The sequence below is a fragment of the Aromatoleum tolulyticum genome (assembly GCF_900156155.1).
In the GTDB taxonomy this organism is placed as follows: domain Bacteria; phylum Pseudomonadota; class Gammaproteobacteria; order Burkholderiales; family Rhodocyclaceae; genus Aromatoleum; species Aromatoleum tolulyticum.
This window is the reverse complement of sequence record NZ_FTMD01000019.1, coordinates 1-57,671: the sequence shown is the minus strand read 5'-3', so window position 1 is coordinate 57,671 and position 57,671 is coordinate 1. Positions and strand designations below refer to the sequence as shown.

Annotated in this window: 46 protein-coding genes and 1 pseudogene (1 of these 47 running past the window's edge); 41 read left to right on the top strand and 6 right to left on the bottom strand. The window is 67.5% G+C overall.

Annotation, left to right across the window (positions count from 1 at the left end; all coding sequences use genetic code 11):
* The 32 genes from BW991_RS21100 to BW991_RS20955 all read left to right on the top strand — a co-directional run.
* Nucleotides 1-234: the 3' portion of a hypothetical protein gene (locus BW991_RS21100; protein WP_076604086.1), read on the top strand. 543 nt of this gene lie to the left of the window's left edge; only the last 234 of its 777 coding nucleotides appear in the window; its start codon lies off the left edge, out of view; it ends in the stop codon at nucleotides 232-234.
* A gap of 30 nt (nucleotides 235-264) precedes the next feature.
* Complete coding sequence (locus BW991_RS21095) at nucleotides 265-2,445, top strand: phage tail sheath family protein (protein WP_076604085.1); 2,181 nt, start codon at nucleotides 265-267, stop codon at nucleotides 2,443-2,445.
* Between the two features lie 17 nt (nucleotides 2,446-2,462).
* A complete protein-coding gene (locus BW991_RS21090) occupies nucleotides 2,463-2,921 on the top strand; it encodes a phage tail protein (protein ID WP_076604084.1) in 459 nt (152 codons plus the stop codon).
* A 4-nt stretch (nucleotides 2,922-2,925) separates the two neighbouring features.
* Nucleotides 2,926-4,533 (top strand): hypothetical protein, encoded by a 1,608-nt coding sequence (locus tag BW991_RS21085; RefSeq protein WP_076604083.1) that lies wholly within the window; start codon nucleotides 2,926-2,928, stop codon nucleotides 4,531-4,533.
* On the top strand, nucleotides 4,526-4,990 hold the full coding sequence (locus BW991_RS21080) for a phage tail protein (RefSeq protein ID WP_076604082.1): 465 nt from the start codon (nucleotides 4,526-4,528) through the stop codon (nucleotides 4,988-4,990). The genes BW991_RS21085 and BW991_RS21080 overlap by 8 nt, the downstream gene beginning before the upstream one ends.
* 11 nt (nucleotides 4,991-5,001) lie before the next feature.
* A complete protein-coding gene (locus BW991_RS21075) occupies nucleotides 5,002-5,721 on the top strand; it encodes a CIS tube protein (protein ID WP_076604081.1) in 720 nt (239 codons plus the stop codon).
* On the top strand, nucleotides 5,721-5,885 hold the full coding sequence (locus BW991_RS23950) for a hypothetical protein (protein WP_170879146.1): 165 nt from the start codon (nucleotides 5,721-5,723) through the stop codon (nucleotides 5,883-5,885). The genes BW991_RS21075 and BW991_RS23950 overlap by 1 nt, the downstream gene beginning before the upstream one ends.
* A gap of 169 nt (nucleotides 5,886-6,054) precedes the next feature.
* Entirely contained in the window at nucleotides 6,055-7,104 is a 1,050-nt protein-coding gene (locus tag BW991_RS21070; RefSeq protein WP_076604080.1) for a phage late control D family protein, read from the top strand.
* On the top strand, nucleotides 7,101-7,742 hold the full coding sequence (locus BW991_RS21065) for a phage baseplate assembly protein V (RefSeq protein ID WP_076604079.1): 642 nt from the start codon (nucleotides 7,101-7,103) through the stop codon (nucleotides 7,740-7,742). Before BW991_RS21070 ends, BW991_RS21065 begins: the two co-directional genes overlap by 4 nt.
* Nucleotides 7,736-9,388: a hypothetical protein gene (locus BW991_RS21060; RefSeq protein WP_076604078.1), complete on the top strand. Its 1,653-nt coding sequence runs from the start codon at nucleotides 7,736-7,738 to the stop codon at nucleotides 9,386-9,388. Before BW991_RS21065 ends, BW991_RS21060 begins: the two co-directional genes overlap by 7 nt.
* Nucleotides 9,389-9,400: 12 nt before the next feature.
* Nucleotides 9,401-9,790, top strand: coding sequence for a GPW/gp25 family protein (locus BW991_RS21055; RefSeq protein WP_076604077.1), 390 nt, complete (start codon nucleotides 9,401-9,403; stop codon nucleotides 9,788-9,790).
* Nucleotides 9,791-9,940: 150 nt separating this feature from the next.
* Nucleotides 9,941-12,130 carry a putative baseplate assembly protein gene (locus BW991_RS21050; RefSeq protein ID WP_076604076.1) on the top strand — a complete coding sequence of 730 codons (2,190 nt, stop codon included), beginning with the start codon at nucleotides 9,941-9,943 and terminating at the stop codon, nucleotides 12,128-12,130.
* Nucleotides 12,131-12,284: 154 nt separating this feature from the next.
* Nucleotides 12,285-14,741, top strand: coding sequence for a phage tail protein (locus BW991_RS21045; RefSeq protein WP_076604075.1), 2,457 nt, complete (start codon nucleotides 12,285-12,287; stop codon nucleotides 14,739-14,741).
* A gap of 191 nt (nucleotides 14,742-14,932) precedes the next feature.
* Nucleotides 14,933-15,871, top strand: a complete 939-nt coding sequence (locus tag BW991_RS21040; protein ID WP_076604074.1) for a hypothetical protein — start codon at nucleotides 14,933-14,935, stop codon at nucleotides 15,869-15,871.
* A gap of 11 nt (nucleotides 15,872-15,882) precedes the next feature.
* Nucleotides 15,883-18,432, top strand: coding sequence for a coiled-coil domain-containing protein (locus BW991_RS21035; protein WP_076604073.1), 2,550 nt, complete (start codon nucleotides 15,883-15,885; stop codon nucleotides 18,430-18,432).
* Nucleotides 18,433-18,450: 18 nt separating this feature from the next.
* Nucleotides 18,451-20,187, top strand: coding sequence for a hypothetical protein (locus BW991_RS21030; RefSeq protein WP_076604072.1), 1,737 nt, complete (start codon nucleotides 18,451-18,453; stop codon nucleotides 20,185-20,187).
* Nucleotides 20,184-22,088 (top strand): hypothetical protein, encoded by a 1,905-nt coding sequence (locus BW991_RS21025; protein WP_076604071.1) that lies wholly within the window; start codon nucleotides 20,184-20,186, stop codon nucleotides 22,086-22,088. The genes BW991_RS21030 and BW991_RS21025 overlap by 4 nt, the downstream gene beginning before the upstream one ends.
* A gap of 72 nt (nucleotides 22,089-22,160) precedes the next feature.
* On the top strand, nucleotides 22,161-23,804 hold the full coding sequence (locus BW991_RS21020; RefSeq protein WP_076604070.1) for a hypothetical protein: 1,644 nt from the start codon (nucleotides 22,161-22,163) through the stop codon (nucleotides 23,802-23,804).
* Complete coding sequence (locus BW991_RS21015; protein ID WP_076604069.1) at nucleotides 23,801-25,840, top strand: ATP-binding protein; 2,040 nt, start codon at nucleotides 23,801-23,803, stop codon at nucleotides 25,838-25,840. The genes BW991_RS21020 and BW991_RS21015 overlap by 4 nt, the downstream gene beginning before the upstream one ends.
* Before the next feature lie 138 nt (nucleotides 25,841-25,978).
* Entirely contained in the window at nucleotides 25,979-28,288 is a 2,310-nt protein-coding gene (locus BW991_RS21010) for an eCIS core domain-containing protein (RefSeq protein WP_076604068.1), read from the top strand.
* A complete protein-coding gene (locus BW991_RS24400; RefSeq protein WP_170879145.1) occupies nucleotides 28,269-31,685 on the top strand; it encodes an eCIS core domain-containing protein in 3,417 nt (1,138 codons plus the stop codon). The genes BW991_RS21010 and BW991_RS24400 overlap by 20 nt, the downstream gene beginning before the upstream one ends.
* A gap of 432 nt (nucleotides 31,686-32,117) precedes the next feature.
* Complete coding sequence (locus BW991_RS21000) at nucleotides 32,118-32,741, top strand: HEPN domain-containing protein (protein WP_212566935.1); 624 nt, start codon at nucleotides 32,118-32,120, stop codon at nucleotides 32,739-32,741.
* Between the two features lie 160 nt (nucleotides 32,742-32,901).
* Nucleotides 32,902-33,795: a hypothetical protein gene (locus BW991_RS23770; RefSeq protein ID WP_139335975.1), complete on the top strand. Its 894-nt coding sequence runs from the start codon at nucleotides 32,902-32,904 to the stop codon at nucleotides 33,793-33,795.
* Between the two features lie 152 nt (nucleotides 33,796-33,947).
* On the top strand, nucleotides 33,948-35,468 hold the full coding sequence (locus BW991_RS20995) for a transposase (RefSeq protein WP_076604066.1): 1,521 nt from the start codon (nucleotides 33,948-33,950) through the stop codon (nucleotides 35,466-35,468).
* A 738-nt stretch (nucleotides 35,469-36,206) separates the two neighbouring features.
* Nucleotides 36,207-36,563 (top strand): transposase, encoded by a 357-nt coding sequence (locus tag BW991_RS20990; protein ID WP_139335974.1) that lies wholly within the window; start codon nucleotides 36,207-36,209, stop codon nucleotides 36,561-36,563.
* Nucleotides 36,564-36,568: 5 nt separating this feature from the next.
* Nucleotides 36,569-37,009 (top strand): IS3 family transposase, encoded by a 441-nt coding sequence (locus BW991_RS20985; RefSeq protein WP_139335973.1) that lies wholly within the window; start codon nucleotides 36,569-36,571, stop codon nucleotides 37,007-37,009.
* 495 nt (nucleotides 37,010-37,504) lie between these two features.
* Nucleotides 37,505-39,553 (top strand): diguanylate cyclase, encoded by a 2,049-nt coding sequence (locus BW991_RS20980; RefSeq protein ID WP_076604064.1) that lies wholly within the window; start codon nucleotides 37,505-37,507, stop codon nucleotides 39,551-39,553.
* Between the two features lie 99 nt (nucleotides 39,554-39,652).
* Nucleotides 39,653-40,663: an AI-2E family transporter gene (locus BW991_RS20975; protein ID WP_076604063.1), complete on the top strand. Its 1,011-nt coding sequence runs from the start codon at nucleotides 39,653-39,655 to the stop codon at nucleotides 40,661-40,663.
* Between the two features lie 278 nt (nucleotides 40,664-40,941).
* Entirely contained in the window at nucleotides 40,942-41,655 is a 714-nt protein-coding gene (locus BW991_RS20970; protein ID WP_076604062.1) for a transposase, read from the top strand.
* A gap of 259 nt (nucleotides 41,656-41,914) precedes the next feature.
* Nucleotides 41,915-42,193, top strand: a complete 279-nt coding sequence (locus BW991_RS20965) for a type II toxin-antitoxin system RelE/ParE family toxin (protein ID WP_076604061.1) — start codon at nucleotides 41,915-41,917, stop codon at nucleotides 42,191-42,193.
* Between the two features lie 10 nt (nucleotides 42,194-42,203).
* The gene (locus tag BW991_RS20960; RefSeq protein ID WP_076604060.1) at nucleotides 42,204-42,503 is read left to right on the top strand and encodes a HigA family addiction module antitoxin; all 300 of its coding nucleotides are present in this window, start codon (nucleotides 42,204-42,206) and stop codon (nucleotides 42,501-42,503) included.
* A gap of 476 nt (nucleotides 42,504-42,979) precedes the next feature.
* The gene (locus BW991_RS20955) at nucleotides 42,980-43,342 is read left to right on the top strand and encodes a hypothetical protein (protein ID WP_076604059.1); all 363 of its coding nucleotides are present in this window, start codon (nucleotides 42,980-42,982) and stop codon (nucleotides 43,340-43,342) included.
* Between the two features lie 193 nt (nucleotides 43,343-43,535).
* Here the strand turns inward: BW991_RS20955 and BW991_RS20950 are convergent, their stop codons facing one another.
* The 3 genes and pseudogenes from BW991_RS20950 to BW991_RS24265 form a co-directional block, all read right to left on the bottom strand.
* Nucleotides 43,536-43,775, bottom strand: coding sequence for a hypothetical protein (locus tag BW991_RS20950; protein WP_076604058.1), 240 nt, complete (start codon nucleotides 43,773-43,775; stop codon nucleotides 43,536-43,538).
* Nucleotides 43,776-43,917: 142 nt separating this feature from the next.
* On the bottom strand, nucleotides 43,918-44,502 hold the full coding sequence (locus BW991_RS20945; RefSeq protein WP_076604057.1) for a DUF4124 domain-containing protein: 585 nt from the start codon (nucleotides 44,500-44,502) through the stop codon (nucleotides 43,918-43,920).
* 295 nt (nucleotides 44,503-44,797) lie between these two features.
* Nucleotides 44,798-44,929: pseudogene (locus BW991_RS24265) on the bottom strand (IS110 family transposase); the annotation flags it as partial.
* Nucleotides 44,930-44,982: 53 nt separating this feature from the next.
* Between BW991_RS24265 and BW991_RS23755 the strand changes: the two are divergent.
* The 5 genes from BW991_RS23755 (at nucleotide 44,983) to BW991_RS20930 (ending at nucleotide 49,274) form a co-directional block, all read left to right on the top strand.
* Entirely contained in the window at nucleotides 44,983-45,687 is a 705-nt protein-coding gene (locus tag BW991_RS23755) for a hypothetical protein (RefSeq protein WP_212566934.1), read from the top strand.
* A gap of 70 nt (nucleotides 45,688-45,757) precedes the next feature.
* Nucleotides 45,758-46,378: a hypothetical protein gene (locus tag BW991_RS20940; RefSeq protein WP_076604056.1), complete on the top strand. Its 621-nt coding sequence runs from the start codon at nucleotides 45,758-45,760 to the stop codon at nucleotides 46,376-46,378.
* 869 nt (nucleotides 46,379-47,247) lie between these two features.
* Nucleotides 47,248-47,541 carry a DUF1330 domain-containing protein gene (locus tag BW991_RS20935; RefSeq protein WP_139335971.1) on the top strand — a complete coding sequence of 98 codons (294 nt, stop codon included), beginning with the start codon at nucleotides 47,248-47,250 and terminating at the stop codon, nucleotides 47,539-47,541.
* Between the two features lie 410 nt (nucleotides 47,542-47,951).
* Nucleotides 47,952-48,440, top strand: a complete 489-nt coding sequence (locus tag BW991_RS23750) for a hypothetical protein (protein WP_139335970.1) — start codon at nucleotides 47,952-47,954, stop codon at nucleotides 48,438-48,440.
* A gap of 120 nt (nucleotides 48,441-48,560) precedes the next feature.
* Nucleotides 48,561-49,274 (top strand): potassium channel family protein, encoded by a 714-nt coding sequence (locus tag BW991_RS20930; protein WP_088179647.1) that lies wholly within the window; start codon nucleotides 48,561-48,563, stop codon nucleotides 49,272-49,274.
* Nucleotides 49,275-49,284: 10 nt separating this feature from the next.
* Here BW991_RS20930 and BW991_RS20925 read toward each other — a convergent pair whose 3' ends face one another.
* Nucleotides 49,285-49,944: a hypothetical protein gene (locus BW991_RS20925; protein ID WP_212566933.1), complete on the bottom strand. Its 660-nt coding sequence runs from the start codon at nucleotides 49,942-49,944 to the stop codon at nucleotides 49,285-49,287.
* Nucleotides 49,945-50,336: 392 nt separating this feature from the next.
* Between BW991_RS20925 and BW991_RS20920 the strand changes: the two genes are divergently transcribed.
* On the top strand, nucleotides 50,337-52,442 hold the full coding sequence (locus BW991_RS20920; RefSeq protein WP_244551774.1) for a D-(-)-3-hydroxybutyrate oligomer hydrolase: 2,106 nt from the start codon (nucleotides 50,337-50,339) through the stop codon (nucleotides 52,440-52,442).
* A gap of 158 nt (nucleotides 52,443-52,600) precedes the next feature.
* On the opposite strand, the gene BW991_RS20915 is transcribed toward BW991_RS20920, so the two are convergent.
* Nucleotides 52,601-54,235, bottom strand: a complete 1,635-nt coding sequence (locus BW991_RS20915) for a methyl-accepting chemotaxis protein (RefSeq protein ID WP_076604053.1) — start codon at nucleotides 54,233-54,235, stop codon at nucleotides 52,601-52,603.
* A gap of 770 nt (nucleotides 54,236-55,005) precedes the next feature.
* Here BW991_RS20915 and BW991_RS20910 point away from each other — a divergent pair.
* Complete coding sequence (locus BW991_RS20910; protein ID WP_076604052.1) at nucleotides 55,006-55,704, top strand: DUF3592 domain-containing protein; 699 nt, start codon at nucleotides 55,006-55,008, stop codon at nucleotides 55,702-55,704.
* Between the two features lie 152 nt (nucleotides 55,705-55,856).
* Nucleotides 55,857-56,525, top strand: a complete 669-nt coding sequence (locus tag BW991_RS20905) for an MOSC domain-containing protein (RefSeq protein ID WP_076604051.1) — start codon at nucleotides 55,857-55,859, stop codon at nucleotides 56,523-56,525.
* A 32-nt stretch (nucleotides 56,526-56,557) separates the two neighbouring features.
* On the opposite strand, the gene BW991_RS20900 is transcribed toward BW991_RS20905, so the two are convergent.
* Nucleotides 56,558-57,151, bottom strand: a complete 594-nt coding sequence (locus BW991_RS20900) for a molybdopterin-binding protein (protein ID WP_076604050.1) — start codon at nucleotides 57,149-57,151, stop codon at nucleotides 56,558-56,560.
* A 233-nt stretch (nucleotides 57,152-57,384) separates the two neighbouring features.
* On the opposite strand from BW991_RS20900, the gene BW991_RS20895 reads away from it, so the two are divergent.
* On the top strand, nucleotides 57,385-57,671 hold a 287-nt coding region (locus BW991_RS20895; protein ID WP_244551773.1), incomplete at its 3' end, for a contractile injection system protein, VgrG/Pvc8 family.

The window sequence follows — 57,671 nt, the reverse complement described above, 5'->3', positions numbered from 1 at the left end:
GCGCGCTTGCCGGCACTCACGAAGGACGCCCCCGCAACAACTTACCCCGCGGTGCTCACGGTGCGCGCCGCCGCGAGCGGTACCGACCCCGATGCCCTGCCCGCGGCGCGCGTGCGCGGCACGGGTAGCGGCAACGCCGCATTCAAGACCGAAATCACGGTGGACATTGCGCCCGGGCGCATCGCCACCCTTGCCAGCCCGGGACGGAATGCCCTCGTCCTGAAGTTTTCCTGAACAGCCCTACGGCACCGAAGGAGAAGCGACATGCCCGAGTACCTTGCCCCAGGCGTCTTCGTCGAGGAGACGAGTTTCCGCAACAAGTCGATCGAGGGCGTCGGTACCAGCGTCGCGGCGCTGGTGGGGCCGACCCGCACCGGGCCGCTGCGCGGCGTGCCCGAGGTGCTTACGAGCTATGCCGATTTCGAGCGCATCTACGGCGACGCGCAGGATCTCGCGATCGGCGAGGAGGGGGCGAACGTGCCGAACTATTCGGCGCATGCGGCGCGAGCCTTCTTCGACAACGGCGGCAAGCAGCTCTTCGTCGCGCGCGTCGTGGCGGGGGTGAATGGCCTCGGCCCGGACGATGACGGCAAGTGGCCGAATGCGGCGTCGAAGACCGACGGCGCCGGCGACGTGCAGTTCTTCAGCCGCTTCCCCGGCAAGATGGGCGAGTACACGCTGGAACTGCGCTGGCGCGACAGCGAGAACCTGCTGCGCAGCGAGACGCCTAAGACGGCGACGGGCGACAGCCTGTACTTCCTCGAGGCGACCGGCGTGGCGGTGGCGGCGAAGGCGACCGGCGCGATCGCCAACGCGGCCTTCCCCGTCGACGTGAAGGCGGTGGTGAAGCTCGACGGTGCGAACCTCGCGATCCAGAGCAATCGCGCCGAGATCGTGTCGATGGCCGACCCGGACAATCCGGCGCCGGTCGCCGCGGGCCAACTGACCGCCCTGATATCGGCCGAGCTGCCGGCGAATGCCCGCCTGACGCGCATCTTCGTGCGTCCACCGGCCTCCGGGGCGCTCGCGGCGGGGACCTCGGCCGAGCTGCAGCTCGCCGACGTGACGGATCTCGCCGCCTACACCGGCGGCGTGAACTGGGGCGACCTGAAGGTGCTGCGCGGCACGCTGGACGCAGCCGGCGAGACCTTCACGGTCACCGCCGACGCGACGCTCAACCCCGGCGTCGCGAATCCGATCACGCTGCCGCTCGCCGCACTCGCGGCCAAGCCGGGCGCGGCGCGCTCGATGATCGTGCTGCGCAGCTTCGACATCGACGTGCGCAACGGCGGCAAGGACGGCGAGGTGATCCGCACCTACGCCGGCCTGAGCACCGCGCCGACCGGCGCCACGAGCCTCGCCGCGGCGCTGCCGGCGAACCCCGAGCGCCGCGCGGAGGCGCTGAGTTCGCCGATCGCCTGCGTGCTCGCGGACGGCGCGACCGGCGACGACATCCAGACGGCGCTGGTCGCGATGTGCGACGCGGCGGCGCTGAACCCCGGCGCGAGCTCGCTCGACGAACCGCGCTACCTGATCGCGCTGTCGGGCGGCAGCGACGGCGCCGAGCCGAGCTCGACCGACTATGCCGGCGAAACCGACGAGATCAAGGGCAGCACCGGCCTGAAGGCGCTCGAAGGGGTCGAGGACGTGTCCATCGTGATGACGCCGGCCGCGGCGGAGTCGGACGAGGACGTGCACACGGCGGTCGTGATGGAGGTGCAGAAGCACTGCCGGCGCATGCGCTACCGCGTCGGCATCGTCGATTCGCGCTTCGGCCAGAGCATCAGCGAGGTGCGCGCCTTCGCCGGCCAGTTCGACGACACGCGCCTGGCGTTGTACCACCCGTGGGTGGTGATTCCCGACCCGACCGGCACGCGCCGCGACCTCGCGGTGCCGCCCGCGGGCTTCATCGCCGGCGTGTATGCGCGCACCGACGTCGATCGCGGCGTGCACAAGGCACCGGCCAACGAGATCGTGATGGGGGCGCTGCGCTTCGAGCAGCAGATCAACACCTTCCAGCAGGAGCTCCTCAACCCCAACGGCATCAACTGCCTGCGCTCCTTCGCTGGCCGCGGCCACCGCGTATGGGGCGGGCGCACGCTCTCCAGCGATCCCGAGTGGAAGTACGTGAACGTGCGGCGCTACTTCCTGTACCTGGAACGCTCGATCGAGAAATCCACGCAGTGGGCGGTGTTCGAGCCGAACGGCGAGGCGCTGTGGGCCAACATCCGCACCAGCGTCGAGGACTTCCTGTTCACCGAATGGCGCAACGGGCGCTTGCTGGGCGGTACGCCGAAGGAGGCCTATTTCGTGCGCTGCGACCGCTCGACGATGACGCAGAACGACATCGACAACGGTCGCATGGTGTGCCTGGTGGGCGTGGCGGCGCTGAAGCCCGCCGAGTTCGTGATCTTCCGCATCGGCCAGAAGACCGCCGACGCCTGAGTTAAGGAGAGACAGACATGGCCGTTTTTCGTGAAACACCCTATTCGGCGTTCAACTTCCTCGTCGACCTCGAACCGGGCCAGGGCAGCGAGGTGCGGGCGGGCTTCTCCGAAGTGTCGGGCCTGAACGCCGAGGTCACGGTCGCGGAGTACCGCGCCGGCAACGACCGCGTGAACTACGTGCGCAAGGTGCCGGGCATCCACAAGGCCGGCGACGTGACCCTGAAGCGCGGCGTGATCGGCGCGCAGAACCTTTACGAGTGGCTGGAGAAGGGGCGTACCGGCAAGCTCTCGGAGGCCAAGCGCGACATCGTCGTGAAGCTGCAGTCCGAGGACCGCGCCGACACCGTCGTGAGCTGGAAGCTGCGCGGCGCGATGCCGATCAAGTGGACCGGCCCGACGCTGACCGCGAAGGGCGGCGGCGACGTCGCGATCGAGGAGCTGGTGCTCTCCGTCGAGACGATCGAGCAGGAGTAAGGCCGTGCTGCTCGCCGACAAGCGCATCGAACTGGACGCACGCCCCGCTTCGCGGCGGCTCGCGCCGGTCGAGGTCGTGATGATCGGCCACTGTCCGTCCTTCGACGGCAGCGCCGAGTGGAAGCGGCTCGCGCGCGACCTCGCGGCGCTCGCGGAGATCGCGGCACTGGGTTTCACCGCCGAAGTCGAGCGCCTGCGCGCGCTCGACGAAGGCGCGAGCGAGGCCGAACCCGGCGACGGGGCGCTGTATGCGCTGTACCGGCTGCCGATCCCGATCCGCTCGCTGGGGTACTTCCAGGCGCTGTTTCCGCAGGCCTTCGACTTCGACGGTGCCTACCGCAGCGCGCTGGCCGGCCGCGCGGCCTGGCTGCCGGCGGCGGTGCAGGACTTCTTCGCCGGCAACGAGCAGGGCTTCGGCGACACGCGCACGCTGTGGATCATCCGCGTGCCCGAATCGGACGGCGTGCGCGCCTTCCTGCCGCAGCCGAACGCAACGCTGATCGAACCGTCGGAACTGGGCGCCTTCGAGCGCGCGCTGCTGATCGAGCGCGCGGGCATCCTCGCGCTGCCCGACCTCGAACGCCTGCTGGTGCCGCGTGCGCTGCCCGATATCCCGCGCGTGCGGCTGGAAAATCCCGAGGCGGTGTTCCTGCCCTGCGGCACCGAGCTCGACGACACGCATCGCGAGCGCCGTCATTCGGGCGAGATGCCTGCCGCGGAGGCGTCGCTCGATCCGATCGACATCGTGCCGCCGATCCTGCGCGCGCTCGCCCGCCTGCGCCCGGACATGCAGTGTCTGCTGACGCTGCCGCTGGACCAGCGCCCGCAGGACGAGCTGCCGGCGCCGTCGCGCGAGTTCCTCGACCACATCGCGCGCATCGCCGGTGAGGTGGGCAGCGAGGCCGGCGGCGGGGCGACGGTGTCGCCGCACGCCGAACTCGCCGAGAAGCTGCGCCACCTGCAGCTCTTGTGGCCGTACCTGCGCAGCGAGGAGCACCCCCTCGCGTCGCCCTGCGGGCTGGTCGCCGGCATGCAGGCGCGCGTGTCGCAGCGCCACGGCGTGTGGCGCTCGATCGCCGGTCGCCCGCTGCCCGGCGCGGCGCTGCCGTGGCCGCCGGTGACGCAGCAGCAGGCAACCGCGCTGCGCGAGGCGCCCGGCGTGACGGTGCTGCTGACGCGCGGGGGCAAGCTGCAGGTCGATGACGAGGCGCTGTGCGCGCCCTGTCTGCCGGCCGCGGACCTGCGCCGCATGAGTGCCGCGCAGCGCGCGCAGGAGCACTGGCGTTCGGCCGAGGTGATGCGCTTCATGGGCTGGTTGCGACGCGGGCTGCAGGCGCTGGGCGAGCAGCTGGTGTTCGACGCCGATCCGCGCGACCCGCGCCCGGAACTCGCGCTGCGCGCCTTCTTCGACCGCCTGCACGAAGCGGGCGCGCTGCGCGGCACGCGGCCCGAGAGCGCCTACCGCATCCGCGAGATTCCGGCGGCCGAATCGACGATCGCGTTCGAGATCGAGATTGCGCCGGCCTACCCGATCGACCGCCTGCGCCTGACCTTCCTGCACGACCGCCACGTCGCCGTGACGGAAACCCGCATCGAGGCCGGTGATGGCTGACGCACCGCGCGAATTCATCCCCTTCCGCTTCCGCGTCGCGCTGTACGACGGCGAGGGCGGCAACCTGCTGTGCCGCGGCGCCTTCAGCGAGGTGTCGGGCCTGGAAGCGACGATGGCGCCCAAGGCGCTCAAGGAAGGCGGGCGCAACTGGGGCGAGGTGCAGCTCGCGGGCCCGACGACCTTCGCGCCGATCATCCTCAAGCGCGGCATCACCGAGCTCGCGGATCTGTGGAGCTGGTTCGACATGAGCACGCGCCAGTCGAACTACGCGCTGCGCATGAGCGGCACGATCGACGTGTACCACCCCGAGAATCCGGACAAGCCGTTGCTGCGCTGGCGCATCACCAACGCGCTGCCGACCAAGTTCAAGGGGCCGGACCTGTCCTCCACCGCCAGCCAGGTCGCGATCGAGGAGCTGCAGTTGGTGCATGAAGGCCTGGAACTCGAGCGCGGTTGAGGGAGAAAACGATGCCCGCAATGCAGATCGCCCGCGCCAAGCTGATCCCGATGAACGGGGACCAGGTCGAGACCGACGAGTCCAAGCACATCGACGTGCAGTTCAACCCGGCGACGCTGCGCGTGACGCTGTCTAACACGCTGAAGGCCGACAACAAGGGCGGCAGCGGGGGCAGCGGCGCGGCCGCGCAGTACGTCGACAAGAGCGAATCGACGCTCGCGGTGGAGCTGGTGTTCGACACCAGCATCGCCGCGACGCTCGGCTCGGACAGCCGCGAGGACCGCGAGACGCTCAGTGCGAACACCGACGTGCGCACGCTGACGAAGCGCATCGCGGAAGCCTTCATGAAACCGCAGGATGCCGAGTCGAAGAAGCCCAAGGCGCCCAAGCGCTGCCGCTTCCAGTGGGGCAGCTTCCAGTTCACCGGGATGCTGTCGAGCTACTCGGAGACGCTGGACTTCTTCGCGCCGGAAGGCATCCCGCTGCGCGCGACGCTGGCGCTGACCTTCAAGGAGGACCGCTACCAGTTCGCGCTGGACCCCTCGGTGCAGGCGGCCGAGCGCGCGCGCCCGAGCTTCGCGCCCGGCGGCGACGGCCAGGACGCCGCCAGCGCCGCGCAGGCGGCCGGGCAGAACCCGCGCGACTGGCGCGGCGTCGCCGACGCGAACCGCCTCGACAACCCGCGCTTCACCGTGCTCGGCACCCTGCTGATTCCCACCGGAGGCCGCTGATGCCCATCGTGATCGACGAACTCGTCGCCGAAGTCCAGCCCGAGCCGAACCCGGCGCAGACCGCCGGCGCCGCGCCGCGCCCGCCCGAAGGCCGGCCCGGCGAGACGCTGCTCGATCTGCTGACCGTGACCCGCGAGCGGGAGGCGCGCCTTGCCATCGACTAGCCGGCATTTCTCTCGCCATCACGTCGCGAGGGCGTCGAGACGCCGGCGTGACGGGGCGCACGGACCGAGGGGGGGCGAAGGCGTAGTCGAACTACGTCGAGCCAACCCGCAGGGAGTACGCCCCGCCACGGCGAGCGTATCGGCGGCCGCAGCAGGGAGGGCGTGAGAAATGCCGGCTACCAGTCCGTCGATCGTCAGCGCCCGTCCGCGCGTGCGCGTGGATGGCAGCGACCGTCCCGCGCTGGGCGAGGCGGCGGCCGCGCTGTCGGTGCATTTGCCGGCGAGCGGCATGGCGAGCGCGGAGCTGCGCGTCGTCAATTGGGCCCCCGGCGGCAGCGGCACGCCGGACTTCGCCTTCCAGGACGTGCGCCTGGGCAGCCGCATCGAATTCCTGCTCGGCGAGACGGCCGACAGCGCGGTGTTTTCCGGCGACATCACCGCCTTCGAGGAGCGCTACGGCGACGGCGCGCCACAGCTCGTGATCCTCGCCGAGGACCCGCTGCACAGGCTCGCCCGCAGCCGCGCGAGCCGGGTGTTCGAGAACAAGGGGCTGGCCGAAGTCGTGCGCGAGATCGCGAGCGACGCGGGCCTGCAGGCCGATGTCAGCGTCGCTGCCGGCAGCGCGGACTGGCTGCAGCACAACGAGAGCCACCTCGCCTTCCTGCTGCGCGTGCTCGGGCCGCACGACATTCCGCTGCGCATGCAGGGCGGGCGGCTGCGCGCGCGCCCCGAGGAGGCGGACGCGAACCCGGTGCGCCTCGACTCCGGCGCCAATGCGCAGCGCATCCGCATCATCGCCGACCTCAACCGCCAGCCGCGCGAGGTGCTCGCGGACGGCTACAACCTCGCCTCGGATGCCGCCGCGAGCGGCAGCAGTTCGTCGCTCGCGCCCGCGCCGGGCGGGCGCACCGCGGCGGCGACACTCGCGGAACTCGGCTGGGACGGCCGCTCGCCACGCCCGCATCCCTTCCCGCGTTCGCAGGCCGAAGCCGAATCGCTCGCACAGGGGGCCTTCCGCCGCGACGCGCAGCGCTTCCTGCACGGCGAGATCGTGTGCTCCGGCACTCCCGAACTGGGCGTCGGGCGCGAAGTCGAGCTCGCCGGAGTGTCGCCGCGGCTCGCCGGGCGCTACCGCATCGCCGACTGCTGGCATCACTTCGACAACGCGCAGGGCCTGTCCACCCGCCTGCGCGTCGAGCGTCCGGACTGGAATCCATGAGCGGACGCCACAGCCCCGGCGCGCTGCAGGATCTGCATCTGGGCGTCGTGCTCGACAACGCCGACCCGGACAACCGTGGCCGCGTGAAACTGCGCCTGCCGGCGACCGGGCTGGAGGTGTGGGCCGCGGTGATGGTTCCCAGCGCCGGCAGCGGTTACGGCGTGAGCCTGCTGCCGCGCCTGAACGAACAGGTCGTGGTCGCCTTCATCAGCCCCGACCTGCCGATCGTGCTCGGCGCGGTGTGGAGCGGCGGCAGTAGCCAGCCGGCGGACGGGCGCCCGGTCGAGGAGCGCTACTTCGTGCAGAGCCCGGCCGGCATCAAGGTGCTGCTCGACGACCAGGAACCCAAGGTGAAGATCGAGACGCCAGCGGGCAACCATCTCACGATCACCGACCAGGGCGGCGGCAAGGTCACGGTCGAGCAAGGTGGCGAGAAGGTCGAGATATCGCCGGGCAACATCAAGATCACGTGTTCCGGCATCGTCAAGGTCGAGGCGGCGCAGGTGACGGTGTCGGCGGGCATGGTCAAGGTCGATGCCGGCATGAGCAAGTTTTCCGGCGTCGTGCAGTGCGACACGCTGATCAGCAATGCGGTGATCTCGTCGAGCTACACGCCGGGGGCGGGGAACATATGGTGACGCTCGATTCCGCGCTCCTCGCCGAGCGGCCGATGCGCGCGCCGAAGTCCGGCGGGCCGGCGCTCGCACACCAGCCGCGCGTCACCGCGCCCTTCTTCGCCGGCGAGGGCGACGGGCTGACGCTGCATCGCTACTTCGACGAGGACTTCGTCGCGCGCTTCCTCAACGACGCGCACGCCGGCCGCCTCACCGGCACCGCCGCGCAGGCGTGGTACCGCGCGGACCGCTTCGGCCGCTTCAAGGACGAGCCGACGCTGCGCCTGCCGATGCATCGCAGCTTCTACCTCGTGTGCGGCGAGGTGCAGTGCGTGGCGCCCGGCGCGCCCGCTTTCGACCCGAAGAAGATCCTGTCGGCCGGCATGGTCGTGCGCCGCGTGCCCGCCGACGGCACGCCGCAGCGCTGGATGGTCGCCGACGGCCAGCCGCTCGGCTGGCGCAGCGGCGAGATCCCGGAGCACGACCCCGACGACGTGCGGCGCCTGACCGCGCGCGGGCTGCTGCCAGCGCGCTTCCCCGAACCGCCCTATTCCGGCGAGGAAGTCGCGCCGCTGCACCCGCTGCTCGTGCGCCGCCGCGATGCGCGCGGGATCGAACGCAGCCACACGCTGCTGTGGGGCTACCTGCCGCTGGGCGGCAGCGCGCGCGAATCCGCCGACGCGCCATTGCCGCAGGCGAACGGCACCGAGGTGCCGGACTTCGGCCTCGAACAGGCGTGGCCGCTCGGCACGCGTGGCGCGAAGGCATGGAATGACGCCGACGGCTTGGTCGTCGCGAACGGCATCGCGACGGTCGGCTTCATCGAGCTGCTGCAGGCGCTGGTCGCGCAGTTCCGGGTCGATGATGCGGGCGACCCGGACAGCGCCGGGCTGCGCACGCTGCTCGCCCAGATCCGCTTCCATGCGCTGGAGTGGCGGATCGTGGACGGCGGGGAGTTGCCGCAGCTCGTGCCGGTGTCCGGCGAGACGGTGCTCGCCTGGCTGGACCGCGCGGCGCCCGCGCTGGTCGAGCTCTTCGCGCGCGTCGTGCGCCGCGAGGCGATTGCGGGCGCGGTCGCCCTGCCCGACGGCTTCGGCGGCACGCGCAACGACCGGCTGTTCATCAGCGAGCAGCAGGCCGCGGACCTGCGCAGTCTCGTCACACTGCGCATGGCGCGGGCGCAGGTGCGCTTCGACGACGGCCTGCCGCTGCCGCGCTACAGCCAGACCGACGGCGACCGCTTCATCGCCGTGCCCTTCGTGCGCTGGCAGGACGACTGCGGCTGCGAGCGCGTCACCTGGGGGCCGGCGAGCCGCGTGTTCCGCGTCGCCTCGCCGCTGGACCCGGACGCGCAGCGCCCGACCACCGTGATCCTGCCCTCGCTCGACGACCTCAAGCGCGGGCTGCCGCGCGGCGTCGCGATGCTCGCGCCGAAGTCGCTCGCCGACGTGCTGAGGAAGATCAGCCCGGGCATCGACATGAAGGGCGACGGGCCGGGCAACAACTGCGGCGCGTGCTGGAGCTTCAGCTTCAGCCTGCCCGCGATCACGCTGTGCGCGATGCTGATGCTGATGGTCGTGATCAACATGCTCAACCTGTTCCTCGGCTGGCTGCCGTGGGTCTTCCTCGCGCTGCCGCGGCTGTGCCTGAAAGCGCTGAAAGGGAAATAGGAGAACGCGACGATGCCGACGCCGGAATCCCTGCTGATGAGTTTTCCGCTCCTCCCCGGCCTCGCCGACGACGGCCGCCCGCAGTGGCGGCGCGGCAATGCGAGCGTGCGCGAGGTGATGCTCAACATACTGCTGACACGCCCCGGCGAGCGCCTGATGCGCCCCGAGTTCGGCGCCGGCATCCGCAACTTCATCCACCACCCCAACAACGAGACCACGCGCGCGCTGATCGCCGACGCCGCGCTGCGCGCGCTGACGCGCTGGGAACCGCGCGTGACGATCGAGGAGGTGCGCGTCACGCCCGACCGCGAACGCCTGTCGCACGTGAATCTTGAGGTCCGCTACCGGCTGCTCGCCGATGGCGGCCGGGAGACGCTCGAACTGGCGTTGGATCTGGGATGAGACCGATGAGCACGTCGCAGATCGTAGGGCGGGAGCAGCGCAGCGTATCCCGCCAATCCAAACGCCGAAGGCTGACCAAACGCCGTGCGTCGGGAGGCGCTACGCGTTCCCGCCAACTCAACCGCCGAAACCATTGAGGGAACCGAACTCATGCCGCTTCCCGCACCCTTCCCCGTCCCCGACCTCGATGACCGCCGCTTCGACGAGCTGGTCGCCGAGCTGCAGGCGCGTCTCGCACGGCATGTGCCGGAGATGGCGCCGCTCGCGCCGGGCGACCCGGTGCATGCGCTGGTCGATCTCTTCGCGTGGCTCACCGAGACCGTCATCTACCGCGCGAACCAGATCCCCGAACGCCAGCGCCTCGCCTTCCTGAACCTGCTGCAGATCCCGCTGCGCCCGGCGCGGCCCGCGGCCGGCATCGTCAGCATCGACGCGAGCGGACGTGCATTGCCGCCGCTGATCGCGACCGAATCGCTGCTCAAGGCCGGCACGACGAGCTTCAGCACCGTCGGCGAAGTCCAGCCGACGCCGCTCGCGCTGCGCGTAGTCGTGAAGCGCACGCTCGACGAGGCGGCGCTCGCCGCCGAAGGCATCAGCCTCGAGCAGCTGCGCGCGCAATACGGCGTCGAACCGGCCGCCTTCCGCCCGGTGACGCTGGTGCCCGGCCACGACGCGCTGAGCGCCGCCGGCACGCGCGACGGCGCCTTCCACCTCGGGATCTGCCTCGCCAAGCCCGCCTTCGTCGCGCAGGCGGAGCTCGTGCGCCGCGAGCTCGCCGGCATCGTGCTGAACATCGGCCTCGCCCCCCTCACCGAACTCGAAGGCCGGCTCGCGACGGGGCTGCGTCCGCGCAAGCTGGCGTGGGAGCTCGCGTGGTGGCCCGACCCCGAGGACGCACCGCAGAACGTGCAGTACCTGCCGCTCGAAGTCGTCGCCGACAGCTCGGCCGGCGGGCGCAAGACCGGCGTCGCGCGCCTGCGCCTGCCGCGCAACGCCGACATGCTGCGCGCGACCGCCGCGCTGGACCCGCAGTTCGCCGGCCTCGGCGACACGCCGCCCGAGGCGCCCGCGGACCTGCGGCCCGGCCAGCTGCTCTTCTGGCTGCGCCTGTCGTGCGCCGACGAGCCGAACCTGACGCTGGGTTACATCGGCGTGAACGCCGTCGACGTGAGCGGCCAGGGCATCGCGCGCGACATCGTGCTCGGCGCCGGCACCGGCCGCCCGGACCAGAGTTTCGAACTACCGCATGCCGACGTCGACGCGGCGAGCGTGCAGGTCGAGGTCGAACATCTGCACGCCTTCCGCCCGTGGACGCAGGTTGCGCATTTCGCCGGCAGCGGGCCGGACGACACGGTCTTCGTCGTCGACGCGGCAAGCGGCAGCGTGCGCTTCGGCGACGGCATCCGCGGCAAGCGCCCGCCCGCCAACGCCCGCATCCGCGCCGCCTTCTACCGCCACGGCGGCGGCAGCCGGGGCAACCTGCCGCCCGACAGCATCAAGGAGATCCACGGCAGCAGCGCCCGCCTCGCGCTGCGCCACGAATGGCCGACGCGCGGCGGCGTCGACGCGGAGACACTGGACGAGGCCGAGCGCCGCATCCCGGCCTTCCTCAGCCACCGCGACCGCGCGGTCACCGCCGAGGACTTCGGCGTGCTCGCGCGCGACAACCCGATCAACCCGGTCGCGCGCGCCGAGGCCGTCGCCGGCTTCTTCCCCGGCGCGAGCCTCACCGCCGTGCGCCGCAACATCCCCGGCGTCGTCGCGGTGTTCGTGATGCCGCCCGCGCCCCAGGCACTCGCCGCCGCGCCGCGCCCGAACGCGGGCCTGCTCGCCGACGTGCATGACTACCTCTCGGCGCGCTGCATGCTCGGCACCGAGCTCTACGTGCTGTCGCCGCAGTTCGTGCCGGTCGCCGTCGCGGTGTCGCTCGAAGTCGTCGATCCCGCGACCGAGCAGCAGGTGCATGTCGAGGTCGAGCGCGCGCTGCTGCGCTACCTGTGGGCGCTGCCGCCCGGCGGGCCGCGCGGCGCCGGCTGGCCGCGCGGCAAGGCGGTCGAGATCAACGAACTGCGCACGCAGGCGGGCCGCGTCGAGGGCGTCGAGGCGGTCAACGCGCTGCGCCTCTTCTACCAGGACCAGCAGCAGAACCCGCCGCTGTGGCTGGAGCTCACCGGCGCGCAGGCGCTGCCGCTGCTGGATTTCCAGCTCCCCGAACTGATGGCGGTCGCGATCCGCCCCGGCGAGGACCGCCCCGCGCCGCCGCGCGGCTTCGGGCCGGGCCGCCCCACCGAAGACGGCCCGCGCGCCGTGCCGGTGCCGGTGATTCCGGATTTGTGCTGAATATGATGGCCTCAGAGCACATTCGAACCCGTAGGGCGGAAAAGCGAAGCGCCTTCCGCCACGCGTCCGTCGAGCCTGCAACGCCGATCATTCGGCGGATAACGCCTTCGGCTCATCCGCCCTACGCTTGGTGCCACCCCCCGGGAGCCGCCCGATGAACAGCAACGGCACCCGCTTCCTGCTCCTCGACGGCGCGTCGGATTTCCGCAACGCGAGCCGCCAGTGCAGCTGGGACGTCGAGCAACGCGCCTTCACGCTCACGCGCCAGGACGCGCCGCGCCTGCCGCAGATGCCGCCGGCACGCGCCCGCGAGCTGCTCGCCGCGGCGACGCCCTGGATCCTCGACGACCACGGCCAGCTCGGCCGCCTTTCCGACGACGGGCTGCGCTTCGAATGCGCGCTGCGCTGGCCGGCGGAGTCCGCGAGCGACTGGCAGCCGGTGCTCGCCGCGCTCGACGACGCCGAGACCGGTGCGCCGAACCTCGAAGCGCTGGTGCTCGATCCGGTCGACGCCCCGGCCGGCCGCTTCACCGACCTCGCCTTCGGCGGCAGCGGGCTGGTCGCGCTGCCGTGGAGCGACGGCGGCGTCGGCAACGGCCTCACCGCAGTGCATCTGCGCCGGCGCTGGCAGACCCGCTGCACGCTGCCCTTCGCGCCGCGCCGCGCGTGGGTCGAAGCGACGACGGGCGCGAACCGCATCTGGCTGCTCGGCGATACGCGCCTGGGGCTCGCCGTCGGCGCGCCGCTGCCGCAGCCCTACGTCGGCCGCCCCGAGCGCTTCGAGCCGCTGCAGGCGAACCCCGACCCGCTGCGCCTCCTGTGGGACATCGACCTGCCGCCGCACGGCGGGCTGCTGGGGCTGGCCGCCGACGACGAGCGCCTCTACGTGCTGAGCGAAGCGACCGACAGCACGGCCGACACGCCGCACCTGCAGGTCTTCAGCCGCCCGCTCGCCGCCGGCCCCATGGAAGGTTTCCGCGTCCATCGCCTGCCCGACGCCCTGCCCGATGGTCTCCCCCTTGCGACCGACATCGCCGCGCTCGGCGACGGCCGCTTCCTGCTGCTCCTGCCCTTCGAGGAAGGCGCCGAGCGCGGCAAGCGCCGCGATTGCCCGCTATTTTCGATTCCGGAGGACGAGGACGAGACCGCCGCCGAACTCGTCGCCGAACGCTGGCCACGCCGTTCCGAAGCCGCACTCCCCGCCGCCGTCCGCTTCGTGCGCCACCGCGACGGCGCGCCGCGCACGCTGACCGCCGACGGCCCGATCCGCCTCTATCGCCTCGCCCAGGCGCACTTCGCCGCGCGCGGCACGGTCACGCTGACCGAGATCCTCGACTCGGCGATGCCCGACACGCTGTGGGACCGCCTGTGCCTCGACGCCTGCATCCCGCCCGGCTGCCGCATCGAGTTCGCCGTGCAGGCGAGCGACGACCGCAACGACCTGCCGGATGAATGGATCGCGCAGCCGCAGCCGGTGCTCACGCCGCGCCCGTCCGAGCTCCCCTTCGCACCCGGCCGCGCGCCACAGGGCGACGACCACGACGACCACGCCGGCCTGTACGAGCTGCTGATCCAGCGCAGCAACGGCGCGGTGCGCGAGGTGCGCGGGCGCTACCTGCGCCTCAGGATCACGATGCACGGCGACGGCCGCCACAGCCCGGCGATCTTCGCGCTGCGCGTGTATTACCCGCGTTTCTCGTGGCAGACGCATTACCTGCCCGACCACTTCCAGCAGCAGGAGCGCCCGCTGCCGCTGGAAGACGCCGCCCCGATTCCCGCCAACGGCGCCGATTTCCGCGAACGCCTGCTCGCGAGCCTGGAAGGCGTGCTAACGCCGCTCGAAGACCGCATCGCGGCGAGCGAGATCCTGCTGCAACCCGCCGCGACGCCCGCCGAGCGCCTGCCCTGGCTCGCCGGCATGCTCGGCACGACGCTGCCGCGCCACTGGCCCGAGGCGCGCCGCCGCCGCTGGCTCGCCTCGCAGGGCGCGCTGCAGCAGACGCACGGCAGCTATCACGGCCTGCTGATCGCGCTCGACATCCTCACCGACGGCGCGGTCGCGCGCGGCGCGGTGATTCCGGTCGAGCATTTCCGCCTGCGCCGCACGATGGCGACCATCCTCGGCATCGACATGGACGACCGCGACCATCCGCTGACGCTGGGCACCGGGCTGTCTGGCAACAGCATCGTCGGCGACAGCCTGATCCTCTCCGACGACCAGGCGCGCGAATTCCTCGCGCTGTTCGCGCCGGAAGTGGCCGAGCGCACGGGCGAGACCGCCGTCGTGGACCGCTTCTTCGACGAGGCCGCACGGCGCATGACCGTGATCCTGCACGGCCCCGCGCGCAGCCTCGCCGCAGTCGTGCGCGACGCACTGCCGTCGCTGGTACCGGCGACCGTGCAATGGGCGATCCGCACCAGCGAGCATCCCTTCGTGCTGGGCCTGTCGCCGCTGCTGGGCATCGACACCTGGCTGGAAACCCAGCCGCCGCCCCGGCGCGTGGTGCTCGACCGCACCCGGCTCGGCCGCGGCGATCTGCTGCACAACCCGGTCGCCCTCGATCCCGAGCACGCCGTGCCGATCGACGCGACTGCGAGCGGAGGGCCGTAGAGGATCATGTGATGTCGAGTGAATGCGGCACGGGACTCCCTCCCCTTCAAGGGGAGGGCTGGGGTGGGGATGGGTTTAGCGACGTGGCGGAAACCCATCCCCCTCCTAACCTCCCCCTTGAAGGGGGAGGAACAAGGTGCCCCGACCAGACTTCATCGATGTAATTGCTGCCCAAATATAGGAGAAAGGGCATGAGCGAGCCCGACAACAACTGCGACGCGAGCCTCGCCGGCGACGGCCGCTTCGAGGAGGCGCTGAAGCGCGTGAGCTACGAGCCCGGCATGCTGCTGGGGCTGGAGGCGACGCGCGCCGAACAGGACTACCACCGCCGCCGCGCGACGCGCCACGGCTACTGGCTGCACGGCGCCGGAACAGTCGCCGGCCTGCGCGTGAGCATCCGCGCCGAGGACCCCGGCAACGACACCGACAACGTGCGTGTGCGCCTGGTGGTGAGCCCCGGCGTCGGCGTCGACGGCCTCGGGCGCGAGATCGGCGTGCCCGAGCCCTACTGCGTCGATCTCGGCGCCTGGCTCACCGCCCAGCACGAGGACGAGGAGCTGTGGGGCGCGCTGATCCGCGACGGCTACGCCGAAGCCGACAACCTGCTGTGGCTCAAAGTCACGATGCGCTACCAGGACTGCCCGAGCGGCCTGCAGCCGGTGCTCGCGACCGAGGTCAATGCCGGCACCGACCCGGTGCAACCGAGCCGCGTCGCCGACTGCGTGCTGTTCGAACTCGTCGCCGAACGCCCCGATGACGTCTCCGCGGAAGAACACCTCTTCGCCGCGCACAGCCGCATCAAGGCCTACGACGAAATCGAGGCGAATCTCGGCGAACGCGAGCGCGCGCAGGTCGAGGCCGCCGCCGGCGCCGCGCGCACCCAGCTCGAACTCGGCGCGCGCCTGCTGCATTCGCTCGGCGACGACAACCAGGCGCTGGTCGCGCGCCAGGCCTTCCTCACCGACCCCGCCGTGCTCGCCCGCACGCTCCTCGCGCGCATCGCGATCCGCCTCACCCCGCCCGCGCCCGAGCCGGACCTGATCGTCAATCCGCGCCGCATCGAGGTCGACAACCTCGTGCGCCCCTTCCTCTTCAACGCCGCCGCGCTCGCCCGGCTGATCCGCGCATAAAGGGAACCGCCATGGCCAACATCCGCTTCACTCCGCTCCGGATCGGCACCACGAACGCGGCCGGCGAGCGCATCTCCAGCATCGACCCGCTGCTGTCGCGCACGAACTACTTCGACGGCCAGCTGCTGAAGGCTTCCGACCTCAACCGCGACCAGATCTACCTCGACGAGCGCCTGCTGGAACTGGGCCAGGTCTTCGGCGCCGGCATCGTGCGCGGGCTCGACCTCAGCCTGCAGTCCGGCCATATCCTGCGGGTCGAGCCCGGCATCGCGATCGCGCCCTCGGGCCGCGTGCTGCAGCTCTCCAACACGCCGCTGACGATCGACCTCCTCAACAGCGGCCTGATCGCGACGCTCAACGACGGCCGCTTCCGCAGCTACGCGCGCGGCCTGTACGCGCTGGCGCTGACCCACGCCGAGGTCGTCGACGGCGTCGCCGAGGCCTTCCCCAAGGACCTCGCCGCGCCGCGCGTCCCGCACGTCGCCGCATGGGCCGAAGGTGTCGAGCTGCGCCTGATGCCGCTGCCGCTGCCGCTGCCGCGCCAGGACGAGATCGCGGTGCGCGCGACGCTCGCGCGTGAGCTGCTGTCCGGCGGCGACCGCCTCGCGCTGCCCTCCGACGACGCCGTCGCGCTGGGCCTGATCGCGGTCGAGCGCGGCCGCATCCTGTGGATCGACCGGGGACTGCTGCGCCGCCCGCAGCGCGCGCTGAACACCCCCAACGCGATCCAGCAGGATCTCGCGGCGCACTACCAGGAGCTGATGCAGACCGTGCTGACGATGCGCCAGAGCGCGGGGCTGCGCGGTGCCTTCGCGGCGAGCCAGTACTTCCGCGTGCTGCCGCCGTGGGGGCCGCTGCCGCAAGACTCGATCGACCCCGTCGGCGGGCGCCAGCAATACTTCCCCAAGGACTACGAGGTCAGCATCGCGCCGGTGCGCCGTAGCGAACTCGCCGCCGTGCTCACCGACTCGGCCCACCTCGCGCCGATCGACCTCGAGCGCGACGCCGACTGCGACGTGATGGTGCTGGTGCCGATGAGCGACACCGCCTTCGCCGTGCGTGCGCGCCAGCTCGAAGCCCCGGCAAGCTTCACGCCGCGTTCGCTGGGCCGGCTCGCGCGCCTCGACCGTCTCGCGCTGCGCATCCTGCCGCAGCCCCCGATCCATCGCATCGACACCGACGCCGACGTGTGGCGCGCGATCTGGGCCGACGTGAATCCGGCCGAGCTGATGTACGTGCGCCGCCCGCCGCGCACTGCCGAGACCGGCGTCAGCGCCGTCGTCCTCGCACTGGGCATGACGCTGCCGCCGCCCGGCTCCGCGCTGCCGCCCGACGCCGCGGCGCTGGAAGAGCAGCTCGATGCGGCGCTGGAGGACATCGACGCCGCCGAGGAGGCGCGCGCCGCGCTCGAAGCCGAGATCGCGCGCCTGAAGCTGCGCATCGCGGAGCTGGAAAAGGCCCTTGCGGCCGCCGGTGGCACGGGCACCCCCGCTGACGCGCAGGCCGAGATCGAACGCCTCACACTCGCACTCGACGCGGCACGCAAGGAGATCGAGGCACTCAAGGCCGACGACCGCAACGCCGCGATCCTCGCCAACGCACTGGAGGCGGCCAGCGACCGCATCGACGCGCTGAAGGCCGAACTCGACGCCGCGCGCGCCGAGATCGAGCGACTGAAGACAACCAGTTCGCCGATCGACGCAACCCTCAAGCAGCGCATCGAGGAACTCGCCGCGGCGCTGGAAGCCGAACGCGCGAAATCCGCCGCGCTGGAGCAGGAACGGGCCACGCTCACCGCGCAGCTCAACGACGCGCAGCGGCGCGTCACCCAGCTCGAAGCCGAACTGAAGGACGCGCTCGCGAAGCTCGAAGCGGCGAGCGGCAGCGTCAGCAGCACCGACGCCGATCTGCTGGCGGTGCGCGAGGAACTGGCGAAGCTGAAAGCCGAACTCGATGCGACGCGCGGCACGCTCGCGACGGCGAATGCCGAACTCGCCGACACGCGGACCAAGCTCGACGCGAGCGTCACCCGCGAGTCCACCGCGGTGACGTCGCTCGCCGACGCACTCCGGCGCATCGACGAACTGCAGGCCACGGGCAACACGAGCAGCACCGAGAACACCACCCTGCGCAACCGCGTCGGCACGCTCGAAACCCAGCTCAGCAGCGCGAACTCGACGATCGAGCGGCTCAAGACCGAAGCCGCACAGGGCACCGATCTCGCGGCCGAACTGACGCTGGAACGCCTCGCGCGGGCACGCGGCGCCGATGCGGCCGGGATCAAGTCCGCCACCGCGGCGGACACCCTGATCGCCGGCAACGAGGCCGCGCGCATCGCCGCGGTGCAGATCGTCGGCCTCGCCGACCGCCGCCTTGACCCCGCGCTGTGGCCGAGCATGATGGCCATCGCCCGCAAGGACGTGGTCCTGTTCCAGAAGCTGCGCGACCGCTTCGTCGACGCGGCCGGCAACATCAATCTGCCCGAGTTCTTCATGGCCGAGGGCAAGGATTTCGGCCTCACCGACAAGCACATCGAACTCTGGAAGCAGGTCGCCGGCTAATTCGCCACGGAGCGCATCATGGCCATCACGTCCTTCCTCTCGCCCAGCCTGCTCGCCGCGTTATCGCTGCGGCCGGCGCTGACGCTGCTGCCGCGCGTGCCGGTGGAAATCCGCCTGCACGAGCCCGAGAAGCGCCCCGACGACCCGCGCCGGCTCAACCTCTTCCCGGGCCGCGCGCTCGGCGAGCGCGAGTTCGAACGCCTGCAGGCCTACGTCGACGATCGCGTCGCGCCGCTGCTGGCGAGCCTCGCGCCGGGCATCGTCGAAGGCCTGCCCTGCACCTTCTTCGGCAGCGGCGCCGACACCCGCGTGCGCGTGCAGCCGGGGCTCGCGGTCGGCGCCGCCGGGCAGCTGATCCGCCTGTTCTACCCGCTCGACCAGGCCTGGACCGACCTCGCCGCGCAGGCCGAGCGCGACCAGGACACGCCGCTGCGCGACGGCCTCTTCCTCGTCACGATCCGCAGCGCCGTCGAGCCCATCGACGACCCGACCGATCAGGAGCCCTGCACCCGCACTGAGCCCGACCCGCTGCGCGAGCGCCGCATCGAGACCGTGTGCCTGCTCGGCCTGCAGCGCATCTCCGGCAGCCCGCGGCTGATGGCGATGCCGCAGCAGCGCGCCGCGAACCGCATCGGCGCGCGCCTGCTGCGCGAGTCGCCGTTCCGGACCGATAGCGGCGCGGTGCCGCTGGGCCTCGTGAAGGTCGTCGGCAAGCTGCCGGTGTGGTTCGACCCGCGCGCCGGGCGGCTCCTCGCCGAACCGGACGCCGCCGCGCATACGCTCCTTGCCCACACTGTCGCCGCACTCGAGGCGTGGCAGCGCGAGCACCCCGCGCCGCTGCCGAACGTGGCGACGCAGACGCTCGCCGAGCTGCTGGGTCTCGACTACCTCCCGGCTGCCGGCCCGCTGCCCGCGGCGCTCCTGCGCGATCCCGCCGGCAAGACGCCGACGCTGGCCTTCCTGCCCGCCGACCTGCAGGTCGAACTCGCGCCGGTGCCTGCGAACACGATCGAAGGCGTCGTCGTCGACGAGCTCGCGCGCGGCACCGTCGACCTCATCCACGGGTTGGGCGAGCGCATCCGCCTGCTACTCGCGATTCCCGACCTCGACTACCGCCGCGATCTCTTCGACCTGCCGCAGCGCGACACGCGCCTCGAGGACGAACTCTTCCGCCGCGCCGAAGCCGCCACCCGCGCCTACCAGGCGTGGAAGTCGCAGTGGTACGCGCTCTTCCACGGTCTCAGCGCGCAGCAGCTGCAGGCGCTGCGCGCGCCGCTGCTGATCGCGAACGCCCCGCCCGACCCCGAGCAGTACCGCATGAAGCTCGTCCTGGACCGCGCGAAGACGCTGCCACCCGCGGCGCCCATGGTGCTGACCCATGTCGCCGCCGCGGTCGGTACCCCGAACCTGCCCGAACCCTACGCCAGCCACCTCGCCGAGCCCCATCCCGCGCCCGAGGACTACGACGTCGTCGAGGACACGCAACCGGGCGACAACGGCCTCTTCCGCCTGCGCGAAGACCTGCGCGCCGACATCCGCCACCTCGAAGCCGCCCTCGACAAGAGCTTCCGCCTGCTCGACGAGGTCAATGACTTCCTCGGCCTGCAGCGCCAGCAGCTCGATGCGCTGACGGTGTCCTTCAGCGCGCTCGCCGGCGGCGTGCCCGGCGACGGCCTCGGCGCGAAGCTCGTGCGCTGGACCACCAAGGCGAACTTCGTGCCCAAGATCGCGACCACGCCGGAGAACCCGACATGAGCGAGTTCCTCAACCGCATCACGGCGAACACCACGGAATTCACCGAGGTGAAGCTCGCCGCCGACACGCCCCTGATCAACGCGACGGCAGGCAATCTCAACCTCGCCGGCGCGGTCCAGATGGAACCGACCATCTCGGCCGGCGCGCTGGCCGCGCTCGCCGACCTGCAGTTCGAGGCCCAGCCGAAGGAACCGCTCACCGACCCGGTGTTCAGCAAGGCACCGACCACCGGCAAGGGCATGCTGTCGCACGTCGAGCTGATCCGCGACAGCTTCGCGAACGTCCGCCGCGATCTCCTCGATCTGCGCGACAAGGCCAACGCCCGGCAGAACCAGGCGAAGTCGCTGATCGACCGCCTGTGCGATTTCCTCGACGACTACCTGAAGCCGGAGGAACTGCGCCGCCTGGGCGTCATCGACGACGACAAGCAGGCCCCGGCCTTCCGCCTGATGGTCGCGCCCGACCTGCACAATTCCGACGGCTTCCTGCTGCGCCCGAAGCTCGACCTGGCAATCCCCCGCCCGGGCGACGCCGGCCCCGACGGCACCCCGCACAACGACGAGTCAGCGCTCTTTTCGGCCGGCAAGGTCGTCGCCGACGACATCCGCAAGATCGAGGCCCTGCGCGGCGCGCTGACCACGCTGCGGCGCCGCCACCAGCAGGCGCTCGAAGACCTGCGCGCGCGCCTCGCCGCGCTCGAAACCGACATCCCCGGCGAGATCCGCCAACTCGACGTGCGCGAACGCGCGCGTGTCGAGGCGCTCGACGACTACGCCGTCGCTCAGCGCCTGCTGGCCGAGCACTGGCGCGAGGTCGAGGCCGCCTACGCCGAACGCAAGCGCGTCATCGAGAGCCACCGCGGCCTCTTTTACGTGAAGGTGCGCGAGACCCCGCTCGGCCGCACCCTCCCCGACCCGCTCGACCTGCGCCCGGCGAGCCCCGACGACCTCGTGCCCGGCTGCGCCAACCGCGACACCGCGCTGCCCGCCGCGCTCGCGCCCTTCATCGAAGCCGTCTACGACATCCCCGCCGGCGACTGGGCGAGCCTGCGCCCACTCGGCCACCTGCTGCCCGGCCGCGCGATCCTCGCCGGCCTCGTCGACACGCGCCGCCAGAAGCTCGCGCTGCGCCTCAACCGCGCGGTGTCGGCAGAAACGCCCGTCCTCACCAGCCTCGTGCAGCAGAACCACGCCCTCGTGCGCGAAGTCGCCGCCCGCCCGTTCAACGCCGGCGCGCTCAGCGAACTGCAGCGCCAGGGCAACGCGATCCTCGCCCTCGACGACCTGCTCGCGATCCCCGCGCCGCTCCTGCGCGACCCCGCGCGCGCGCTGCACCAGCGCCTCGACGCCGCGGCCGGCTGCCTGCTCGCGCGCCTGCGCACCATCGCGCCGTCGATCCGGCTGCAGTGGTCCACCCTGGCCGAAGCCAACCGCCTCGCCGTCGAGACCCCCGAACGCTGGCCCGGCATCGCGGACGCCGAGGAACGCGACTTCAACGGCGTGCGCACGCTGGTCGAACTCGTCGCGTGGTGGTTCCGCCAGCTCGACACCGACGCCTCCGGCGTCGCCCGCACCGCGATGCGCAACCTCGTGCGCGCCTGCCTGCTGCTCGCCGCCAGCGACGACCCGCGGCAGCTCATCCAGGGCACGCTCAAGACGATTCCCGGCCGCTTCCGCATCGGCGAGGCGCTGCGCCTCACGCTCAACCGCGAGGCCGCGCCGGGCACGCTGCTGCAGCTCTTCGACGACGGCCAGCGCGTCATCGCCACCCTGCGCGTCGACGACCACGACGACCAGGGCACCGTCGCCTCGGTCGCGAGCATCCTCGACCCCGAGGTCGAGCGCAATCCGGGCGCGATGCTCAACACCGCGCTGCGCATCAGCGGGCTGAACCGGGGCTGAGGCGATGCGAACAAGGAACCGTAGGGCGGGAGGAGCGCAGCGCATCCCGCCATTCGTCGGCGCCCCCTCCCCATGAACGTCGCCGACCTCCACATCGGCCGCGTCGTGCTGCGCGGCACCGCCAGCGCGATCGACCACGCCCGCGCGACGCTCCCGGCGGCGCTCGCGCGCACGCACTGGCCAGCCGACGAGGCCATCGTCGTCGTCCGCCGCCTCACCGTCGGCGGCACCGCGAGCGAACTGCCCGCCCGCGCCGCCGCAGCCGCCGAACACCTCACCCGCCGCGCCGCCGACCCTTGGAGCCCCGCCGCCGACGCGGCTGAGGCCGTGCGCTTCCGCGACGCACTCGACTACCGCGCCTGCCTCGTGCGCGACCTCCTTAGCGGCACCGCCGCGCGGCGCTGGCTATGGCGCCACCGTGCAAGCCTGCTCGCCCGCCCCGCGGCACAGGCGCTCGCAGACCTGTTCGCCGAAGACGCCCTCGCCCTGCCGGCCCTGCTCGAACGCCCCGCGCTGCGCGACAGCCTGCCGGCCCTGTGGCGCACCCTCGACGCCCCCACCGCCCGCACCCTCCTGCACGCCATCGCCACCGCGACCGGCTGGCAAACTGCCATCACCAGCGCACTCGATCCGACCCATGAACGTCGGGCGGAAAAGCGAAGCGCCTTCCGCCGCATGGATGGCGATGGATTTGGCGAGGCGTCCTTGGGCTCTTCGCCGGTGCATGCGGTGGCGCATTGGGCAAGCTCGGCCTTCGGCTCATCCGCCCTACGGTTCGTGCTACCCATCGACCTGCCCCCATCCGACCCGCGCGTCGTCCTGCAGGCCGTGCTCGCACTGTGGACGCATGCCCCCGCTACATTGGCCGCCTCCACCGCCGGCGAAATCCTGCGTGCCACGGCCGAAACCTTCGTACCTGCCGCGCCAAGCGACGAACCCGAGACAAAAGACCCGCGCGAACCGGACATCGCGACGGCCGACGCCTCCGGCAAGGCCGGCGAACCCGCCGCCGACCCGACCCAAGCCGGCCCCCCCGAAATTCCTGTGCCGGCAAAAGACGCGTCGCATGCCGCCACGCCGCCCGATCACGCCGCAAACGCCGCCGCCCGAAGCACCCCGGAAGGGGATACGCCGGACAAATCACCGACGCGCGCCCCCTCCACGCCCTCCCAAGTCTCCTCCGCCGCGGCTTCGCCCGCGGCACTTCCGTCCGCCGCGGAGCACGATTTTCATACCCGCGGCGGCGGTTTCTTCTTCCTGCTCAACGTGCTGAACCTGCCGGCCCTGCGTGACTGGCGGGCAACGCTCGTCGAGCCTCAGGCCGGCTGGCGCGAGCTCGTCCGCCTCGCCCGCAGCCTGGATTTTTACCCCGACGCCCCGCTCGCCACCTTCCTCGCTGCGGCCTGCGACCTCGCAACGGACGGCGACCCCGCCGCCGCGCTCGCGGCGCTTCCCGCAGGGACCGACCTCGCCCCGGTCTGCGACGCCGCATTCCGCCACTACGGCGCAGCGGCCCTCGCCGCCGCGCTCGCCGATCGCTCCGCCCGCATCCGCGCGACCCGCAGCCATCTCGACGTGCATCTGCGCCTCAGTGACGTTCACCGTGACGTGCACCTCGACATCCGCCGCACCGGCCTCGACCTCGACCCCGGCTGGCTGCCCTGGCTCGGCCGCGTCGTGCGCTTCCACTATGACAGCGGAGGTTTCTCGTCATGAACGCACCCGCTACTCCAGTTCCGCAGTCCGCACCCCGGCTCGACGGCGCCCGCCTGTCGCGCGCCTTCGTCCACGCCGGCATCGCCCACTTCGCCCGCTTGAGCCTCGGCGCCCCGTCGGCGGTGTTCGACGCCCTCGCCGCGAGCCACGCCGGCGACGACCTGACGACCCTCCTCGACACCCCGCGCGACGACTGGCACGCCGCCTGCGTCGCGCTCGCGCGCATCGCCCCCGACCTGCGCGGTCCCCTCGGGCGCCTGCTCGCCGACCTGCAGCTGCAGCTGCACGAATGGTTCGCGCTCGCACTGTGCGGCGAGAACGAATCGAGCTACCTCCTCAATCTCGCGCTCGCCGAACTGCAATCGCCCGGCGCGCTGCGCCCCGGCCTGCACCTCGTCGCGGCCGCAAGCGACGCCCTGTTCGGCGCCCAGTTGCCGCCGCTCGCGCTCCCCAACCACCGCCTCGTGCGCGCCGGCGTGCTCGACGTGGTCGGCGACGGCCCGATGCCCACGCGCACGCTGGCCGTCGCGCCCGAACTGTGGGCGCTGCTGTGCGGCGACACCAGCGCGTGGCGCGACACCGCCCCGCTGCCGGTCAGCAATGCGGTGCTGCCGCAGAGCTTCTGCGAACAGCTGCCCTCGCTCGCCACCATGCTGCGCACCGGGGCCACCCGCCATGTCGTGTTCCGCGGTGCACGCGCCGCCGGCCTCGCCGCCGCCGCGCGTCTCGCCGCCGCCGTGGGCCGCCCGCCGCTGCAGATGGAAGCCGCCACCTGGACGCGTCAGCCCGCGCTCGCCGCCGCGTGCCGCTACGCCGGCTGGCTACCGGTACTCGCGCTGGAGCTCGGTCCGGGCGAACGCCACGTGCTGCCCGAGCACCCCGCGCTCACCGTGCCGCTGCTCCTCGTCACCGGCCGCGACGGTGCCATCGAAGCCCCCGCGCTGGTCGAGATCGACCTGCCCCCGCTCACGACGCAGGAACGCCGCGACGCGTGGCGCAGCGCGCTCGCCGCCAACGATGAGAGCCGCGACGACACCCAGCTGGAAACCCGCCTGCGCGAATTCGCCGGCCACGCGCTCCTCGACGGCCCCACCGTGCACACGCTGGCCGAACGCGTGCGCCTCGACGCCCGGGTGCGCGGCGAAACGCCCGGCCTCGCCCACCTGCGCCGCGCCCGCGCCGGCTTCGGCAGCGAACGCCTGCGCCAGCTCGCCCAGCCGGTCACGCGCGAAGTCGGCCCCGACGAGCTGGTGCTGCCCGACGAGCTCCTCGAACGCTTCGATGCCCTCGTCGCCCGCTGCCGCCAGCGCGAATCCCTCTCGGACGGCCTCGGCGCGAGCCTCGCCGCCCCTGCACCCGGCGTGCGCGCGCTGTTCTGCGGCGAAAGCGGCGCCGGCAAGACGCTCGCCGCCAGCCGGCTGGCAACGCTGCTCGGCGCGCCGCTCTTCCGCGTCGACCTCTCCGCGGTGATGAACAAGTACATCGGCGAATCCGAGAAGAACCTCGGGCGACTCCTCGACGAAGCCGCCGCGCTCGACGTGCTGCTCCTCATCGACGAGGCCGACGCCCTCTTCGGCCGCCGCGGCGAAGGCAAGGAAACCGGCGAGCGCTACGCCAACATGCTCACCAACTTCCTGCTCACGCGCATCGAACAGCACCCCGGCATCGTGGTCCTAACCAGTAACAACCGCGGCCGCATCGACAGCGCCTTCACCCGCCGCTTCGACGCGATCATCGACTTTCCTCCGCCGGGCGTGGCCGAACGCCTGCGTATCTGGCAGTCGCACCTGGGGCAGCGCTCCCCCGACGCCGCCCTGTGCCGTCAGCTCGCAAGCTACTGCACACTGCCCGGCGGCCACATCCGCAACGCCGTGCTGCAGGCCGCGGCGCTCGACCCCGCGGAAGCCGGGAAAAAATCCGGCGAAACCACCCGTCCGATCGCCGCCGAACAGCTCGTCGCCGCGCTGATCGACGAATACCGCAAGATCGGCCGCACCCCGCCGCCCCAGCTGATGCACGCACGGGGGGCGTCATGAGCGCCGTGATCGACGCGATGCACGACCTAGGGCGGGAGGAGCGTAGCGCATCCCGCCAAGCCATCCCTCGTTCTCGCCGCTCTGCGGCGGCGAGATCCATCCTGCCCACCGGATCGCACATCGCGTCGAGGTGACCCCATGAGCAGCCTCGCCCCCGGCCTGCGCCGCAAGAGCACCGCACCCACCGCGGAGAAGATGGCACCGCCGAGCGCCGTCCCGGAATCGAAGCCGGCGCGAAAGGAGGAAGAGCCAGAAACCCAGGCTGGCGCGCCGGCCGCCGAAAAGCACAAAACCCCCGGCTACCTGCAGGCCAAGCTCGCCGTCAGCCACCCGCAGGATCCCGAGGAACGCGAGGCCGACCAGGTCGCCGGCGACGTGCGCCGCGCGCTGCGCACGCCGCAGGACGCCGCAGCCGGCGCGCCATGCCCCACCTGCAGCGGTGCTGCCCCGCGCGGCAGCCTCGAGCCCGCGATCACTCCGCCGAAGAAGGAAGTCCTCGCGCCCAAGTTGCTGCGCGCGGTCGCCACCGGCGAGAGAGAAAAAACCACCGCCGCGACCGGCGAGGGGGAAAAGGCCGGCACCACCCCCGGCGCGAAACCATCGGCGGACGCCCCCAAGACCGCCGCCGGCGGCGCCGACGCCCTCGCCGGCAAGTCCGCGCCCCCCGCCACCGAACAGCGCGTCGCCGCCCGCCAGGGCCAGGGCGCGCCGCTCGACCCCGAGCTGCGCGCCAAGCTCGAAGCCCAGCTCGGCCGCGATCTCTCCGCCGTGCGCATCCACACCGACGCAGAGGCCGACGCGATGTGCGTCGAGATGCACGCGCGCGCCTTCACGGTCGGCAACGACGTGTATTTCGCCGCCGGCAGCTACGCGCCGGAAAGCGATGCGGGTCTCGAACTCCTCGCCCACGAGCTCGCCCACGTCGGCCAGCAGGCCGAGGCCGGCGGCCCGCAGAGCGCCGCGCCCAAGCTGCAGCGCGACTTCTGGGACGACCTCTTCGGCGGCGGCGGAGCGCCCGCCGACCCGATGGCCGCGTGCAACAAGGAGCTCGACGAGGCCGAGAAATGGGCCAAGGCCGGCCCCTATCCGGCCGCGCCACAAGGCATCGTCGGCGGCGGCGGGCTCGGTGGCTTCGACGCCCAGTACAAACCGGATCCCGCCGAAGGCGATGGGATCCTCGACATCACGCAAGGCGTCGCGGTGCAGTTCAAGGACACGCTGGTCCTCAGCGGTGGCGCGATCGCGCCCCACCCCGACCTGCCCGTCACGCCCGAGATCACCGCGCTCGCCGCGCGCCTCAACGCAATCCCGATCCCGCTGCTACGCAATGCGGTGCTCGCCGCCTACCAATGGACGCCGGTCGAGCGGGCACCCTGGATCAACCACCTGAAGTCGCTGGTCGAGACGACCTGGGGCGGCCAGCACAGCTTCTTCCTCAACAAGCCGCGGTGGAGCTGGCTTGGCGCCGACGTCCACGTCACCGTCGACATCGGTGCGCGCGCGAAAGCGGCCGGCGACCACATGGAGACAGAAACCTACAAGTTGCCGACCGGTGAGCGCCTGCTCGACTACGGCATCGCACAGCAGGTCGGGTCCGGCAGCGGGGTTGACGCCTACGACCAGACGATGCGGCTCGCGAGCACCACGACCGACCCGCGGGAAGACAACCTGCTGCGCCGGTCCGTGTTCTTCGGACTCAACTCCGATGCACTCGACGGAACCGCAACCGGCACCCTTAACGGCTTCATCAACACCTTCAACGGCGCAACCGCTGCCGCCGCGCATCAGGAAGTCCGCGTCGAGGTGGTCGGCCATACGAGCGCCTCGGGCAGCGAAGCGCACAACCTGGACCTGTCGGAGCGCCGCGCCGAAGCCGTGCGCGACTACCTCGCGAACAACGGCTTCGCCAACACGGCGTCCCGCGTCACCATCACGCCGCGCGGAGAGACCGAGGCAGACCAGACGCAGCCCAAACTCGCCAACGACCAGAGAGTGGACCTCATCGTCGACGGCGGCGCAGGCATGATCTCCGCCACGCATGAATGGGGCCATGCCTTCGGCCTCGACGACGAATACCTCACCGGCGGCACCAACATCGGCGATCCCGTCGCCCACGACGCGATGGCCAAGGCCATGACCGACGCGGGCGGCACCGCGCTGCCCGGCGCGATCACCGAACACAACGCCGGCATCATGTCCTTCGGCACCGAAGTGCGCCCGCGCCACTACGCCACCTTCCACCACGCGCTCACCACCGTCACGGCCCAATCCCCGTGGTCGCTGGGCCTGCACAAGCCCAAGTGGCAGGTCGCGATGGAATGCGGCGCGCCCTCGCCGAAGGGCGACTGGCCGACGCCGACCCCGAAGCAACCGGCACCCGGCGCCGTCCCCGGCACCCCGCCGCCGGGCGCCATCCCGGGCAGCGACAATGGAAGCGCCGTCGCCTAAATTCGCGCGCCGGCCGCGCGAACGGCCGGCCAGCGCCCCTGCGCCCGCCTCCGCCCCGGCGCACGCCGAAAAGCCGCTCGCCCGGAAACCGGCCACGACACCGCCGCTGCCGGCATACGCGCGCGCCAAGCTCGCCGTCAGCCAACCGGATGACCCCGCCGAAAAGGAAGCGGACGCCGTCGCTACCCGGGTCGCGCGCACAGCCGCGGCCGACGCCGCGCCGCCGGACGCCGAAACCGCCCCTCGGGCTCCGGTCCCCGCGGCGCAGCAGATCAGCCGTTCGGCAAGCCCGCCCGCCTATCTGCAGAACACCGCCCAGCGCCAGGCCGACCGCACATCGCTGGGCGATCCCCCCGCCCCTGCGCCCGATGCGGCGCGCGGCATCGAGGACCGCATCCGCGCCCGCCACGGCGCCGGCGCATCCCTGCCGGCCAACGTGCGCGGCGAAATGGAAGGCAGCTTCGGCCGCGAGTTCGCCGACGTCAGCCTCCACACCGACGCCGAAGCCGCCACCCTGTGCGCGGCAACCGGCGCCCGCGCCTTCACCGTCGGCAGCGACGTGTTCTTCGCCGCGGGCGAATACGCCCCCCACACCGACGCCGGCCGCGAGCTGCTGGCGCACGAGCTCACCCACGTCGTGCAGCAGGACGGCGGCACGCGGCAGATCCAGCGCCTCGCCGAACCCGAAGACAACGGCCAGCCGCACTCCGACCCGCCCGCCAGCGCCGCCTACCGCGACCTGTGCACCGTCGATATCCCCGCCCCCAAGGCCCAGCACGCCGCCATGTACCGCGCCTGGGCCGGCGCCAACCGCCTGCGCCGCCCCGCCGGGCGCCGCATTACCCGCAGCACCAACCAGATCACCAACTGGAACCGCGACATCGCGGTCGACGAAGACAAGGTCCGCACCAAGCTGCAGGCGCGCAACATCACGCCCCCCACTGCGCCGGGCGCCAAGATTGCGCTGTCGATCAACGGCCGCGAACGCATCGAGCGCACCCTGCCCGAACTGACGACGCTCGTGAAGATCCCGACCTGGGACCGCGCCGGCAGCGCGCGCCGCTTCCAGGTCGACCACAAGATCGAATACCAGGTCGCATCCGGCGACGGCGCCGTCGACACGATCGAAAACTACGAACTCTTCGACCCCTTCCTCAACCAGTCGAGCGGCAGCGGCCTGATGATCTCGATCCGGCAGAAGGTGCAGCGCTACCTATCGACGATCGACCCCTACAAGTCCCGCAGCGGCGAACCCAAGGCGAGCTGGGCAGACGCCGGCGACTGGCTCGCCGGCCACGCCATCGTGTTCACCGAAGTGCGCGGCGGCGGCGGCACCGCCAGCGTCGCGACCGGCAGCTGGTCGAAGGACGACATCGAAGCGATCAAGCCGCTCGACAACGCCGCCGAAGTGCCCGACCCCACCAAGGGCAAGGCCGACGAATTCGTGCTCGCCTCCGGGCCGGGCGGCTTCCAGCTCGCGCGCATCCACCATCCCGCCGCCCAATCCGCCTTCGCCGTGCCGGCGGGTGCCGCCACCGCCATCGCCGGCCTGCGTCTCGGCCAGATCAGCCTCAACGGATCGGAAGCCACCGGCACCGCCGGCACCGCCATCGGCACCCTCCAGGCCACCTGGAACCTGCCCGAAGCCTGGCAGCCCGCCAACCCCGACCTCAGCCTGAGTCTCAAGGCGTCCGGCGAATACCTCGGCTATCCCGACCAGATCCCGCCGCTCAATCTGAATTTCAGCGGCCTCTCGCCGGTGAGCTTCGACACCGTACGCGTGCAGGACGGCAAGCTCTTCGCCGAAGGCCAGCTGACGCCCTCGATCCCCCTGTTCGGCGCCCCGCTGACCGTCACGCTCAACGGCCGCGACCTCACCTTCAGCCTCACCTACACCGCCGAGCAAATCAACATCCCCATCCCCGGCGTGCAGGTCGACAGCGCCGCCGTGAGCCTGCTGTACTCCACCGCGCGCGGCTTCGGCGTCTCGGGCAGCGTGTTCTTCAGCGTCCCGCGGGTGGGCGGCGGCACGCTCAACGCCGCCGTCACGCAGGCGGGCGGCTTCGAAGCGACCGGCAGCTTCGATTTCGACCGCAATCTCTTCGACCGCGCGCGCGTCCAGGTCTCCTACCGCAACGGCGTCATCGGCGCCGAAGGCACCGTCGGCATCGACACCCCCAACAAGATCCGCGGCATCCGCAGCGCCTCGGCGACGGTCAGCGTCAGCGACGGTCGCTGGAGCTTCAGCGGCAACGCCCAGCTCTCCGTCCCTGGCGTGCGCGAAGCGGCCATCGCCATCACCCAGGGCGACAATGGCATCACCATCGCCGGCGACGTCGCGCTCACCGCCAACCCCGCCATCCGCTCCGGCTCCGTCCATGTCCAGGCCGAACAGGCGGACGGCCAATGGAAGCTCTCCGCCAGCGGCACCGCCCAGCCCGCGATCCCCGGCGTCGACTCCGAACTTGCCGTCACCTACGACGACGGCGCCTTCGACGCGCGCTTTTCCGGCGCCTTCACGCGCGGCATGCTCTCCGGCCAGATCACCGTCGGCGCCACCAACCGCAGCGTCGGCGCGGACGGCAACCCCGGTGGCGCGCCCAGCGGCCCCGACGCCCCGATCATCGTGTACGGCAGCGGCTCGGCGACGGTGCAGATCGCCCCCTGGCTGCAGGGCACCGCGGGCCTGCGCCTCGACCCCAACGGCGAGATCACCGTCTCCGGCGAAATCGCCCTGCCCAGCTCGCTCGAGATCTTCTCCAAGCTCGAATACGACAAGCGCCTCTTCGGCATGTCGACGCAGATCCCCATCATCCCCGGCGTCGTCGCCGAAGTCGGCGGCAACCTCAGCGCCAACGCCAGCATCGGCCCCGGCGCGCTCGACCAACTGCGTGTCGGCATCGAATACAACCCCTCGCACGAGGAAAACACCCACGTCACCGGCGACGCCCACCTCAACGTCCCCGCCGAAGCGGGATTGAGACTCGCCGCCCGCGCCGGCGTCGGCCTCGGCATCACCGGCGCCAGCGCCACCGGCGGCCTCGAGATCGGCGGCGCGCTAGGCATCTCCGGCGCCGCCGAAGCCAGCGTGCACATCGACTGGATGCCCTCCCAAGGCCTCGCCATCGACGCCGAAGCCGCCCTGCACGCCCAACCCAGTTTCCGCTTCGACGTCTCCGGCTACGTCGCCGTCACGGTACTGGGCGCCAGCCTCTACGACGAACGCTTCGAACTCGCGGCGTACGAGCTCGGATCGGGGCTGGAGTTCGGCGTGCGCTTCCCGGTCACCTACCGCGAAGGCGAACCCTTCGACGTCTCGCTGGATGATCTGGAATTCGAGGTACCGGACGTCGATCCGGCAGCGCTGGTGCGGCAGTTGGGAGAGCGGATTTTCTGACGGGGTGTACCCAAACATCGCGTCGCCGGCACGGGCGACGTGTCGGACGTCATTTCGTCCTATTCGGGAGGCGACGCCGCCCCCGCGCGCGCCCCATCCATCAATCCTCGACATTTCCGACGACCGCATCCGGCCGCACGACCGCCATTCCGCAGCGGCACCGATCAACCCGCGCCCCCTCCCGCCACGCGACCTTTTTCACGCCAATTCAATCGCTTGCACGAACGTCACGGCCACGGCGGCCGACCGATTGACAATGCCATAGCGCTGACCTATGGTCATAAGAATGACAGACGTTTAGGTGGATACGAGAGCGATGAAAACCAGCACACCACCTCGGGATAGGCCGATTCGGCCTATCCCAATATTCATGCTTTCCGTCTACTACAACTGTTCGGCCTCAACAGGGAATCGCACGAGATGCCGCTAGACATGCTGCTCCCAAGTAAAGATGGATTCGAGAAAGACCCTCTCGGATATGGAGCTCTTGGCTGGCACAAATGGGCAATGGCTCAAACGGTAGCTGGCTTCAACGTCGATCTTGAAGCAGGGCCAACGAGTGAAGACCTAAAGTCTCCCGTGCTGTGGCTTTCGCACGCACATGCAATGGCCGAAGCGGCTCGCGTACTAATTCAGGGCAACCCAAACCTTGACCCTATGCCACCTAACATCCGTGGCGTATCTCACTGCCAGTATCACGCGATTGCCCTAATGTTGGTCGGTTACAGTCTCGAGATATGCCTCAAGGCAATGTTAATTATCAAGAAGGGGGTCGCAACATATCAGGCCGAAGAAAAGGAGCATCGACACCACCGTCTCGAAGAGTTGGCAGCATTCATCCCTGGCTTGAGCTCCAAGGACGAAGCAATACTGAAGGCACTTTCCCATTTTGTCCGCTGGGCGGGTCGGTATCCCGATCCTGGATTTGGTAAAGAAAGTCACGCCAAAGAGATATTTGCCCTCTCCGAAAGCTTTCAGATCAGCGCCAAAGACTTATTCCGTCTTGCCGCCCACATCATGGGGCACACTCATGAAGTGTTGGCGCAGAACCCGTGAGCATGCGCGCACTGAGGCCGAACCCGGCAGTCGAGCGGACCTGCGCAAAAAGCCGCGCAGGCCGCTCACTTCTACGTTGGGCGCCGAATCAACGCATCCCTTCTGTTCTAGCAGTCATCCCTATAACCCTCCGCCAAAGCGAAATAGTAATCGGAGCGCAATGAAGTCTGAACCAATCATTGACTGCTTTTGTCTTTGGTCCGATCTCCTCGGATTTGGTCGTACTTTTGAGGAAGGCGGGTGGTCACTCTCAAACGAAAAAGTAAGAAAAATTGCCGAGCGTCTTGCGGCAATCGAGAGGATGCTATTTAGGTCAAACGCTCCGAGACAAGAATATGTATTTCTATTAAATGATGGCGTTGCAAGAAATCTTGATTGGCCGCATCCTGAGCCAGGATATCTATCTGGTGTTCTACATTGGCTCCAGTCAGTATTGACCAATCACTGGCAGATCAATGCCATCGAAAGGCAGAATGGTCATCCGGGAATGAGATCTGTCCTATGTAGCGGGCAGCGAATGGATCTTCGAGAGTCGACAAAAAACTCCCTATCTCAGGTTCTAGCTCCGGAGTCCATGGCAGAGCACTTAGCTCGGGATATTTCTGTCTACTCGCCGCAACAGTTTCAAATGAACCTGGCCTTCTCCAAGGCTTATCTATTGGAAAGTCTTGGTTCAAAAGCAGGCTTAACCGGCCCGAACTTCTTTATCGAGGACAGTCTTTTCCATGATCTTGTCCAGATATGTGCAAATGAAAACGTGGTCATGCTAGACGGAAAATTGGAGTATCAAACCACAACAGAAACCACTGACCACAGACATGTTTTCACCATACTCGGTAACGCTCAGAGCAAACGAGTCCTTCGACTTGCAATAGAGTTCGATGCAAAAGTAGTAGAGGTAAATCACCGGGGTATTGCAGCAAAGCTCCACAAAGTTACTCGGTTCCAACCTATGGACGAGAACGACAGCTTCTGGTTCGACTTTTGTGGCTACAACTTTGAACCAACCCCATTACCGAGCAGTTATGCCAAAGACGGAAGTCTTGCAATTTGACACCTCGGCGCCCAACCCATCATTCCACCGGACCTGCGCGAAAAGCCGCGCAGTCCGGTGAATTCAGACGTTGAGGCTGTAGAAAAACCCCGGCCGCAGCGTACACACCAATGCCTCCGGTATAATTCGGCAACGTCTCCCGGAGTTCCGCGATGCCCCGCTTCAAGACGCCCGACTATGGTCTCAAGATGATCCCGGTGGATTTCGACCGGCAGGTGATTGCGGGGAGTTTCGAGCACGCACTCTGTCATCTGGTCGACCACGAGATCGATCTTTCGGGGCTACGCGCGCGCTACCGCAATGACACGACGGGCGCGCCGGCGTTCTCACCGGCCGTGTTGCTCAAAATCGTGCTGCTCGGTTACTCGCGCGGGTTGGTGAGTTCGCGTGCCATCGCCGCAGCCTGCCGCGATAACGTGCTGTTCATGGCGGTGTCGGGCGACAGCGCACCGCACTTCACGACAATCGCCGGCTTCGTCGCCGAACTCGGTGACGAAGCGGCCCGGATCTTTGCGCGGGTGCTGATGATTTGTGATCGGCAAGGATTGATCGGACGCGAACTCTTTGCCATCGATGGGGTGAAGCTGCCGGCCAACGCGAGCAAGGCCAGGAGCGGTACCCGTGCAGACTTCCTGCGCGAGGCCGACAAGATGGAGACGGCGGTCAAGCGCATCATGGCCAGCCACGCCACGGCCGACATGAACGGCGAAGACGCCGAGGCCTCACGCGCGGCGCATACGCTGGAACGACTCAAAGCCGAAGCGGCGAAGATCCGCGCTTGGCTGGACGCGCATCCCCACGAGCGGCGCAGCGCCAAAGGCAAACCGCGGCTGAGCAATCGCACCGACAATGAATCGGCCAAGATGGCTACCGGCAAAGGCGTGATCCAGGGCTACACCGGGGTGGCCGCGGTCGATGCGAAGAACCAGATCGTCGTCGACGCCCAGGCGCACGGCACGGGCTCCGAGCAGGAACTGCTCCTGCCGGTGGTCGAGGCGACTGCGCCGTTCCGGACGCCCGACACTACGATCTGTGCCGACGCGGGCTACCATTCGGAAGCGAACTTGAAGGCGCTGGCGGACGGCAGGATCGACGCTTACGTCTGCGACAACGATTACCGCAGCCGAGACACCCGATATGCCGGGCAGGCGAGTCACAAGGCGAAGCCCGATCCGCTGTGGGACAAACGGAAGGTAGACCGGAAGACGCGCTGCTTCCGGCCTGCCGATTTCACGCTGGCCAACGACCGCTCTCACTGCGTCTGCCCGGCCGGCAAGAAGCTGTACTCGAACGGCTCGAACTGCACCTTCAACGGCTATGCCGCGATGAAGTTTCGCGGCGCCGAGCGCGACTGCGTGCCGTGCGTGCAGCGCGACCAGTGTCTGCGCACCCCTGACAAGACCAAGACGCGCCAAGTCGCCTTCTTCCAGGGCAAGCGCGCCAGTGAAGAGAGCCACACGGAGCGGATGAAACAGCGGATCGACACCGACACAGGCAAGAGCATGATCACCGCGCGCTTTGCCACCGTCGAGCCGGTCTTCGGCAATCTGAGAAACAACAAGCGGCTTCACCGCTTCACATTACGCGGCCGATGCAAGGTCGACGGCCAGTGGAAGCTCTACTGCATGGTGCACAACATCGAGAAGCTGGCGCACCACGGGTATGCACAATGAGCGGGGCACGCCACGGCAGCACGCCGCCACGCATACGGGGCACAGGGCGCGAACGACGAAAGACGAACGTATGACGGACTCAGGCTGATCCAGACCGCAAAATGACGAACCAGACATCGTCGGCTATCGCCGACACGGATCGCTTGCCCGGAAATCGAGTTTTTCTACACCCTCGTTAGTTCTCGAACTACATGAAGCACCGCGGCATTCTATTTTTTGTGTTTTGCAGTGCGCTGCTGGAGTCCATTGCATTGGGGCGACAGAAGGCGTGGCGGGAATCTCTAAATAAATGGCTATGCGAGACCCCACGCCCACCTATGCCAGGAGTAGTAGACTCGCTCTTGGCTTCTGGCGGAATTGAATGGATGCTAGCATTTGCACCCCCCGCAATTCTTGGGTTAATTTTTATTTCTATAGCTTCGCGGTGGCCCATAGAAATCTGGTTCACAGTGCTTGCGTTGCATTTAGCAATCAGATTCAGTGCCTTCGCCGCGTCTAGTGAGCCGTGGGGAGCCTGCGGCCTAAGGAGAGATCATGTTCTTACGGCTCTGCTCGCCGATATTGCGTTTCTTGTTTTTGCTGTTGCCGGCGCCGTCGTTGGCGGACTGGCAGTGTTTATAATTCGACGTCTCCGAGCTTATATGAAATGACTATTTCGTCTAACATCTCAATGCACCGGACCGGGTGGTTCCTACGGTTTGGTGGACACCCTGAACAAACTGTTCAGGAGTGTGTGCAATGCCCAAACCAGGACCCAGGACGACCAGCCGATATAGTGCTCATTTCAAGGCAACGGCAGTACGGCTGAGCCAGTTGCCGGGGGTAAGGGTGAATGATGTCGCGGCCTCACTTTCCATTCATCCGTTCATGTTGTCGCGATGGCGCAAGCAGGCGCGCGAGGGGTTGATCCTGACCAAGACCGTTGAGATCGATAAGGATGTGGCGGCCGAGCTCAAGGAGTTACGCAAGCTCAAGAAGGACTACGAGCGCCTGAAGCTGGAGCACGAGCTGTTAAAAAAAGCCATCGCGTTCACTTCCGCTCGAAAGGGGACGTCTTTGCCTTCATCGAGCACTGTCAGGAAGCGTTCCCGGTGAGGACGATGTGCCGGCTCTACGGTGTCAGCCCCTCTGGCTATTATGCTTGGCGACAGCGCCCGGCCTGCGCTCGTGCCAATGAGGACGCCCGTCTGCTGGACAAGATTCAAGCGGTCTATCAGGCCAGTCGCGAGACCTACGGCAGTCCGCGCGTGCATGCGGCATTGAGAAAAGCAGGCGAAGGTGTCGGTAAGCGACGCGTAGAGCGCCTGATGCGTGAGCACGGTGTTCGCGCCTGTTCCGCGACGCTTTACCGTCGTATGCCTCGCCTTGCGCAGTTCTTCGACAGTGTTGAGAGCAAGGCACACAAAATCGACGTAGAGCGTCCCGATCAGGTCTGGGTCGGTGACGTCACGTATTTGAAAGTACGCAATCAGTGGCGTTACCTCGCCACAGTGATGGATCGCCATTCGAGGCGCTTGCTCGGATGGTCTCTCGGAAAATAGGGGACAGACCACGATTTCCACGAAGATGAGCGAGGAGTCGTGTAGCATTTATGCGTTCAACATCTTCCGCTCACCGCCATCCCGCGCCGCCCTCGCCTGTCCCTGCCTCACGTTCCACTTCACCTGATCCAGCGCGGCAATAACCGGCAGGCCTGCTTCTACGCGGACGAAGACTACGGCGGTACCTCGACTGGCTCGACGAGTACGCAGCGACAACTGGCTGCCGCATCGTAAGCGTCCGCCCAGCGCACTTGGGCGCCGGGCGATGCCGGGCAAGCCGGGGCAACCACGAAGGCCGCCCCAGCCTGAACCAGACCTCCTTGCGTGACCTCGCGCAGTGTGTTCCCGGAAAAACGTGGTCCGTCCCCGATTCAGTCCCCGATTCATGCTAGCGCCGGCCCCCCCTGCCTTCGACCGCTGCCGGGGTCGTTCGCAATTCATTTGCGTGCTGGACGCGGATACACTGCGTGCACTGCCCGCGAGGCCCTGCTCCTGATGTCGTTCTTCCGCACCGTGAAATTCCGCCTCTTCGGACTCGGCGTCGTACTCATCGTCGTCGGGGTGCTGGTGCGTCAGCTCGTCATCCTGCCCGCGGTGCGGGACCGCGTGCACGAAGTCGTCGCGGACGCGCAGCTGTCGATCGCGACCTACGTCGCACGGGACATCGCTTACAGCCTCCGGGTGCGCCGTGCGCTGATCGGTGAATTGGCGGGCACGCTACCGCCTGCGCTGTTGCGGCAGCCCGCGCAGCTCGCGGCGTGGCTCGGCGAGCGCGAACGCCTGAACCCGCTCTTCGACCGCGGGCTGCGGGTGCTGCAGCCCGATGGCGAGCGGGTGGCGGACAGCCCCACGGCCGCCGATCCGTCGCCCTTGCCCGCCCCTGCCGAGGCCGATTGGTTCCGCGCGGCACTCGGCTCGGAGGGGGCGGTGATCAGCCGGCCGCAGCGCAACGGCGCCGACGGCGCACCGGTCATCGTCATGGCGGCATCGGTGCGCGGTGCCGACGGGCGCGTGCTGGGCGTGCTGGCGGGCGGGCTGCGGCTCGACGCGGGTGGCTTTGACGATCTGCAGCAGACGCTGCTGGGCGCAAGCGGCGGATTCCTGGTGATCTCCCCCGCCGACGGCGTGGTCGTCGCCTCGAACGACCCGGCGATGGTGCTCCGGCCCACCCCGGCACCGGGCGTCAACCCGCTGCTCGATCGCGCGCTGGCCGGATATCGGGGCACCGGCATCATGGTCGACGCGCAGGGCACGGACGAACTCGCGGCCATCGCGGCCGTGCCCGACACCGGATGGATCGTCGTCGCGCACAAGCCGACGGCCGAGGTGTCGCAGCCGGTCGCGGAGCTGCGCCGCCTGCTGTGGCGCAATTCGTTCGTGACGATGCTGTTCCTGAGCCTCATCCTGTTGGTGTTGCTGCCGCGCATGCTGCGCCCGCTGACCAACGCGGCCCGTTCGATGCGCGAGATGGCCGAAGGCAAGCGGGAACTCGCGCCGCTGCCCGTGGCGCGCCGGGACGAGGTCGGCGACCTGCTGCTCGGATTCAATGGTCTGGTGGCAAGGCTGCGCGACAAGGAGCAGGCCCTGCTGCAAACCCTGAAGCAGCTCGACCAGCTCGCCGGCACCGACATGCTGACCGGGGCGTGGAATCGACGCCAGTTCCATGAAGTCGTGGCGCAGGAACTCGAGCGCGCCCGCCGCTATCGCCATCCGCTTGCGCTGATGCTGCTCGACGTCGATCTGTTCAAGGGAATCAACGACCGCCACGGCCACGTCAAAGGCGACGAGGTCCTGCGAACGGTCGCGAACCGCATCCGCAGCACCTTGCGCACGTCCGATTCGCTGACCCGCTGGGGCGGCGAGGAGTTTCTCGTGCTGCTGCCCGAGACCGATCTCGCGAACGCGGCCGTGCTGGCCGAGCGCACGCGAGCCTGCATCGCGGCGCACCGCATGGAAGGCGTCGGCGGCGTCACGGCGAGTTTCGGCGTGGCCGAACTGGGCGACGCCGAATCCCGCGACGAATGGATCGCGCGCGCCGATGCCGCGCTATACCGCGCCAAACAGGGCGGACGAAACCGCGTCGAGGCCGACCATGCCGTGGTCGGCCGCGTGGCCGGGCACGACGGACTGGTCAAACTCGTCTGGCACGCCGCCTTCCAGAGCGGCGACGCCGAACTGGACTCCGAACACCGCGAGCTGTTCGACGAAATCAACGCGCTCTGGGCCCTGGTCGTTGCGGAGCGGCCCGTCGAGGAGATTCGCGCTACCATCGACGCGTTGCACCGCAAAATGGTGCGCCATTTCCGCGACGAAGAACGCCTCCTGCAGCGCGTCGGCTACCCCGACCTCGCCGCGCATGTGCAGATGCACGACGCGCTCACCGCCAGGGCGGACGCGTTGATCGAGGACTTCCGCCGCGGCGGCGCGGACTTCGGAGCGCTCTTCACCTTCCTCGCCCACGACATGGTCGCCAAGCATATCGTCAGCCGGGACCGGGCCTATTTTCCCTACCTGAGCAAGCGCGCTCAGCCCCAATGCTGTTAAGTTAACCCGATATGCACGCATGCACGGCGTTGCGCGATGTCGCGACGAGTGCGAAAAAGGCGGTGCCCTATCGTCAACACCGCGTTCCGGACTCAACTCATGCAACACCGCACTCGCTCCACCGTCGAGCTCGCCAGTTTTGCCGTGATGGCGATGCTGGCCGCCTTCGTCCTGCTGCATCACATGGTGGCGGCCCTGTTCGCGGGGATCCTGACCAGCCAGTTCATCACCCTGCTCGCAAACGGCATCTTCCGGCGCGTCTCCCTGAAGCACTCGAAGGCGCTGGCCGCGCTGGCGGTGTTTCTGGGCCTCTCGGGCATCGTCGCCGGGGCCGTGATGTTCGGGATCTTCGCGGCCAAGGGGATGAGCGAGGAATTCGGCAGCCTGCTCGAAAAAATGGCGGCGATCATCGCCAAGGCGGAAACGATTCTGCCGGCGGTGGTCGTCGAGAACCTGCCGCGCAGCGCGGCGGATCTCAAGCTGGCGATGTCGGAGGCGCTCAGGCACAACGCCGACCAGCTGGGCAACATCGGCAAGGGCACGGCGAGCACCATGGTGCATGTCGTGCTGGCGGTGATCATCGGCGCGATGGTGGCCTTCCACCGCTTTGTCGATCACGCCGAAACGCGGCCTTTCGCGCAGGCGCTGCGCACGCGCATCGGCTACTTCGCGCGCGCCTTCTCGAACGTGGTCTTCGCGCAGGCGCGGATTTCCGCGATCAACACGACCCTGACGGCGATCTATCTGGTGCTCGTCCTGCCGCTGCTCGGTCATCCGCTACCCTACACGAAGACGATGATCGCGATCACCTTCCTCGCGGGCCTGCTGCCGGTGATCGGCAACCTCATCTCGAACACCGTCATCGTGGTGGTGAGCGCCGGGGCCGCGCCGGTCGTCGCGGTCTGGTCGCTGGCCTTTCTGGTACTCATCCACAAGCTCGAATACTTCATCAACGCGCGGATCGTGGGCTCGCGCATCAACGCGGCAGCCTGGGAGCTGCTGCTGGCGATGCTGATCATGGATTCGCTGTTCGGCGTCGCCGGCCTCGTGCTCGCACCCATCCTCTACGCGTACGTCAAGGCGGAACTGGCCGCCCACGAGCTGCTGTGAATCGCAACGTCGGCAACGCGCCACGTTTTTCGGGCGGGATCCGGAACGGCGAATTGTGATCTGTCCCTGATTCCGCGCACTCGTCCGTCGAGTGCGCATCAATCGTGCGGCAACAAGGCCCGCGGAATGCCGTGCTCGTCCAGGCCGCCGCCTTCGATCCAGGCGGTCGGAAAATAGGGGAGGAAAATAGGGGACAGACCACGATTTCCACGAAGATGAACGAGGATGAGCGAGGAGTCGTGTAGCATTTATGCATTCAACATCTTTCGCTCACCGCCATGCCGCGCCGCCCTCGCCTGTCCCTGCCTCACGTTCCACTTCACCTGATCCAGCGCGGCAATAACCGGCAGGCCTGCTTCTACGCAGACGAGGACTACCGTCGCTATCTCGACTGGCTCGACGAGTACGCGGCAACGACCGGTTGCCGCATCCACGCTTACGTCCTCATGACCAATCACGTTCACCTGCTCGTCTCGGCCCCACGTGCCGAAGCGCCGGGCGAGATGATGAAGGCCCTCGGTCAACGCTACGTGCAGTACGTCAACCGGACATACCAGCGCAGCGGCAGCCTCTGGGAAGGCCGCTACCGCTCCTGCCCAACGCAATCTGACGGGTATCTCCTGGCCTGTCAGCGCTATATCGAGCTCAATCCCGTGCGCGCCGGGATGGTCGTCCATCCGGCCGATTACCCCTGGTCCAGTTATCGCGCCAACGCCCAAGGCGAGTCCGGCACGTTCGTGGTTCCGCACGAAGTCTTCGAGACGCTCGGCCGGAATGCGCTTGAGCGGCAGGCAGCCTATCGCGAACTGTTCCGCCACGATCTCGACCCTGGCATGGTCGACGAGATTCGACGGGCGACGAATGGAAATTTCGCGCTCGGCACAGCGCTTTTCGGCGCACAGGTGACCGCCGCGCTGGGGCGCCGGGCCCAGCCGGGTAAAGCGGGGCGACCACGAAGAGCACCGCCGCCCGAACCACAGATCTTTGTGTGAGGTTGCGCGAATTTACAGCCACTGTAAAACGTGGTCTGTCCCCAATTCGTCTGAAAAACGTGGTCTGTCCCCAATTCGTCATCCCTCTGGGCGCAGATTCTTTCGATCTGCCACCTTCTCCGACAGCCCCCATTTACGCGATTGCCATATTTCGACGGCGCCGATATTCTGCGGTTCAAGTGCCGGACGCCCGACGTCGCACGCGCAACCGGAACCATTCGGCTTGCCCGATCATCTGTAACATACTACGATACAGTCAATGATAAAGAGCTTTCTCCACAAAGGGATCGAAGCTTTCTTCAGAACGGGCAGCAAGGCTGGCATCACTGCCGCCCACGCCGGCCGGCTGGCCCGGCAGCTCGCCCTGCTAAATGAGGCGACGCATCCTGGACACATGGACGTGCCCGGTTGGAAGCTGCATTCGCTGGCAGGCAACTTGAACGGTCACTGGGCCGTGTCGGTCAGCGGGAACTGGCGCCTGACCTTCGCATTCGAGGGCGAGGACGCCGTGCTCGTCGATTACCAGGACTATCACTGAGGAGTTCACCATGGCAGCGATGCACAATCCGCCCCATCCCGGCGAAACGCTGCGCGAGGATGTCCTGCCCGAGCTCGGCCTGACGGTTTCCGAGGCCGCCCGCCAACTGGGAGTTTCCCGGGTCCAGCTTTCCCGCGTATTGCATAGGCGCGCGCCCGTTTCACCTGACCTGGCGCTGCGCCTCGAACAATGGCTGAATGGGCCCACCGCTGACATCTGGCTTCGCATGCAGATCGCTTACGATTTGTGGCAGGCGCGCCACGGCGGAAAGCTTCCTCGCGTCGCACCCGTGCAGCAGAAGGCGGCTTAACCGGCGACAGGCTCCGACCGTGAGCAAATCGTGGTCTGCCCACAATTCGTCCTGCGCGCTTCGGTTTCACCGCCGTATTGTTTCCCGAGACGGACACGACGGCAGAAGACTGATCAGGAAGCGCGGAAAATTGGCAACAGCCCCGATCCCTCCCGCCTCAGACACGGCGCGAGCATGATGTTATCGTATGTTTTCAAATGTTTAGTTTGCCATGGGCGCCAATGGCGCGTATCGTAGGCAGCGCGATTTCCAGGTAGTGTTGCTGTCTTGTTGGTCTAGTGTCCGCAGTTCTGCGGCGTCAATTCCCCATTCTCAGTTCGCCTTCTTGATCTCGCCTCACCCAGAGGCTATGCCCCGCATTATCAAGTAACGGCTTGGTCACCCCCGGCACGCAGTTTGTCTGCCCGCGCACTTCGTTTCGGCCTGGCCGCCGCGGCAGTCAAGACCCGCCGTTTCAACACGACAAGGAACACACCATGCGAAGCCCCATCCAGCGAACCGAACTCAGAACCTATTACTACACTCCCGTGCATTGCCCGTTCTGCGGCACGCGTGTCATGGGGGCCGACCCGGCTGATGAGACTCGCATTACCGCATGCGCTCATACCTTGTTCATCGCCCATGACACCGCTTTCGAGTACCGCTCCGAGCGTTTCGACAGGCACCTCGATCTTGACGGTCTGACCGAGAAGGAGGTCGAGGAGCGTTGGAGCGGCGAGGAAGGCGGTGTCGACGGCTTCACCAACCAGGTCACACTGGCGGACGCGATCAAGGTTGCCGCCTACGCACCGGCCCCGTCCGCCTACGGCTCATACTACGGATTCGCTCCCACCGAATGATCCGTGCCGTTTCAGCGGAATTCCGGCGGCGAACGTGCTTTTGCGGTTGCCGCTCATTTCGCGAGTGATGAACCCGGCGCCGCGGCAGCCTCTGGGAAGGCCGCTACCGCCCCGGCCCAACGCAGTCCGACGGGTATCTCCTGGCCTGTCAGCGCTATATCGAGCTCAATCCCGTGCGCGCGGGACTCTCAGCTCAAATGCCGAGAATCTTCATCGCCTTGGCCAGGGTGTCGACGGATTCTTGATGCTTGCCGGCCTTGTGCAAGGCTTCGCCGTCGGCGCGCAGCTGCTTGACCTCACTCATTTGCGCATCGGTCAGCTTGGGGCTGGCGGTGATGGCGGCGTCGATCTTTTTCATGTCGGCGGGGCAGTGGAGGGCCAGGGCGCTGCCGGAGAACAGCGCGGCAAGGGCCAGGATGACGATTTTTTTCATGGAAGCCTCCTCGGTAACAACGCGGACGGATATGCCTGCGTGTGAAGTGAACAACTCGCCATAGCGGTTTATTCCGTAGGGGGTCGGTGCGGCTCGGCGTCGAGGGGGCGTCGCACTCCGTCGCTGTGCGTAGCGGCTCTGCCTATTCCGCTTCCACGATAAAGTCGGTCCCGCCTCGCGGGCTCGGCATAAAGGTCACCCGGTAGCGTACCGCTTGCCCACATCGATCGACCGTCCAACGCTCCACGTACTGTCTTGGGCGCCGGCTTCTCTCGATCAATTCGGTGTCGATGATCTTGTGGTTGGTACAGTCCGGGGCTTTCGCGCTGAAGAGCATGACGATGGTGCTCAGGACGGCTTGCTGCAGGGGTTGCGTTGCACCGCTCTCGCCACCGACAGGAGTGCGCTCGCCGCGCCGGATCGCCGCCTGTTCGGCGTCCTGCCGCTGCTTCTTCAGCTCATCCTCCAGTTGTTGCTGACGCGCCTGGTGCCGCTCTCGAAACGCGTCCGCCTTCTCCCTCCAACTCTCGGTCGGCAATTGCTTTTCGGTTTCGGGCGATGCCGGGACCCGTTCCGGTTCAATCTCAAGGGGCTGACTCTTGGAATTCTTCAACGGCGTATCCGAATACTGGGTCACCCCCTGCTCATCGACCCACTTGTAGATGGTGGCTCCGGCCGTCGCAGCTGCGATCAAGAGGATCTGCAGGATCGTCAGGTTGTTCCGCATTGGCACCCTCCTTGCAGTTGTCATGTCGCATCGACTTGCACGCCGAGGTCTGCTCGAACGCGTTGGGGCGGACCAATGCATGCCAGATGCAATCATTGCCATTGACATACTAGTAGCCCGAACTCGGTCTCACAAGTGACGTCTGACAGGTCGATCGAGGGCGGTCCCGGGCAGTCCCGAGCGGTCCTGGGGTCTTGCCCTTTGCCCCTGTCTGCTGGGACATGAAATAGAGTGAAATAGGGGACAGACCACGATTTATATCAGTAGAGTGAAATAGGGGACAGACCACGATTTATATCAGCGCGAACATCGGCAACAGATCCGCGCGCCCGACACTGCGCCTCAGCAGCGCCTTGCCATCCCTTCCGACCCCATGCACACTGAATACATTCTTCGCCAGGTCGATGCCGACAGTGGTAACGTTCATTTGGACTCCTCCTCACCGTGTTGAGACTTTCGCAATCCCAATCTGGCACATCGATGCCCCAGGTGCAGGGGGAGTCCATTTCATTCGTTAGGCACACCATGATTCGCGCAATCGTCGCCCTGTTGCTACTTACGGCCTTCGGCGCGAACTCTGCCGATATTGCTTTGGCATTGCGGTTACCTGCAAGCGCCAACTCAGTTGAGAAGTTTGTTCCAAGCGGATGGGAAATCGAATCAAAAGTCAGCGGCGACCTTAATCACGACGGCAAAGCTGACACCGCTATTGTGTTACGAAAGATGGATCAAACGTTGTTTATTGATGGCCGAAACGGAAACCCGAGAATATTGGCTGTCATGTTTTCAAGCCCTGCGGGTCATTACGACCTTATTTCACATAGCAAAACATTGATTCCGGCAGATGATGATCCATTGATGGAAGACCGCTTCAGCGGAATTGACATCAGGAAAGGCAACTTATATGTCGCTTATCATTATTGGGCGAGTGCGGGCTCCTGGTACACTGGCAATGCCACATTAACATTTCGGTTTCAGGAAGAATGTTTCCGTCTGATCGGTTATGACGCGAACTTCATGCACAGAGCCTCTCTTGACGAGTCGAACACGAGCATCAATTACGTCACTGGAAAAGAAATACGCACGACCGCTGGAAATGAAGACCGTCGAAGAAGAACGTCCGTCAAATCGAACGATCCGAAGCCACTGAGGTGTATGCGTGAGATTGGGAATGAGTTCTGGTAACCGGTTGCGCAATGTTGAAGTGCCGCAGAACATTGGAGCACTTCGCCCAGTCACTCCACGAGGCACACGCATGAATACGTCACTCTTGGCCTCCCGCGCCACGTCCCTGAACGCGAAAGTGGGCGCAGTCGCGCTTGCGGTAGCCGCCTTTCTGATCTTGCTGCTCTCGCACTTCTCCGCACCGCTTGCGCCCCTTCGAATGCTGTCACTTGCGCTTGCTGCATTCGCAGCTTGGGCCTTCTGCGACGAGATGGGCATGCACAAGCCACTCAATCGTGCTGGCTTTGTCTTCTTTTCCATTGCTGTCGCAGCCAAGATCCAGATCGCTATCGGCGTTGCCACGGAGTTTGCCGGCAGGTATTACCTTCTCTACGCAGCATTTCTTCTCGCGGCAATGCTCTTTTGGTCTCTGGCGTTCCTTCATCGGCAACGCACGCTCAAGGTGGTAGGAGCTGTCGGCGTTCTCTCGAGCCTCGCATCGATCGTCGCCGTCGTCGTCGGACACATTGCGCTCGGCACCGGCGCGGCTCTTGGCATTGGAGCATTGCTGTTGGCAACGGAAGGAACGGCTCCTACTGATCTCGCGTTTGTCACGCTGATCGAGAGAATGTTTGGTCTCTGGGGCTATCTCACGGCGTGGCTTCTATGGCGCGGCCACATCAGTCGTCTGCCGTCACACAGTGAAGCCTAAAGGCATTCATGAATATCGAACCGAAAACTCTTGGCGTTTCACTCCAACGCAGTAGTTGGTCGCCGCATTGATTTGCTCTCGCGTGCGTCGGTCTCGGTGCGGTGGCAATTCGCCCGAGCAGCGTATCCGACTGGATCGTCGCGGTTAGCATCGTCGGGCCATCATTTTGCGTCTCTCTCGGCGGCCCCTACCATCGCCCATCGATGGCAGCAGCATTCGAATCCAATCGTGCGAGGGGCTCATTGGCCTTATTCGTGTCGCACATTTTGTAATGGAGCGTGGGTGTCTATTACTGCCCGAGTAGTCGCATTGCTGCCCGACAGGACGTTCGCGTGCGACGCCTTACGGCGGCCTTTGCCCGCTGCCACGCGCTCCTCGACTCGAGCACATTGGACGCCATGACGAGCTTTCCGCAGCAATTGCGGCGACGCGCCGTACACACAATGTGCATCCTAGTTGCCCTTGCCAGCGCTCCCTGGGTGGCGGCTGAAATTGCACCTTCGCTCTCGGCCTTTGTCCCGCCGCCCTTGCTTTCCATGCTTCTCGCGTTCAGCGCTGTTGATGCACTTCTTCTTTGGCGCCCGGTTTGGTTCTTTGAAAAGCTTTTCCCGGGACAGCCAGTTCCCGTCTCACTACTATTTTCTGGTCGGTCATTGCGCAACCAACGGATTGCCTTGTTCGCATCAGCGCTCGTGTCTGGCATCTTGACCGTTCAGTGGCTTCAATCGCTTCCATGAGGCAACAATATGCTTGACGTACAACCAGCCATCCCGATGAACGGGCCGACAAACCCGGCATAGCGCCAAGAAAGGAAATTGGGGACATCCCCCGATTTTCTGGTTGTGTCAGAGCTTATCCAGGAACGCCAAATGGTTCAGTACCTCATTCTCGCAAAGATCATCAACCGCGATCTGTTCGTTGAATACATCAAAGGGCATCTACCAACTATCACGCAGTACGGCGGAAAGATTGTCTTTCGGTCTACAGAGAACGAGCCCATCCTCGGCACGGAAAATTGGGATGCCATCGCGATTCAAGAATGGCAAAGCTCGTCGGCCTTCGAGCGCTGGTGGACTTCCGATGAATACAGACCGGGGGCACAAATCCGCGATCGAGCCGCGCTCATGGTAATTACAAAATGCGAAAACAGCGTGCCTGCATAGCCGCGTCCGGCTCTGGCCCTGCGGTCAACCTGATGACCGTAAGCGGGGCGCTCAAACGAACCGCCTCGCGCGGCTGCAGGTTACCGCTAACGCGTCTTCTTCTCGAGACACCTGTCGATGCGTCATCCTGAAATCATCGGCCTCCTGCTTTCGGCAAGCCTCGTCGGCGGATGCAGCATGCTCCAGGGAGGCAAACTTCTTGCGCCAGAGAGTTTCGATTTGACCCCCGTCGCGCCAGGCATCTACGTCGAGACTGCGGCAGATGAGGCAACACGAGTCAAGCTCCGGGAGGCGTTGGTTAAGGCAGAAGACGCCATACGCAACGCATATGGGAGCGTGAACTCACACCCCACGGTCAACGCATGTATCAGCGAACGATGCTACGAAACATTTGGAGGGCGGGGGGATCTGTGGCGAAGGTCTACGGTAATCAGATCCTGCTTTCGCCGCGGGGACTAAACTGGCATTTCCTCGCTCACGAATGGTCGCACGCTGAATTGCGCTCCCGTCAGACCCTCTGGGCGTGGTGGCGTATGCCGCAATGGTTTGATGAAGGGGTGGCTGTTGCAGTGAGTGAGGCGCCGGAACACGCCGAAAGTCACTGGCAATTCCTGGAGGCGACCAATATTCCTCGTCCGACGCGCGAGGAATTGCATACGTTCAAGTCATTGATGCAGTGGCTCGACGCAGTTCATCGATATGGCGAGGACAAGAACATTGAACGTAAGGCAAAGGGCGAAACTGAAATTCGTCCTGTCTATTCGGCGGCTGGGCATGAAATAAGGCCTTGGCTTGCGAAAGTTGGCAGCCACGGACTGCTTGCTTTTATCGAGCGGTTGAATGGTGGGGACGAATTTGAGTCTGCTTACCTGACGGCTAACCCTGCGCAGCGCAAATAGGGGACGAAATCAAATCGGGGCTAGTATTTTCTGAACCGACTACCCTTGAAAAACAGGGTCAGTCCCCAGTTAGTTCGATTAGCTTCTCCCAGCGTCCACCATGAGGTGCCGAAAGTGCCGATGATCAACCGCCTCGCAGCGTCCCCCGTCAAGCATCCGTCTGCCGCGCTCCTGTGTGTCCAAATCCTGGGCATCCTGCTCTATCCACTGATGGAAGACACCTCGGCGGAGCGTGCGTTGTTCGGTGTCATCGGCCTGCTTGTGCTCGGTGCGGCGCTGTATGTCGTGAAGCGCGGTCCCTGGCTGACAGGCTTCGGCGTCGTGCTCGCCCTCCCGGTGGTTGTTCTTTCCATATGGCTGGCGTTCGACTTCGATCCCCGCAGAATGGTCCTGATGGCCGCGCTCGAGGCCGTGTTCTACTTCTACGCAGCGGGCAGCTTGATCGCCTACATGTTCGAGGATGACGTCGCATCGGTCGACGAGCTGTTCGCCGCGGGGGCGACGTTCACCCTGCTCGCGTGGGCATTCGCCTACGCCTACGTGGTGTGTCAGACCTTGCTGCCGGGTAGTTTTGGCGCCCTCGTGGCCCCGGGCAACCCGCGCACGTGGATGGAGCTGCTCTTCTTGAGCTTCACGACGCTGTCCGGCGTCGGACTCGGCGACATCGTGCCTCTCCTGCCGATGGCCCGTGCGCTTGTCATGATCGAGGAATTCACGGGGGTGATGTATCTCGCCCTGGTGGTGTCGCGGTTGGTCGGGCTGTCGGTGACAACCCGAACGGCGCGGGGGAAACAGGGAACAGACCGCGAGTTCCCGGAAGGTGGGCCAGGATGAGCAATCACGCTCACTTCGCCGTCTGCGCCCCACGGGCCGACGCGGCTGGCGTCATGTCCTGCGCACGCGACAAGGTCGCCGTATCCGCGCAGAAGAAGTATGCAAGCCAGCTCACGATCCCCGCGAACTTGGCGCTGTCCTCGACGAGGTATGGGTTGATTCCGGCCGGATTGACCAGATCGAGGCCGACCGACGCGGCGAAGAACACGAACGCCATCGCGAGCAGGATGTAGTCGGTCCCCGCGATCAGGCGACGGAAGCGGACCAGATAGAACGACACAAGACCGGCGTAGACCGCCAGCACGGCCTCTTCCGGAACGCCGAAGGATGGAAAGAATTCCTCGTGCACCAGGAACAGGTCGTCGAAGGCGAGCACCACCGTCAGCAGGCCCGACGCGAGGCAAAAGCGTCGCGCCTCCCGCGAGTCCGGCAGCACGCTCAGGAGGCGCGCGGCGAAGAAGCAGACGGCCGCCGCGCCGGCCCACATGAAGATCCCCAGTTGCGACAGGAAACCGGTGTAGGCCGGCACGCCGGCGGCGCTCGTCACGTCCGACGTCAGCATGTGGATCGGTACGCCTTTCCACACCCGCAACAGCAGCACGATCCCGATCGGAACCACCGACACGGCCGCGACCAGCGCAATGGCCCGCACAGATTTTGATGTCGTCATGAATTGCATATCCACGTGTCGCGCAACTTGCCGACGCCCGGCGACAGGCTCGGCGTGAAAGGACGTGATTGACCGTCTGCTTCGTCAGACCAGGCAGGAGCCCGCACCGCCGGACACGGCGGACCTTCGGACGCGTCGATCATAACCAGCGTCCGGCCCCCCTTCGCCCGAACGATTGCAACAGCCGGTAAGCCCATCCGGTGTGGAACTCGCGGCGCAAGGAACCCCCAAGGACTGACCCGTGCGTGACGGACTTGGCGGAGACGGGGGTAAACCCTCATATCGGCCCGGCGATACGCTGCCAATAACGTAGACTTGCGCGCGGATGGCATAGGACGATGTGCTCGACTCATGCCGACGGGTGCAAGCAAGATCAATAACGGAGAAGCCCCATGTACTCCAGCATGCGCAACGTCACCACGATCATATTGGCCCTGGCCGCGATGCCGGCCCTCGCCGGCCCCGGCAGCGGATTCGGCTTCAACGACAAACCCGCGTTTCTCGGCGACATCGTTTCGCGCGATACCGACGGCGTATCCGACGATCTCCTCACCGCGGGGCTCGGCCGCGCGGGCATCCAGTCGGCGGTCCCGCCTGCGGTGTCCGCCACACCGACGGCCGACGAACTGCGCCGCCTGGCGATCTACAACAATTACCGTGCGCTGATCGACACCTCGGCGAACGGAGGCTATGGGACCTTGTTCGGGCCCCTCCTGAGCGTCAGCGCGACCGGCGGCATCACCAGCCCGGGCGACGGCAAGATCGCCGGGACCGAATACCTCGCGTACGCGAACCACGGCGCGGAGCGGCGCAACGTCACGCTGATGGTGCAGGTGCCGGCGCACTTCAACCCGAAGAAGCCCTGCATCGTCACCGGCACCTCGAGCGGCTCGCGCGGCATCTACGGCGCGATCGGGACTTCGGGCGAGTGGGGGCTGCAAAGAGGCTGCGCGGTCGCCTACGTGGACAAGGGCACCGGCAACGGCATGCACGATCTCGCGACCAACGCCGTCGGCCTGATCGACGGGACGCGCACGGACGCCGCAACCGCGGGCGATGCCTCCCACTTCACCGCCGACCTTTCCGAATCCGGGCGCACCGCCTTCCTCGCAGCGTGGCCCGACCGCGTCGCGGTCAAGCACGCGCATTCCAGACACAATCCGGAAGCCGACTGGGGCCGCGATACGCTCGACGCGGTGCGCTTCGCCTTCTACGTCCTCAACGAGAAGTACGGCGTCAATACGCTCCGGGGCGTCGTGCGCACCATCGTCAAGCCGAAGACCGTCGTGATCGCAGCGAGCGTTTCGAACGGCGCCGGCGCCGCGCTCGCAGCCGCGGAACAGGACGACGAGAAGCTGATCGACGGCGTCGCGGTCGGCGAGCCGCAGATCCAGCTGCGCGAGAACGACGATCTCGTCGTCCGCCGCGGCAGCCAGATCCGCACCGGCAGCGGCCGCACGCTCTACGACTACACCACCTACGCGAACCTGCTGCAGCCCTGTGCGACCCTGTCGCCGCGCGCTGCCGGCTCTCCCGGCGCGGCCTTCGTCCCCGCGGCCCTCGCGGCCAACCGCTGCGAGGCGCTCGCGAGCCGCGGCCTGGTCACCGGCGCGACCGCCGCCGAACAGGGCGACAGCGCGCTCGACGCGTTGCTCGCCTACGGATGGGAGCCGGAGTCGATTCCGCTCGTCGCGTCGCATTACGCGTTCGCCGTGCCGCCGATCGCGGTCACCTACGCCAACACCTACGGCCGCTTCGGTGTCGAGGAGCGCGCGTGCGACTTCAGCTTCGCGGCAGTCGACGGGACCGGCGCGCCGGCGCCCTGGCCGGTTGGCGCGGCAGCGCTCAGCTTCGGCACCGGCAACGGCATTCCGCCCGCGTCACTGCTGCAGATCATCAACGACGCCTCGCTGGGCGGCCCGCGCCGTGACGCGGCATCGACCTCGCCTTCGACCGGCAAGCTCGATTTCAACGTCGATGGCGCACTGTGCCTGCGCTCGCTCTGGACGGACGGCGGTACCGACGCCCGGCGCGTCCACGAGAACATCGAAGCCGTCCGCGTGCGTGCCGACCTTCACGGCAAGCCCGCGATCATCGTCCATGGCCGCGCCGATGCGCTGGTGCCGGTCGGCTTCACCTCGCGTCCCTACCTCGGCATGAACCACCTGGAGGAAGGCGCGCGCAGCCGTCTGCGCTACATCGAAGTGACCAACGCGCAGCACTTCGACGCCTTCATCGGCAACGCGCTGCTCGCCGGCTACGACACGCGCTTCATCCCGCTGCACGTGTACTTCCGCCGCGCGCTCGACCTGATGTACAGCCACCTGACGGCGCGCACTCCGCTGCCGCCGTCGCAGGTGGTACGCGCGACGCCGCGCACCGGCACTCCGGGAGCGGCCGCGCCGCTGACCGCGGCGAATCTACCGGCGATCAGCGCCAGACCGGCGGCCGCCGACCGCATCACCGTCAGCGGCAACGAAGTCGTTGTGCCGGACTGAGCGGATGCATCGGGGGTCGGATCCTGCAAATTGCGCAAGACCTGCCCCCACGGCCCTCCTCCGAAGGAGCTTGCCTCAGACGCCGTTCATTGCGGCGAGCCGTTCCGCCACGAGCTCGATCCGAGCGTGGTCGACGAGAGTCGCGGGGCACGCCCGGATCAATTGGCGATGCGGAAACGCTGCACCAGGGCCTGCAACTGCGATGCAGTCTGCGCCATTGACGCCGCGACCGCGGCGGTCTGCCTGACGGACGCGTGATTCCCCTCCGCCATGCGGGCGATCTGCTCCACGCTGCGGGCGATTCCCTGGCTCGCGGTGCGCTGCTCCAGGACCGCTCGGGCGATGTCATCGACACCGCTGGAGGCATCGCCAACCGAGCCATCCGCAGCAGACAGCGAGCCGACCACCTGTTCGACGCATCCATGGCTCGTCTCCAGTGCCTGCAAGCCGCGACGGATGGCCTTTTCGACCTCGGCCGCGCGTGTCCCCAGCCCGACGGTGACATCGTCGATCTGTACCGCCGAACTGGCCGAGCGCTCGGCCAGTTTCCTGACCTCGTCGGCAACCACCGCGAATCCGCGCCCCTGTTCGCCGGCACGGGCGGCCTCGATCGCTGCGTTGAGGGCGAGCAGGTTGGTCTGGTCGGCGATCTCGCGCACCTGCCGGGTCATCGACGTGATCGCCGTGGTGCTCTCGATGAACGCGGCGGCGGAATCGGCGATCTCGCGCACGGCGGCTTCCACCGCGGCGACCTCGCGCACCAGCTTCTCGAGATTCTCGTGACTCTCGCTGGTGCGTCCGCGTGCGGCGTTCGACAGCGCGCGCACCTCTTCGGAAGTCGCCGCAACCGCGGCAATGCTCACGGTCAGCTGCTCGATCGTTGCTGCGGCAGTCTCCGACGCTTCGCTCTGCGCGAATGCGCGCTTTTCCCCATCCTGCGCCGACAACGATAGTTGCGCTGCCGACCCGTGGAGAGCATCGGAATCATTCTTCAGGTCGGTGATGATCTGCTGCAGCGTGCCCATGAATGCGTTGAACGAGCGTGCGCTGCCCGCGATTTCGTCGCCCCCCTCGGAAGGCAGCCGCTTGCGGAGATCGGCATCTCCGGAGGCCAGTTCATGGGTGAATCGGGTAAGGCTTTGCAGGCGCTGCGAAATGCTGCGTACGGTCAGCACGCTGAACAGCAGCAGAAGGGGCAGTGCGATCGCCAATGCCCCCAACGTGAGCTGCTTCTGGTGCGCTGCCGACGAGATCGCCTCGTCACGGCTGCGTTTGGTCTCCTCGACCAGACGATCGCTGACCTGTTCGAGCTTCGTTTCCAGTTCCCCGAACAGCTCGTCGAATCGGGGCTTCCTGGCGAACGCCGCGTCGTTCTGGTCGAACGCCATCTTCACCATTTCCGTGGCGCCTTTCGTATAGGCCTCCAGCGGAGCGTCCGTCTGGGCAATCGCGTGCTTGATTTCCGCGGAGATCGGCAGCCGGGCCAGCTCGGCGACGTTGGTTTTCATCGACGCGGCGTGCTCGGCCACGTCCGCAAGCGCCCCCTTGTGCGCCTCCGCGTCGCCGCGCAATCCCGCAAGCAGCGCCGCCTGCACGTCGCTGTTCAGCGCATCGTGAAACATGTCGGTTTCGACGTGAAAGCGGATCGCCTCGGCGTACGTCGTGGAGAGTTCGTTGGCCTCGGACAGTTGCACCGTCGACATGTAGCCGATGAGCCCGACGCCGAGAGTCAGGACAATCGAAATCGCGGCGGAGCCCAGCAATTTCTGTTTGATCGTGAGCGAATAGGCCATCTTCGATTCCGTTCTCAGAGCGGGTAACCCGCTAAACAAGGCGTTGCATCAGCGCAAGCGATCTGCCGCTCGCTCGGTGTTGCCGTGTCGGGAGCAGTGCGCTCGCCTGCCGGCAACTAAGGCCTTCACGGTACAGGCTGCTACGGCCTTTGCGTTACAAACTTTAGCAATATGCGCCGCAGGCCGGTTTGACGTCGGACAATTCGATTGTCGCGTCCGCATCGCGGGCGCGCAGTCGCTGCGGGGTCGTAGCCGCATGGGTCAGACACGGTGACGCGATCGGCCGGGCATCTCGATGCGGGCCGATCCACCGTGTTTGGCTCACAATGGGCGAACCACGGACGCCCGCGTAGTCAGCGCTTCAACGCGCCGCAGGTGTGAAGGTGCACATCACTCGCCAGCGTATGGTCGGAAGAGATCGCCCGACACAGTGATGTGGACATAGCAGCCGGTGTAACGGCCGGCCGTCCGTGCCATGCGTCGGCCATCCGCGCCACGGGCCGAGGCGCCTGCCTGGCGGCGACGCCCAGGCGTCGCTCGACGCCGCGCACGCGCTTGCTGCAAATCGTCCGAACAGCACCTTGCCGCCCCGCCCTGCTCAATGCATACTGAATAGTTTATTGTCATTACTGCATCGACCGGCGACGCACGGTTGGGTTCATCCTTTCCGTGGTCGGCACTCGCGCGATCCATACCGGAACCAGAGCTGCCGCCGACGCATGGGCACTCAAGCCTGATTTCCAAAGGGCATCCGGACAAGGGAACTCAACATGAAGGTCATGAACATCATCAAGTACGTCTTCGCGGTGGCGGGCATATGCCTGCTGCTGGGTGCGCTTTTCGCCTACCGGAGCACGAGCGCCTTCCTCGCGGAGTCCGTGAAGGCCGAAGGCACGGTGGTCGATTTTGTGCCGTCCAGGTCGGACAATTCGATCACCTACAGGCCCGTTGTCCAATTCACCGGCCAAAGCGGCGAGGAGATCGAATTTGTCTCGTCCGCGGGAAGCAACCCGCCGGCTTACTCGGCAGGCCAGACTGTCGAGGTGCTTTACCGCCCGGACGACCCGCAGCACGCAACGATCAACGGCTTCTTTTCCCTTTGGGGCGCCTCCGTCATTCTCGCCCTGTTGGGCGGACCGTTTCTTCTCATCGGCTCCGGAATATTCCTTGCCGGCCGACTGAAAGGGCGGAAGATCGAATTTCTGAAGAAACATGGAACGCCGGTTCAAACCGAATTCCAGTGCGTCGAACAAAACACGACCATGTCCGTCAACGGCAGGCATCCATTTCGCGTTCTGACACAATGGCGAAACCCCTCGTCGTCCAGGGTGCACATCTTCGTCAGCGACAATATCTGGCTGGATCCCTCGGAATTCATGGGGAACCGGAAGATCCGGGTATTCATCGCAAAGGAAAATCCCGCGAAGTACTACGTCGACCTCGAGTTTCTTCCGGACCTCGCGACGTAGCGGCGTCCGCAATGCGGGCGGCAGTCGCCCGGAGTGCTGCGAGTCCGGAGCCTTCTCCGAATCGCGCCCTCGATACGAGGCTTCCGCGCACGCAACCGGTGGCCGGGCTCTCCGCGCACACGAACGGACATTCCGGCAGTAGCATTGCCGCCATGCACACCCTCATCGACCATGTATTCGTCGGCGCCCTGCGCCCGCTGCCGCCCGAAGGGCAGATGACCGGCATGTACAAGAGCCCCGTCGCCGGCCCCGCATCTGTCGGCCCCGAGGGGCTCGCCGGCGACTTCCAGGGCGACCGGCGCGTTCATGGCGGCGCCGAGAAGGCGGTGCATCACTATCCCGCCGAACATTACGCGCGCCTCGCACAGCGCTTTCCGGCCAGCGCGCAGAGCCTCGCGCCGGGCGTGCTCGGCGAGAACCTGTCGACGCACGGCTGGACCGAGGAGACGGTGTGCATCGGCGACCTGTTCCGGGTCGGCACCGCACTGTTGCAGCTGAGCCAGCCACGCAGCCCATGCTGGAAGATCGACCACCGCCTCGACGCCGAAGGGGCGTCGTTGTTCGTCGCGCATGAGGGAATCATCGGCTGGTACTACCGGGTGCGCGAAGGCGGCGCGATCGCGCCGGGCGACACGCTCGAACTGGTCGAGCGCCCCAACCCCTGGCTCAGCGTCGCGGCCTACTGGCGTGCGACCCTGGAACACCGACCCGAGCCCGCGGCGCTGCGCGCCATGGCCGCCGCGACCGGGCTCGCGCCCGCACAGGCCAAGCGGCTGGCCGAACGCGCCGCGTGGCTGGAGAGCAATCCCGCGCGCGACTGAAGGCGCCGCGCGCGCCGGGGGCGTGGCGACGCCTAGCCGACGCGCTCCGGCAGATGGATCGAATACAGCCCCCACGGGCAGGCCGCGAAGCGCTCGTTGAGCGGTTTCGCGGCGAGACCGGGGATCCGGTCCGCGTCGAACACGGCCCACAAGGGGCCGAGGCCGCCCAGGGGCAAGGGCGAGCCGTCGATGTGGGTCGCGATGATGAAGCCGAGGTCCCGGGCGTCGGCCCGCTTGAGTTCCACCCGGTAACCGTCGAACGCGCCCAGCACCAGCGGCGCATCGTCCGCGACCGGCGCACCGGCCGCCTCCAGCACGCGGTCGAGCGCGGGGCCGCGCAGCACATGCGGCTTGGCGTCGTATTCCAGCGTCGGGCGGATCTCGATGGCCGGCAGGGCGGCAAGGTCCGCAAAAGTGAAGGTCCGCGCCTTCGCGAAGGCAAGCCCCTGCTTGTGCATCAGGTGGTCGAGCGCCGGGTCGAGCGGGCCGCGGTTCGGATGCGCGACGCCCCCCGAGACGGTCAGCACGACCGGTTCCGCGGCCGGCGCGCGGGCTGCAGCGGCGCGCGCGACGAGCGGCAGTGCGGCGGCCCCCGCTGCGGCGCGAAGAAAGGCACGCTTGTTCATTTGTAGTTCTCCTTGGACTGCTCTGTCGGGTCGGATCAGTCTTGCCGCTGCCCGACGCACATGCAAGCGAAATCCCGCACGGCAACGTCCGCGGGACTCCTCCGCACTCCCGCCGGGCGCGCCTCCGGACTTGTCATTGACATTTTCAGGGAGCCGGCCGTGATATGCTTTCGGTCTTTTTGATCCTCTGTCCGCGTTTGCCTGCCTGAACCGCGGCCGCGCCCGCTTTCCCGATGATCTCCCCTCTCGCCGCACGCTCCCGCCTGTATGACCTGCACTGGCACACGGACGGCCCGCCGCTCGCGGTCGAAGCCTGGTGGGGACGCGAAACCCTGTCCGGCGGTTTCGAGTTCCACCTCGACACCCTGTCGCAGGATGCCTTCCTCGCCCTCGAGCCGATGCTCGGGCAGGCGGTGACGCTGCGCACCGCGCTCTCCGACGGCAGCCGCAGCGAGCGCTCGGGCCTCGTGCGCGCGGTCGCCAATCCCGGCAGTGACGGCGGCTGGAGCCGCTACCGCCT

Excerpts from the sequence above, each read along its gene's own strand:
- BW991_RS21095 (WP_076604085.1), top strand. The coding sequence starts at position 265 with ATGCCCGAGTACCTTGCCCCAGGCGTCTTCGTCGAGGAGACGAGTTTC.
- BW991_RS21090 (WP_076604084.1), top strand. The coding sequence starts at position 2,463 with ATGGCCGTTTTTCGTGAAACACCCTATTCGGCGTTCAACTTCCTCGTC.
- BW991_RS21080 (WP_076604082.1), top strand. The coding sequence starts at position 4,526 with ATGGCTGACGCACCGCGCGAATTCATCCCCTTCCGCTTCCGCGTCGCG.
- BW991_RS21075 (WP_076604081.1), top strand. The coding sequence starts at position 5,002 with ATGCCCGCAATGCAGATCGCCCGCGCCAAGCTGATCCCGATGAACGGG.
- BW991_RS23950 (WP_170879146.1), top strand. The coding sequence starts at position 5,721 with ATGCCCATCGTGATCGACGAACTCGTCGCCGAAGTCCAGCCCGAGCCG.
- BW991_RS21070 (WP_076604080.1), top strand. The coding sequence starts at position 6,055 with ATGCCGGCTACCAGTCCGTCGATCGTCAGCGCCCGTCCGCGCGTGCGC.
- BW991_RS21065 (WP_076604079.1), top strand. The coding sequence starts at position 7,101 with ATGAGCGGACGCCACAGCCCCGGCGCGCTGCAGGATCTGCATCTGGGC.
- BW991_RS21060 (WP_076604078.1), top strand. The coding sequence starts at position 7,736 with ATGGTGACGCTCGATTCCGCGCTCCTCGCCGAGCGGCCGATGCGCGCG.
- BW991_RS21055 (WP_076604077.1), top strand. The coding sequence starts at position 9,401 with ATGCCGACGCCGGAATCCCTGCTGATGAGTTTTCCGCTCCTCCCCGGC.
- BW991_RS21050 (WP_076604076.1), top strand. The coding sequence starts at position 9,941 with ATGCCGCTTCCCGCACCCTTCCCCGTCCCCGACCTCGATGACCGCCGC.
- BW991_RS21045 (WP_076604075.1), top strand. The coding sequence starts at position 12,285 with ATGAACAGCAACGGCACCCGCTTCCTGCTCCTCGACGGCGCGTCGGAT.
- BW991_RS21040 (WP_076604074.1), top strand. The coding sequence starts at position 14,933 with ATGAGCGAGCCCGACAACAACTGCGACGCGAGCCTCGCCGGCGACGGC.
- BW991_RS21035 (WP_076604073.1), top strand. The coding sequence starts at position 15,883 with ATGGCCAACATCCGCTTCACTCCGCTCCGGATCGGCACCACGAACGCG.
- BW991_RS21030 (WP_076604072.1), top strand. The coding sequence starts at position 18,451 with ATGGCCATCACGTCCTTCCTCTCGCCCAGCCTGCTCGCCGCGTTATCG.
- BW991_RS21025 (WP_076604071.1), top strand. The coding sequence starts at position 20,184 with ATGAGCGAGTTCCTCAACCGCATCACGGCGAACACCACGGAATTCACC.
- BW991_RS21020 (WP_076604070.1), top strand. The coding sequence starts at position 22,161 with ATGAACGTCGCCGACCTCCACATCGGCCGCGTCGTGCTGCGCGGCACC.
- BW991_RS21015 (WP_076604069.1), top strand. The coding sequence starts at position 23,801 with ATGAACGCACCCGCTACTCCAGTTCCGCAGTCCGCACCCCGGCTCGAC.
- BW991_RS21010 (WP_076604068.1), top strand. The coding sequence starts at position 25,979 with ATGAGCAGCCTCGCCCCCGGCCTGCGCCGCAAGAGCACCGCACCCACC.
- BW991_RS24400 (WP_170879145.1), top strand. The coding sequence starts at position 28,269 with ATGGAAGCGCCGTCGCCTAAATTCGCGCGCCGGCCGCGCGAACGGCCG.
- BW991_RS21000 (WP_212566935.1), top strand. The coding sequence starts at position 32,118 with ATGCTGCTCCCAAGTAAAGATGGATTCGAGAAAGACCCTCTCGGATAT.
- BW991_RS23770 (WP_139335975.1), top strand. The coding sequence starts at position 32,902 with ATGAAGTCTGAACCAATCATTGACTGCTTTTGTCTTTGGTCCGATCTC.
- BW991_RS20995 (WP_076604066.1), top strand. The coding sequence starts at position 33,948 with ATGCCCCGCTTCAAGACGCCCGACTATGGTCTCAAGATGATCCCGGTG.
- BW991_RS20990 (WP_139335974.1), top strand. The coding sequence starts at position 36,207 with ATGCCCAAACCAGGACCCAGGACGACCAGCCGATATAGTGCTCATTTC.
- BW991_RS20985 (WP_139335973.1), top strand. The coding sequence starts at position 36,569 with ATGTGCCGGCTCTACGGTGTCAGCCCCTCTGGCTATTATGCTTGGCGA.
- BW991_RS20980 (WP_076604064.1), top strand. The coding sequence starts at position 37,505 with ATGTCGTTCTTCCGCACCGTGAAATTCCGCCTCTTCGGACTCGGCGTC.
- BW991_RS20975 (WP_076604063.1), top strand. The coding sequence starts at position 39,653 with ATGCAACACCGCACTCGCTCCACCGTCGAGCTCGCCAGTTTTGCCGTG.
- BW991_RS20970 (WP_076604062.1), top strand. The coding sequence starts at position 40,942 with ATGCCGCGCCGCCCTCGCCTGTCCCTGCCTCACGTTCCACTTCACCTG.
- BW991_RS20965 (WP_076604061.1), top strand. The coding sequence starts at position 41,915 with ATGATAAAGAGCTTTCTCCACAAAGGGATCGAAGCTTTCTTCAGAACG.
- BW991_RS20960 (WP_076604060.1), top strand. The coding sequence starts at position 42,204 with ATGGCAGCGATGCACAATCCGCCCCATCCCGGCGAAACGCTGCGCGAG.
- BW991_RS20955 (WP_076604059.1), top strand. The coding sequence starts at position 42,980 with ATGCGAAGCCCCATCCAGCGAACCGAACTCAGAACCTATTACTACACT.
- BW991_RS20950 (WP_076604058.1), bottom strand. The coding sequence starts at position 43,775 with ATGAAAAAAATCGTCATCCTGGCCCTTGCCGCGCTGTTCTCCGGCAGC.
- BW991_RS20945 (WP_076604057.1), bottom strand. The coding sequence starts at position 44,502 with ATGCGGAACAACCTGACGATCCTGCAGATCCTCTTGATCGCAGCTGCG.
- BW991_RS23755 (WP_212566934.1), top strand. The coding sequence starts at position 44,983 with ATGCCCCAGGTGCAGGGGGAGTCCATTTCATTCGTTAGGCACACCATG.
- BW991_RS20940 (WP_076604056.1), top strand. The coding sequence starts at position 45,758 with ATGAATACGTCACTCTTGGCCTCCCGCGCCACGTCCCTGAACGCGAAA.
- BW991_RS20935 (WP_139335971.1), top strand. The coding sequence starts at position 47,248 with ATGGTTCAGTACCTCATTCTCGCAAAGATCATCAACCGCGATCTGTTC.
- BW991_RS20930 (WP_088179647.1), top strand. The coding sequence starts at position 48,561 with ATGATCAACCGCCTCGCAGCGTCCCCCGTCAAGCATCCGTCTGCCGCG.
- BW991_RS20925 (WP_212566933.1), bottom strand. The coding sequence starts at position 49,944 with ATGACGACATCAAAATCTGTGCGGGCCATTGCGCTGGTCGCGGCCGTG.
- BW991_RS20920 (WP_244551774.1), top strand. The coding sequence starts at position 50,337 with ATGTACTCCAGCATGCGCAACGTCACCACGATCATATTGGCCCTGGCC.
- BW991_RS20915 (WP_076604053.1), bottom strand. The coding sequence starts at position 54,235 with ATGGCCTATTCGCTCACGATCAAACAGAAATTGCTGGGCTCCGCCGCG.
- BW991_RS20910 (WP_076604052.1), top strand. The coding sequence starts at position 55,006 with ATGAAGGTCATGAACATCATCAAGTACGTCTTCGCGGTGGCGGGCATA.
- BW991_RS20905 (WP_076604051.1), top strand. The coding sequence starts at position 55,857 with ATGCACACCCTCATCGACCATGTATTCGTCGGCGCCCTGCGCCCGCTG.
- BW991_RS20900 (WP_076604050.1), bottom strand. The coding sequence starts at position 57,151 with ATGAACAAGCGTGCCTTTCTTCGCGCCGCAGCGGGGGCCGCCGCACTG.